Here is a 56,356-nt window from a genome sequence, read left to right as displayed (position 1 = left end):
TCAGTGAGGCCGAGTACGAGATGATCCGCGCCGGCGGCGCCGAGGACGAAGACGCAGTCACCGCCAGCTCGCTCCACGGAGTCGGTTACCTCCTGCGCCGCCGCAAGACCTGGGGCCTGGCCCTGGGATTCGCCTCCTACACCTATGCCTACTACGTACTGCTCACGTGGCTCCCGGGCTTCCTGGAGAAGCAGTTTGGGGTCAACCTCCTCAAGGGCGGGCTGTACACGATGATCATCTGGCTGGTGGCCGTGATCGCACAGTTCCTGATCGCCGGGCTGTTGATGGACCGCTGGATCGCCCGCACCGGTCACGTCACCCGTGTGCGACGGATCGTTCTGGTCAGCAGCCTCCTCGCCTCCCTCGCCGTCACCGGCGCCGGCTACGTCGACTCCATCGCGATGGCCGTCGTGTTCCTCTCGATCGGTGCCGCAGGCCTGGCCGTCTCCGTTCCCGCCGGATCGAGCATCGTCTCACTCATCGCCCCCGAGGGCTATACCGGCACCATGGGCGGAATCGTCAACTTCGTGGCCAACATGATCGGCATCTCCGCACCCATCATCACGGGCATCATCGTCGACACCACGGGATCGTTTGCAGGGGCATTCATCTTCACCGGAGTAGTCCTCGTCGCGGGAATTCTCAGTTACACAATTGTTCTCGGAAAGATGGACCGCATCGCCCCGCCCCCGACACGCCAATCCACCCCATCCGCCTGATACCCAGCCTTCAGGAGAATTCTCGTGCCCATCATCTCCGTCGCCCAGTTCGCTCCCACCGACGACAAGGCACGCAACGCCGACATCATCGCCGACTACGTCCAGCGTGCCAGCACCGCGGGCGCCCGACTCATCGCCTTCCCCGAGTACTCCATGTTCACGGTCTCGGCCATGGACGATCGATTCGTCCACTCCGCAGAACCCCTCTCCGGCCCGTTCGTTCAGCGGATCGGCCGCCTCGCAGCCGAACACCGGATCACCATTGTCGTAGGACTCAACGAAACCAGCCCCGACGGCCGAATCCACAACACCCTGGTCGCCGTGAACGAGGACGGACAGGTCACCGCGACCTACCGGAAACTTCACCTCTACGACGCCTTCGGATTCACCGAATCGTCCCGGGTCCGTCCCGGAGAGATCGACAAACCGGAAACCTTCGAGGTCGACGGACTCCGGTTCGGCCTCCAAACCTGTTACGATCTGCGGTTCCCCGAGGTCACCCGTCGCCTCGTCGACGCCGGAGCAGACGCGCTCATACTCCCGGCAGCCTGGGTTCCCGGTCCCCTCAAGGAAGATCACTGGCACACCCTGATCCGCGCCCGAGCCATCGAGAACACCATCTACGTTGCGGCCGCAGACCAAACAGCGCCCGGTGGGGTCGCCAACAGCCTCATCATCGACCCGATGGGCGTACCCCTCGCGTCCGCCGGCGAGGAGGAGGGCATCGCGATCGCCGACGTCTGCACCGATCGGATCGCACGCGTACGGTCGAAGAATCCAGCCCTCGAGCTCAGGCGATTCACCGTCATCCCGAAGTAGTGACCTGGTGATGGGTGGACCGTATTCGGGCGAGGTTCACCCATCACTGACACTACACAGGACATCCGAAAGGGAATGGGACCATCGGCTTTTCACCGCGGTCAAGACCCCCTGGCACGGGTGCGCGTTACATGTATCCCCGCTGCTCCCCCGTGAGCGATAGTAAGACTCGACGGCGCTAGCGCCGATCGTCATCTCCGGAGCCCGAGACGGGAGGTTTCGTCGCATAGTAGCGGCCGCAGCCTATTTCACTTCGGCGTCGGGAGTTCCCGCCGTTCTTCGAACGCCCTAGCTCACCCTGCCATGGAGATCCAAGGGGGCTGCGCGGCGAGCCACGCGCGGAGGTCGTCACCGAGTGCCGCTATCAGGTTAGTCGCGTAATGGTCTCTGTCCCAGGATAGATAGATCGGGACCTCGATCGGGTGTCCGTCGACGACGAGGGGAAAGGCACGAACGCCGAACCGCGGCGGGTCGGTCACCAGGGCCAGTCCCCGACCGTTGGCCGCGAGCGCCTGTGCCACTGTCGGGGAGTTGACCGATCGCGCAGATTCCAGCTTGATGCCGTGCCGCGCGCTCGCACTGCGTACCGCGAGTTCGACACCACTGCCGTGCCCCGGGACGAGAACATCAGACCCACTGACCGCGGCGAGTTCCACCAGGCCTGCGTCGTCGAAGTGCGCCGCCTCCTGCGGCGCGCACTGAACCAGCACGGGCGAGACCGACACCGTGCGGCATTCACGATGGTCGGGTGGCCGGTGCGTACCGACGGCCAGGTCGGCGTCCTCGTCGAGAGTGCGATCCACGTCGTACGGTCGCACCGTTCTGAGGTCAATGATTGGCGCGCCGGTCTCGGCGATGAACGGGGCCAGCAGGAAGTGGGCCGTCGTCTCCTGGGTCACCGCGGTCAATTGCGGCTCGTCTCGGTACATCGCCCGCATGACTGTCTCGGCGTGCCGGGCTCGGTGGAGGATGTCCGCACTCAGCTCGTACAGCTTCCGGCCGGCCGGTGTCAGCACCATTCCGGTCGACGCGCGGTGGAAGAGCTTGACGCCGAGCCTGGTCTCCAGCCCGGCGATCTGCTTCGAGATCGCGGGTTGGCTCACGATGCACTCGGCGGCGGCCGAGCTCACCGACTGCAGCCGAGCAACCGATTCGAAGTAGGTGAGCGAACGGAAGTCCATATAACTGATAGTTATGCAGAGTTGAGAAACTGTCAATAGACGAATGGGTGAACGGGTGCCAGGATCAAACGCACGCGATCTGCGTCACAGCGACTGACCCCCGAAGAACGGGCTCATGAACAAACCCCGGGCTCTGTTTCGCTCACCCCGGAACGATCGATCGCCGTTGAAACAACCCGTGCGTCACGCTCGATACAGGAAAGAAGATCACGATGCCACTGCGACTTCCCGCCGGTAAGAAGATTGCCGTCAACATCGGCGCAGATTTCGACGCCCACAGCTGCTGGATGGGCACGTTCGGTCTGACGAGTCCCGGTGTGTTGTCGCGCGGTGACTTCGACGCCGAAGTGGGCGTACCCCGCCTCCTCGACACCCTCCGTCGATACGAGGTTCTGGGCAACTTCTTCACACCGGGCCACACAATGGAAACCTTCCCAGAGGTCTTCCAAACGGTTCTCGATGCCGGTCACGAGATATCTGCGCACGGATGTTGGCACGAGCCGATCATGAAACTCGAACCTGCACAGGAACGAGATCTGTTCGAGAAGGCTTTGGCTCAGCACGAGAAGTACGTCGGAATTGTCCCTCGTGGATACCGGTCGCCGGCCTGGGACTTCACGGACACCACTCTGTCGCTGATCGAGGAGTACGGACTCGATTGGGATTCATCCCTGATGGGGCGCGACCTCGAGCCCTATCACCCGCGTCCGACGGAGGTCCGGTACGAGGAGGGAAACCGACGAGCGGAGCCGAGTCCAATCCTCGAGTTCCCGGTGTCCTGGTATCTCGACGACTTCCCCGCCGTCGAACACATCCCCGGGGTCAATGCCGGTATGCAGTCGCCGGAAGTGATCTACCAGCGGTGGAAGGACCACTTCGACTTCGCCTACCGGCGGGTCCCTAATGGTTTGGTCACCATCACCGTGCATCCACAGAGCATTGGACGGCCCCACAACCTGATGATGTTCGAGCGGTTGTTGGACTACATGACCTCATTTGACGACGTGTTGTTCACGAACCTGAGCACCCTCTATGACCTCTGGGCCGAGGACGAGACAGCGCCCACCTCAGCTTCTGCCTCAAGCCGGCAGTTGTAGCGGACATCACCACCCCTCGCTTACCGAAAAGAAGAGAAACATGAAGCAATCATGGCGCCGACGCGTGCCCATTTCCTTGGTAGCGCTCGCTGCCGTTGCCCTCACCGGCTGTTCGACGGGAGCTCCGAGTACGACCGGGATCAACGCCGGCCCCGGCGAGCCCCAACCTCTCGAGGACCTGAAGATCGGTGTCTTCATTCCGGCAACCAGCAACGCCTACCTGCAGGCGGAGAAGACCGGTGCTGAAGAAACCGCGAAGAAGGCCGGAATCGATCTGACGGTAGTCGCCAGCGACTGGGACCCTCAGCGGCAGAACGACGCCATGATGCTGGCGATGCAGCGAAAGACCTACGACGCCTGGATCGTCAACCCGATCTCTCCCCGCGAGCAATGCAGTCAAATCAAAGATGCTGCCGCCCAAGGAATCAAGGTTCTCGTCGTGGTCACGGCAATCTGCGGTGACGACGGATATACCGACGGCACTCTCGGATTCATCGGTGAGCAGAATGCAGCTGGCTATCGTGGCTGGTGGAAGCACATCTTCGAGAACACCGATCCCGGGAAGCTCGCGGCGATCACCGGTCCGGACCTGGACTTTGTCACCATGGCGACACAGTCGGCGCTGGAATCGGTGCAACCGGAGTACCCCGACCACACCATCGCCTCGTTCCAGAAGACCGACTACTTGACCGAAGAAGCATTCGCTGTCACCCAGACCACTTTGAAGTCGAATCCCGACCTCAAAGCCGTCGCCTCCAACTACAGCGGGATGACGCGTGGAGTGGTCCAGGCCGTTCAAGAGTCCGGGAAATCGTCGAGCGTCAAAGTGTTCGACAGCAACGGCGATGCATGGACGAAGTCGGCGATCGAGTCGGGAACGGTGAAAATGGCGCTGCCAGGCACCCCCTACACCGACATGAAATTGGCCGTCGAGATGATGATGGCCTCGTGGCAGGGACAAGAGGTCGCCAAGGTCACCAACCCCCTCGATCAGCTGCAGTTCGCCGGCGCTCCCTACATCACCAAGGACAACGTCGCCTCGTGGGTCCCGGAGTACTGATCGGCCTACGCATCAGATAATCCTAGCTGCGTGACGAACTGAGGTAACAGATGAACGCCATCGAATGTATAAGCGTCACCAAATCTTTCGGAGGAACCACGGTCGTCGACCAGGTCGACGTCGAGGTCCGCGCGGGCACCGTGCACTCACTCGTCGGCGCCAACGGGGCCGGCAAATCCACCCTGCTCGGCATGATGAGTGGCCGACTGTCCGCCACCGACGGCACCGTCAGCATCTTCGGAGAGCGACTGCACGGCGGAGACCCGAAGGAGTCACGGCGGGCCGGGCTCTCGGCGGTGTATCAGGAACTCACCGTGCTTCCTGCGCTGACAACCGTCGCGAACGTCTTCCTCGGCCAGGAGATGAGCCGACAAGGCCTGCTTCGCGAAAAGGACATGGTCGCCGCGTTCCTCGAACTCAGCCGCGACCTCGGCCTGGAGTTCGACCCCAAAATGAAGGCAGGCGATCTGAGTGTGGCTGCCGCACAGATGCTCGAGATCATGCGCGCCGTACACGCGTCCTCCCGTGTGATCTTGTTCGACGAACCCACGGCGGCATTGTCGGAGCGCGAACGCAGGGTGTTCCTGGACCTCGTGCGCAAGCTGAAGGCCCGGGGAACGACAATCGTGCTGGTCACCCACAACCTGTCCGAGGTCCTCGAGGTGAGCGACGATATCACCGTCATGCGGAGCGGCCGAAAGGTCGCATTCGGTCCCGCAAGCGAGTGGACGAAGGCATCACTGGTTCGGGAGATGACCGGAGAGACGATCGCACCGGAGCCTCGCTCCCGGCAACGCGTGGAGTTCGGCCGAGAACTCCTGGCCGTCGAGCAACTCACCCTGCCCGGTGCGATCGAGGACGTGACGCTCCGCGTTCGAGCCGGTGAAGTTGTCGGTCTCGCCGGTCTGGTTGGGTCCGGTCGCAGCAGCATTCTGCGATCCTTGGCCGGCGACGAACCGCACGCGAAGGGCCGTCTCCGTGTTCGAGGTCGGGAACAGAAGCTTCCTCGGTCGGTGCGCCAGGCAATCCAGTCCCTCGGGATCGGACTCGTTCCGGAAGAACGCAAAACTGAAGGTCTGGTTCTCGGCATGAGCGTCCCGGACAACGTGACACTGGCTGACCTGACCAGTGTCTCGAGGCGCGGGTTGGTCAACGCATCCCGGCAGCTCGAGGTGGCCAAAACCAAACTCGAGGAGCTTACCCTCAGCAGGCCGGTAGGCGACTATCCGGTGAGCTGGTTGTCAGGCGGAAACCAACAGAAGGTGGCGCTGGCGAAATGGCTCCACCGCGATCCGGACATCCTCCTCGTCGATGAACCTACCCGCGGAATCGACGTGGCAGCCAAGGTCGATGTGCTTTCCGCCCTGCGCGCATTGGCCAGTTCCGGAAAGGGCGTCATCGTCACCAGCGCAGAAATCGATGAGGTCCTCGACGTCAGCGACACGGTCCTCGTGGTCGCCGGCGGTCGCATCGTCGCAGAGTTCGACACACATCGACACGAACCCACCGTCAAAGACGTCCTTGATCTCGCTTTCGGAGTAAATCATGAGTTCTAGCACCACCACCCCGGTGACCCCTGCCAGCGCCCCCACCACCTCATGGTCGAGCCTCGTCTCATCCAGTCGTCTGCTGGAGTTTGCGATGTTCGGGGTTCTCGCCCTGCTCATCGTCATCGCCACGATCATCTATCCGGCGTTTTTGACGCCGGGGAATATCGGCATCATCCTGACCCAGATTGCGCCTCTGGGCATTGTCGCGGTCGGGATGACATTGGTGATCATCGCGGGCGGATTCGACCTGTCCGTCGGCGCTGTCTTCGCCTGCGCTGCCACGGTTTACACCGCTATGGCGGATAGCTGGACACCCGGTGGAGCGATGGTCGCTGCGCTCGGTTTGGCAACCGTCCTGGGTCTCGTCAACGGCCTCGTCGTCACCAAGTTGCGCGTGAACCCGTTCATCACCACCTTGGGCACGTCGTCGCTGTACTCCGGTGGTGTGCTCTTCCTGACCAACGCCGGTTCGTTCAGCAATACCGACGAATACTTCCAGGCGATCGGTCGTGGATCCATCGCCGGAATCCGGATCCCAGTGGTGCTGCTGATCCTCGCCTTCCTGGCGGGAACCATCATCCTCGACCGCACCAAGTTCGGGCGCGGAATCTTCGCGGTCGGTGGCAGCCGCGAAGCGGCCCGCCTCTCCGGAATCAGCGTCGACGTCGTCCAGGGATCGACCTATGTCATCAGCGGCTTCCTCGCGGGGTTGGCGGGCGTGATCACTGCAGGGCAGGTCGGCGCCGGACAAGGATCGATGGGTGCGACGATCGCACTCGACGCCATCGCCATCGTCGTGATCGGCGGAACATCCCTAAGGGGTGGCGAAGGCCGAATCTGGCGCACTGCAGTGGGTATGGCGATCATCGCGGTGCTGAACAACATCTTCATCAGCCTCGCCGTCGACAACAACATCCAGTTGGTCGCCAAAGGACTGATCGTCATTCTCGCCGTCGCCGCCGATCAACTCGTTCGCCGGTCGAAGCGATGACCTCAGACACCACGCTCGAATCCGAGAACCTTGTAGCGGACGGATTGTTCGCCCCCGTCACCGTCACCGTGGACGAATCCGGGATCTCGCACATCGACGCCCAGTCTCCCGACGACGTCTTCTTCGCACAGGGTTACATCGCCGCCCGCGACCGCCTGTTCCAATTGGACTGGTGGCGCAGAAAAGGACTCGGTCTTATCTCCGAGGTCCTGGGACCGCAGTTCGTCGAGCGTGATCGGGCCGCCCGCCTGTTTCTGTACCGCGGCGACCAGGTCCGCGACTGGGAGACCTATGCACCTGACGCTGAACTCGCGGTCCGCCGCTTCGTCGCCGGCATCAATGCCTTCATCGCGTCGACCGAAGCGAAGCCATCGTTACTTCCGCCGGAGTTCACCAAACTGGGATACACCCCGCCCCGGTGGGCTCCCGAGGACATCACCCGGATCCGAAGCCACGGACTGTTCGGGAACCTCGAGCAGGAGGTCGCGCGCGCCCAAACCCTGCACAAATTCGGACCACAGGTCGAGGACGTGCGGCGCCACCGCGAACCCGCTATCGATGTGACAATTCCGGAGGGCCTCGATCTGAGCCTGTTCGACGACGAGGTACTTCGCGTCTACCGCCTCGCGACCGGACCCCTGTCCACGACTCCCCTACCGGCGCAGGAACCCGACGGCAGCAACAACTGGGCCATCGCTGCCACCCGGACCGCAACCGGACGCCCGATCCTGGCCAGCGACCCGCACCGCGCCATCGGGCTGCCCTCGCTGCGCTATCTCGTGCACCTGCGCTGCCCCGAGTTCGACGTGATCGGCGCAGGAGAACCCGCCCTACCCGGGGTATCACTCGGACACAACGGCCACGTCGCGTTCGGACTGACCATCTTCCCGGTCGATCAAGAAGACCTCTACGTGTACGAACTCCACCCCGCCGATCCGTCGCTGTACCGATACCTCGACGGGTGGCGACGTATGGACACCATCACCGAGAGCATTCCGGTGGCCGGCGGACCCGATGCCGAGGTAACCCTCGCGCACACCGTTCACGGGCCGGTCATCCATGTCGACCACAACAGGCTTGCGGCGTTCGCTGTACGAGCGGCGTGGCTCGAGCCCGGGATGGCCCCGTATCTTGCCAGCTTGGCCTACCTGCGGGCACGCAACGGAGGCGACTTCGCCGACGCGTTGTCGCGCTGGCGCGCGCCTGGGGTCAATCACGTCTACGCCGATGTCGACGGCACCATCGGATGGAACGCACGCGCGCTGGTGCCCGTGCGGCCGAACTGGGATGGACTGCTCCCGGTACCAGGCGACGGACGATTCGAGTGGGACGGGTTTCAGCCTGCGGACGCGCTACCCTCCGTCGTCGATCCGCCCCGCGGGTGGGTTGCGAGCGCGAACGAGATGAACCTACCCGGAAGGGACGAATGGGATCCGATCCCCGTGTCCTACGAGTGGTACGCAAACTGCAGAGCCCAACGCATCGCCGAAGTCCTCGGTGATGACTCCGAGATGACCATCGCACGGTCGGCGGCACTGCAGAACGACTATCTGAGCATCCCGGCCCGCGAAGTCTGTGCACTCTTGACCAGAACACCGTCCGAGGATCCCGACATCGATCAAGCCATACGCTTACTCACCCAGTGGGACCACCGCATGTCTGCAACCTCGGGTGCAGCCGCTCTATTCGAGACCTGGTTCAGGGGTGAACTCCGCACCGAACTCTACGACCGATTCCTTCAGAACACGGTCGACGCAGACCAGACAGACGACGCGCTGGCCGCGACGCTGCCCGACGAAACCATGGCCGGCGACCCCGCCATCGACCTGCTGTTGCTCCAGCAAGAGCAGGCGCGCGATCCCGAACAACTCCAGACGGTGCTGCGCCGAACATTGGTGAACGCCTTCCGACGGTTGAAAGAAACGCTCGGTGAGGACCACTCGACCTGGACGTGGGGGCGGCTACACCGGACTGTATTCCGGCATCCTCTGCACTCGGTGCTGGACGACCCTTCCGACCACTGGATGACACTTGGGCCCTATCCCAAACACGGCAGCCCGGATACGGTCGGCGTCGCCTCCTACGACCCGCAAACAGGCTTTCAGACCGCGGGCGCAACATTTCGGATGGTCATCGACGTCGGCAACTGGGATGCATCCCTCGCGATCAACGCGCCAGGCCAGTCCGGGGACCCCCGCGACGCGGCATACCAGGACCTGATCGACGACTGGCTGACCGACGCCTACTTTCCGCTCAACTACTCCGCGCACGCTATCGACCAGAACGCGCGCAGTACATTCCACCTTCGACCAGGGAGCCCCACATGACGGCACGCCTACAAGATCTCGTCTGTCTCGTCTCCGGCAGCCACCAAGGTATCGGCGCTGCGATCGTCGAGGCATACCGCGCCGAAGGCGCCGTTGTCGTCTCCGCGGACTGGAAGAACGACGACGCCACGGTCGACGATCGCTATTGGACCCGGCGACTCGACGTCACTCGCAAATCCGAGTGGCAATCGCTCACCAGCGAGATCACTGCATCATTCGGACGCATCGACGTGCTGATCAACAACGCCGGAACCACCGGATGGGCGTCGATCCACGATGTCGACGACACCGAGTGGGATCGCATCATCGACGTCAACCAACGCGGCACGCACTACGGAATGGCATCCGTGGCCGAGGGCATGATCTCCCGCAGGCAAGGCTCCATCATCAACATCTCCTCGATCTTCGGCTCACGTGCTGTGGCAAACCTTGCCGCCTACCACGCCAGTAAGGCCGCCGTACTGGGAATGACCCGCAACGCGTCTATCACATACGCGCCGCACGCCGTACGCGCCAACGCGATCCTCCCTGGGTGGATTGCAACACCCATGACCGCAGGTCAGGACGACGAACTCAATCAAGAGTTCATCGGGAGAACGCCCATGAAGCGGGGCGGTACCCCGAACGAGATCGCTACCGCAGCCGTCTTCCTCGGGTCCAACGAATCCTCGTTTGTCACAGGTGCCGAGCTGCCGGTCGATGGAGGTTATCTCGCGCTATGACCAAGAACTCAGCGAAAGGTCTCCGATGAACTTGAATCAGCAGGTGGTCATCATCACCGGCGCCGCCACCGGGCAAGGCCTCGAAACCGCGCGGCTACTGTCGGAGCGGGAAGCACGTGTCGTGCTGGCCGACATCGACCCGACAGTCACCGAGGTGGCGGAAGCCATCGGGCCGGATGCGCTCGGAGTGGTACATGACGTCACGGACGAGAAATCCTGGGAGAGACTTGTCGAGGCCACTCTTGGCCAATTCGGCGGCGTACATGGTCTCGTGAACAACGCTGGGGTTTACCGTCGATCTCCATTGTCAGAATCTGCGTTGGAGGAAGAGCGCCTGCTGCACTCGGTCAATCAACTCGGCCCGCTCCTCGGTGTACTGGCCGTGAGCAAGGTGATGACAAACGGCGGATCGATCATCAACGTCTCGTCCACCGCGGGATGCACCGGAGCGGTCGGCATCTCGTCCTACACCATGACGAAGTGGGCGGTACGAGGACTCACTCGCTCTGCCGCAGCAGAATTGGCCCCGAAACGCATCCGAGTCAACTGCGTGATACCCGGACTCATCGACACGGCCATGGCCGTGCACAACGGAGAAACGGTCAATAACAAAATTGTCGCCTCCACCTTGCTGGGAAGAATGGGACAGCCAGGTGAGGTCGCCTCAGTCAACGCGTTCCTTCTCAGCGACGAGGCGTCCTACATCACCGGTACCGACATCGTGGTGGATGGCGGACTCTTGGCGACGCACTAGCGCGCAACTACCGCACCAACCACGTCGGCGTTCGTCGACAAGTCGCGGTTCGCATCGGGCTGTGGCGTCGACGATCCTCGCCGCGATCAGCGCGGCCGAAGTATCTATTAATAGCAGCCGATGAACACGGTTGACTTTGCTCAGCAACATCCCACTTTCGTGAATCACACTTTCTCCCTAAATTTTTCACCTCCAGTTTCATTCCTGACTATGCGTTGCTCGCCGAGTTCGCGACCAGCCTTAGTCTGCACTGGACTGGTCGAGCAGCGACAGCAGATCGGCGAGGAGTTGTCGGCTTCGTCTGAGATTCCGCCGAGGATGTCGGTGAGGTCTTCGAGCGTGTAATGGGCTGTTTGGCGCGAGTGGATGCCGTGATTCGCAGTAGTCCTGATCCAACGCAATTGACCGGCATCCAGGTGAGGTGTGGGGTCCGGTCGCGCCGAGGTTGGGCGTGCCCTGGCCGGTAGCCGAGTATGGGTGGATGCCTGTCCGGTGAGGTGGGCGCGGACAACCGTCGCGACAGATTGGCCGATCAACGGGGTCGAATAGAGAACCGGCTCGGCTGCCCGGGCGCTGACCGAAACTCCTCGGGCAGCAGCTGCTGCAGTGAGCCGTCGGTGGCGGCCGCCCGCGAGGAGCCGGAGTGTGAACTCGTCCGCTTCCAGATGCCACGCCTGCCGGTGCTCCCCACCAGATGGGCCTGGGCGGTGGATCTGCCGGCGCAGGGGCCGGCCATGAGAATCGCCACCCGGTCACGGCGGACCTGAGTGCGCGAGCCACGCCCCGTCCGCGAGGATCCGCTCATGCAGCCGCAACCGTGCCCGGGTGGGGGATCGGTTCGCCGTCGATACGGCGGAACTACCGGCAGTCATTGATCGAGGTGTGCGGGGCATCGATCGTCAGCGAGCCACCCGGGGTGGACAGCGAGGAGAGGAAGGCACGGCGATCCTCCAATTCACGGGTCGGCACAGGTCAGTCGGCCAGTGCCTCGAGGATCAGGTCGTAGTCCTCACCGGTGAGGAACCCATGAGTCAACGCGCGGCCCACCTGGTGGTTGAAGCCGCCCTCGGCGTGGGGGCGGACGTCGTCGACATCGGGGTAGCCGCTCGGCGCCATCGGCTTGTCGTACTTCCATCAGATCAGCTCGGCGCGCATCGTCTCCGGATCGATCTCGCCGGCCGCGCACCGTGCGGCGACCTCGTAGGCCGTGCCGCCGTGGGTGCCCGGACGGACATCCGGCGCCTCGACGCGGGCCCGCTGCAGCATCTGGCTGATCGGCGGCTGACTGACGCCGTTGACCTCCGCCAACCGCTTCTGGGTGACCCACCCTCGTACAGTTGCCGCAGGTTGTGGAGGAAACCGATATGCGCGACCACCTCACGCGGCGCGCGGACGGCGATCGTCAGTACCGCCGATTCGCCAGCACCGGCAAGGTCGTGCGAACCTGTGCGATGAGGTCCGTGTCGATGTCGACGGTGAGGATTCCCGGGCTGGAATCGAGTTGTCCCAGAACGGCTCCCGTGGGCGAAGCCACGATGCTGTGGCCGACGCCCAGTGGCGCCGTGCCGTGGGTGGTCTCCCCGGAGGCGGCCGGGTCGGCCTGGTCGCAGGCTGCGACGAAGGTGGTCGAGTCGAGTGCGCGCGCCCGAGCGAGGAGTGTCCATTGGTCGACCTTGCCGGGTCCGGCGCCCCAGGACGCGGCGATCACGGTCAGGGCCGCGCCGCGATCGGCAAGCGTCTGGAACAGTCCCGGAAAGCGGATGTCGTAACAGGTGGCGAGGCCGATACCGACTCCCTCGACGGTGACCACCAGCGGCTCGGTTCCCGGTGCCACGGTGTCCGACTCGGCGAAGCCGAAGGCGTCGAAGAGGTGGATCTTGTCGTAGTGGGTGTCGACACCACCACCGGTGACGAGGAGTGTGTTGCGTACCCTGCCGTTGTCGGCGGGTGTGAACATTCCGGCGACGACGGTAATGCCGGCTCGGGCGGCGCATCCGCGGACGGCGTCGGCCCACCGGCCGTCGAGTGGCTGTGCGACGTGGGCGAGCGGTCCACCGAAGCGTTGCATGGTCGCCTCGGGGAACACCACCAACCGGGACCCCGCCTCCGTGGCCGCCGTCACCTGCTTGTCCACCGTCGCCAGGTTGGCCGCGGGGTCCGTCGAGCTGGTGATCTGGGCGAGACTGATACGTAGCGTCACTATTGCTCCTCATTGCGCTGATTCTGGTGTATACATATTGTATGCAGGAAATGGGTGGGATCGAGGGTTCGGCGACCGAGTTGTCGGGTCGCGAAAAGGCCTATCTGTACGTCAGGGACCAGGTGCTGACGGCGCCGGCGGCATCGGGTTCGTTCCTCAGTGAGCAGGATCTCGCGACGCGGATCGGGGTGTCCCGCACTCCCGTCCGGGAGGCGTTGCTGATGCTTCAGGCGGAGGGCCTCGTCGAGATGGTGCCCAAGCGCGGGGTGCACGTCCCGGCGATGTCGGGCCGGCAGATCGCGGAGTTGATGGAGTTGCGCGGTGTTCTCGAACGTCACGCCGCCAGCCGGGCGCTGGGGGCGGGGCGGGTGCCGATCGAGGCGATGCGTTCCGCGCTGGCCGAGCAGGAACAGGTCGCGGACGATCCGAGTGCCGAGGCGGCCCGCGCCTTCATCGACTGGGACGGGCGTTTCCATCAGTTCCTCATCGATTCGGCCGGCAGCGAGCTGCTCTCGCGTACCTACGCCGGGTTGCGCGCGCGCCAGCTCCGCGTCGGTATGACGGCCCTCTTCAGCGCGTCCGACCGGCAGCACAAGGTGTGTGCCGAGCACCAGGCCATCATCGACGCGCTCGAAGTCGGCGACGAGGGCCTGGTGCACGAGAAGATCAACGACCATCTCGAGGTTACCCTTCAGATTCTCTTGCGTGCCTAGCGTTCTCGATCGCCAGCAACACATAGTGCTCGTCCTCGGTGGGATCGGGATTACGTCCCAATGCGAGGCCGACCAGGGTCACTGCGCCGACGATCAGCACGTAGACGGCGATCGGCACCCAGCTGTCGGTCTCGCTCAGCAGGTAGGTGAAGATCAGCGGCGCCATGGCGCCGCCGAAGACGCCGGCGATCGTGTAGGCCAGTGAGCTACCGGTCGAGCGCAGCGCGACGGTGAACTGTTCCGTCACGAACGCCGCCTGCGGCCCGTACATGAACGAGTGGAACGCCAACCCGACAACCACCCCCACGATGAGCAGCGGAAACGAGCCACCGCCGATGACGACGAAGAAGATGGCGCTCCAGGCGACACCACCGACGGCGGCGACGGCATAGACCAGGCGCCGGTTGATGCGATCCGAGATGGCCCCGGCAAGGGGAATCAGGCCGAGCTGGAATGCGGAACCGATCAGGATCGCGGTCAGTACCTCGCCGCGATCGAAGCCGAGTTTCCGGGTGCCGTAGGTGATCGCGAAGACCGTGAACAGCGCGTAGATCACGTCCGGCGCGATGCGCGACAAGATCGCAGCAACCAGCGGACGGGTCTGCGTCGTGAACACCTCCCGGATGGGGGCCTCGGCGCGGTCGCCGGATTCCTGCAGCGCCTTGAAGACGGGGGTGTCTTCGAGCTTGAGTCGAATCCACAGACCGAAGCCGACCAACAGGGCGGACAGGAGGAAGGCGATACGCCATCCCCAGGACTCGAACTGGGCCTCGGTCATGGAGACGGTGAGTACGGCAAGTGCGCCGTTGGCCATCAGATTTCCTGCGGGAGGGCCGATTTGAGCTGCCGATGACCAGAAGCCGCGTTGGCGGGGGTTTCCGTACTCACTCGACAGCAGGACGGCGCCACCCCACTCGCCGCCGACCGCCACGCCCTGGGCGAATCGCAAAATCACCAGAATGATCGGAGCCGCGACCCCGATCCGGTCATAGCCCGGAAGCAAACCGATCGCGAAGGTCGTCACCCCGATCAGCAGCAGGGTGATCACGAGCAGTTGCTTGCGCCCGATCACATCCCCGAGGCGTCCGAAGACGAAACCTCCGATCGGTCTCGCCACGTAGCCGACCGCGTAGGTGGAGAACGCGAGCAAGGTCCCCGTCAGCGGATCGCTGCCCGGGAAGAAGATCTGCGGAAAGATCAACGCGGCCGCGGCCGAGTAGACCGCGAAGTCGTACCACTCCAGCGCGGTACCCGTGAGACTGGCGGCGAACGCCTTCGCGAGACCCTTCTTGTCGACGGGGGCGGACCTGTCGGCATCGACGGAGGTGGACTCTCCGATCATGGCAACTCCTTGTGGGTTGAATTCTTATGTCTCGCACGGCCCGGCACGGGCTGTGGTTCAGCTCACCGAGGCCGTTGTACTAGTCACATACTTGCTGTATACAAGAGGCATGCGCAAGCCCTTGGCGCAGAAAAAACAAAAAAGTAACAATCCGCCCTGGTCCCGACCGGGAACCAGAGGCCCGGAGTCAGGAGCCTCAACCCCATGTCGCAACTCACGTTCACCCTGCCCGACGGCACCGTCGACACCGTCGAGGTCACGACCCTCCTCAACGCCGGTTACGCCGGCCGAAACCAGGAAGAAGTCGCGTCACACATCGCTGAACTCGCCGAACTGGGTGTACCGGCACCCACGACCATCCCCGCGATGTACCCCATCTCCCCCTACCTCGCGCAGCAGACGACCGAGGTCTTCGTGCAACACGACCGGACCTCGGGCGAAGCCGAGTGGGCCCTGGTGATCACCGACGACGATGTCCTGCTGACCGTTGCCTGCGACCACACCGACCGTGACCTCGAGGTGCACAGCGTGGCGTGGAGCAAGAACGCCGCACCCGATATTCTCGGCACCCGCGCATGGCGGCTGTCCGAGATCGCCGATCGCCTCGATGACATCACCCTGACGGCATGGGTCGGTCACGGTGACGGCGAACCGTCCACCCTGATCCAGACCGGGACACTCGCCGATCTCCTCGCACCGAAATACTGGCTCGACGTCCTCCGGGAGCAGGGGTTGCACAAAGCGGGAACCGTGCTGATATCGGGCACGATCTCCATGCGCCACGGGGTCAACCAGTTCGCCGACACCTGGAAGGTCGCACTGCGCGATCCCGCCACAGCCGACGAATTGACCTGCAGCTACCGAACCGTGCGGATGCCGCAGCCGATCGGCTGATTCCCGCTCGCCCGCAACGATCAATACTGCCGGCCCGGCCAGACAACCGCCCAGCACAACCCGCCTCGAAGGTACTTCTTTGACGCGGCCTGGCCGCCGACCTCTACCTCACGTGCCGCTCCGCCCCGAATCGGCACCGGGGCTGCCGCGACCTCGGTGCCGCCATCTGCCGGCACGGGCCGGATCAGGGGCCGAGCGCGGCGTTATGCGGGGTGAGAATCGCACCCAACAGGTAGTGCCCGTCGGCGGAGTCGAGCGCGATCACGCCTCCGACGGCGGTGACGGCCGGGTGGGTATGTGCGGCAGGAGCATCGGCCAGCATCCAGGCGAGAGTGTTCTCGTCGTGCCGCGGCCGGTATTGCACGCCATCGACATCGGGGTTCGCGGCGAGGATCGCGGCGACCCACCGGCGGGTGTGCAGATACCCGGAGGGGTCGCACTTGGACAACCAGGCGCCGGCGTTGATCCGGGACGCCCCGGTCCCGGTGAGATCCACGACCCGCACCGTGCGGGTGGTCCGCAGTTCACTCAGGACCCGGCCGGCGATCGTCGCCCGCGGGATCAGCCGCGGGGACTGGTCGACCGGCAGGTTGCGGCAAAGCGTCTCGGCGACCGCCGCGGCCGGACTGTCCCCGACGTACAGGTAGCCGTAGGAGCCGTCGAGACTGTCGAACCGGCCCCCGACCCGGGCCCTCGGCCGGGCGGTCGGGTTCAACTCCGCGGCGCCGCGGGTGGCGCTGTGGATGCGCCACAGCGAGGTATCGGCGGGGATGGTGGTGATCAGGGCAGCAGGCAACGGGGTGGGTGGATTCGGGTAGGTCACGCGGGGTCAGTCCTGCGTCAGGTCGTCGGCCATGTCCCGCAGATCCTGCTCGTGCCCGCCCGCGGCGGCCAGCGCGGCCGGGGATCGTGGGTCGTCGGCGAAGTCGGTCGGGCTGAGCCACCAGGACGCCACACCCCACGGGTCGTCCTTCGCGCCGAGGGCCCGGTTGATCTCGGCGACGATCGGGCGGACCTGCCGGCGTTCGGCGTCGAACTGGAACGCGGGGTACAGCTTGTGACCCGATACCGGCAGCGCGATCACCGTGCCGGCCGCGGACAGGCGGCTGGCGGTGTTGCGGCTGGTGGCCGCCTTCCCCAGGACACGGCTGACGGCGGTGGAGTCGAGCATCTCGTGCTGGTCGACGATCGAGTTCAGCACGGACGCGACGATTCGCGTGCGGGCCACCGCCGCGGCGGCCGGGTTGGCGACCGCACGCTCCTGCTGACGTGCCAGCGCGGGGCTCATCGACAGCAACGCCGTCACGTCGTCGCGGACCGGGCGCAGGGCCGGCCGTCGGGAGAACTCCTCGACCAGCAGCTCGACGAGGTCCGGGTCCGACAGGGCATGGATCGAGTCGCGGGCCCGATCTCGGTCGACGAGCATGTCCACCACCTCCGCTTGTGCCAATAGTGTACCGCGTACCATCCGTGTCACGATAGACGGGTGCGGACGGACTCAACACGGGTGACCTCTCGCCGATGCTTCGCCAGCCCATCAACCGGTCCGCAACATGGGCCCGACGGCCGCAATTGACATGGATCGGCATTCGCTCACCGACGTCGTGGGCCCGCCTCGCCCACAGGCAACACAGAGCCCTTCGCTCGACAATCGAGCCGGCACCGTCCACCCTTCGGGCCTGGGCGAATGTCCCCAGCCAATGAGTAGGCGGTCGACGCACCTACGCAGCGGGCGGCGACGTCATGAAATTACTTAGCAAAAAGAGTTAGCACTCACACGACGCGAGTGCTAAATCCGTGTGGGGTCTACGTCACAAGCGGGAGACCCTCGGCCGAGTCGCAACCATCGACCACCGAAACGGCTTCGACTACACCGTTCCCGTTGCGCCCGCACAGTTCTAGGACGCTTCCGGTCTCGTCAAGGCCTATTTGCCCAGTCGACCCGACTCGTCAACCGTGAGAAGGAGGACCATGACCGCCGCCGTCCCCGACAGCCCCGGTGCCGACCACCGCATGTGTTCCTCCCTCGACGACAACGGGATACGGAAACAGCATGGTTCGCGGTTGCCCGCCGTGTCGATCGCCCTCGGGGCGCTGTCCGTGGCGGCGTTCTGGCTGGTCGGGCTCGGCTTTATCCTGGGAGTGGCCGCGGTGGTCTGCGGCGCCGTCGCCACGTCGCGGTCCGCGGTAGCGGACGACGAGGCGGCATCGTTGCGGGCCCTATTGGGCGTCGTTGCCGGCGCCGCGGGTATCACCGTCTCCGCGATCGCCCTGTTCCCCATGCTGGCGCACCTGTGATCCGCGAACACGACGGCTTCATCCTTGGTCGCCATCCGGGCCGACCCGCACCACCCCGGCACCACCGCCCTCGGCTCACAGGGTGGCTCATCGTGACCACGCTCTCATGCACCGCGCGGGCAGAAATCACGTCGGATCCCATGGTGATCGTTCGAGACTGTTGAGCTCATCGAGAACCTCCGTCGACCGCGGTGGTCGGGTTACCGATATCTTTGCCCTCCGAAGCGCGGATCCGGTTGCGTACGCGGGAGAGCATGGCGAGTTCACGCTCGAGGTCTGCTGCGGTTCGGTTGCCCACGACCCCATCCTGCCCTGAGCGGCGGCGATCGCGGCGCTCGTCGGATTCGCGAAATGTTCTGACAGTGCAGAATTCACGGCCATTACCCAATGTCATCGCCTGCGAAAAGTTCGGTCGGACGGCGACCGGTTTCGGAGCCGAATCCGGCTCGCCGATTCAACCGACAAGGATACAGATCCCCTGCACGGTTGCGTCCGAGGCCTCGACGGCTTCTCGACGAAGACGTTGTCGCAGTGCGCCACTTCGCCGGAGCATCCCCATCCGCCGCGCGGGTGGTGTCCCGTACCACCGCGAATGCCTTCGACCTGAGCCGCCCGGCGGCCGCGGCTTCCAGTAGACCAGGCAAGCTTCGCCGTCGGCACCCGCCCCGGGCAAGCCATCATGACCGGCCGCGCCGACGAGCTGATCGAGAAGGTCGCCCTCGCCCACGAAGTGCTGGGCATCGACCGATTCTTCGGGCAGGCAGATTGGGGCGGAATGCCCCGCACTCTCGTCGAGGAATCGATCGCCCGCCTCGCGACCGAGATCGCACCCCGCCATCCGAAACGCAATGAAACTGAACAGAAAAGCGCAACACGATGAACGTCACCGTATTCGGCGCAACCGGACAACTGGTGGTGCAGGACCTGCAGAGCGCGCGACGATGGTCACTGCGCACTGAAGAGTATGCGGTGGATTTCCTCGCCGGTCTTACTGTCAGGATTGGCGGCGGCGGTGACGGAACCGGCCGGTACTCCGTCCAGCCTGGTTTTCGGCTGGCCGACCTCCGCTTGTGGGTCGAAGAATAGCCGGTCGTCTACCTCGTGCCTACTGTTCACAGTGCTCCTTAGCTTTGTCGTCATTGCCTGTGGCACGCGGCCACACCCACGATTCACGCCGGTTTCCCCGGGTCCTGCCGCTATAGAGTCCGCGCGAGGCAAGTCGATGGTCCATTCCGAGGACACCTTGTGCGCTGCTCAGATACTCCAACACCGATACGAGCGCCCGGTGTTCCGGGATCGCCGACCGCCGGGGTGAAGAAACCGACCGGCGTGTACTCCACTGTACGACTCCGGCGAAAAAGACTCGCGCCCAGCACCGGTGAGCGATGACCGAAAGCCCCGGTTCTTCACACATCCATCCAACAATTTGGACCGTACGTCGGCCGACCGACGCGACTGTCCACAGACATGCGACACGTGCTCGGCATGGCAGTCGGGTAGAGCATGCATCGCATGCGATGCATGCTCTACGACGTCGCACCACAAGGACATGATTCATCACGCGCCGTAAGGGCGAAATCGGAAATTCAATTATTCTGCTCAGCAACGTCTTTCACCTCTTGCGATGGAACTGTGCAACTAAGCCGTGATCCCCGCTGTCGGTCATCGCTGCATTTCACGATCGGCCGGATGGTACTCGAAGAGAATTTTGTGGTGCACATCCGCACCGGTCTCAGCTGATCTGCGGATTCGTGTCGAATCGGCGAGCGGCGGCGGCAAGCGTGAACTGCCATATGACCACCGATCGGCATGGCCCGGAGCACACTGCGTTCGGCCGACGGCACCGAGCGTGGGACCGCTGCGGGTATTCGCCGACGGTCGTGGAGACGGCACGTCCGGGTCAGGGATCGGTCGCACGGAGGAACCCATGCGAGCCGCATATGCTCCTGCCGTTGTGAGGGTCTCGGCCGTGGCAGATCGCACGCCCGGCAGGAGCGGCGACGGTTGCCGTGACCGGGCACGTAGTTGTCACAGCCAGGCGAGTGCGGCGACGACGAGGGCCTCGGTGCCGGTGTCGAGGGTGGGTTGGATCACCGGGGCGAAGGTCGCCGAATGGTTGACCGGAACGTCCTGCGACACGCGTCCGGCCTGCTCGGCGGTGCGGTAGGTGTCGGGGTCGATGCCGCCGACACCCCAATACGTGTACGGCACACCGAGGGCGGTGGGAATGTCACTGAAGTCCTCGCTCGCGGTCTGCTGCGGCATCGCGGTGCTGCGGTCGCCGAAGTGCGCGCCGAACGCGTCCGCGACGCGGGCGGTGGTGTCGGGGTCGTTGATGGTCACCGGGAACCGGTCGAACAACTCGAACTCCGGGTCTTTCGGTGACCGCGAGGCGTGGCATTCGGCGACCACGATCCGGCGGATGGCGCCCAAGATCGCGGTGCGGGTTGCGTCACCGTAGGTCCTGACGTTGAGCTGGATGACCGCATGGTCGGCGATGACGTTGCTCTTGGTTCCGGCGGCGATGCTGCCGACGGTGAGCACCGCCGCCTCCCCCGGCGCGGTCTCCCGCGAGATGACGGTCTGCAACCGGATCACGATCATCGCGGCCAGCACCACCGGGTCGACCGTGGCCTGCGGCATGGAGCCGTGCCCGCCGCGGCCGTGGACGGTGATCCGCATGCTGTCGGCCGCGGACAGCACCGGCCCCGGATGGGTGCCGACGACCCCGGCCGGGGCGGGCAGCACGTGCTGGGCCAGCGCGACATCGACCTTCGGGAGCAGCTCACCCAGACGGTCGTCGATCATCGTCCGGGCGCCGTCGCCCACCTCCTCGGCCGGTTGGAACAGGGTGATCAGGGTGCCGCTCCAGTGCTCGGCGGCGTCGGCGAGCAGCTGCGCGGCGCCGAGCAGGCAGGCGACGTGCACGTCGTGGCCGCAGGCGTGCATCACCGGCACCTCGTTCCCGGCCGCATCGGCCACCGTTACGGTGCTGGCGTAGGACAGACCGGTCGCCTCCCGGATGGGCAGAGCGTCCATGTCCGCCCGCAGCAGCACGGCCGGGCCGTCCCCGTTGGCCAGCACCCCGACCACGCCGGTGCCGCCGACACCCTCATGCACCGAAAACCCGGCGGCGCGGAGCCGCCCCGCGACGAGGCCGGCGGTGCGGCGCTCCTGGTGCGAGAGTTCCGGATGCTGGTGCAGGTCCCGGTAGAGCTCCTCCTGCCAACCCCGGATGCCGGCCAGTCCGGTCAGCACGGTCACGCCGCGTGAGGTCGTTGCCATCACTCCTCCTTCCGTCGGCGACGCCGGAAACGGTCGGGCCGCCGCCGCCACGCGATCTGTTCCGGCAGGATCCAGTCCCACCAGCGCGCGAACACACATAGCACCGCACGCCCCGGACGCCGTTGCGACGACCAGCCCTGCCTGCGGATACCCGGAATCCCATGCGGGCACCAGTGTGCCACTGGTATCAGCGCGCACGTCGCAAACCGGATGGTGAGTATCGCCGGCATCCGGCTCCCATCACATGCGACACCCCCACCGACCGCGGCCACCGCGCCCAACACAGCATTACCGGCAGTCAGCCCAACGCTTTTCGTGCCCGCTCCTCGCGTCGGAGCCCCTGCCCCGGGTGGGCATGCGAAATCGCTGGGAGGACTGTCCACCAGCTCAATCACGGGCCTCGAGGATCGCGGCCTGAAACCGGGCCGAGCGGGGTGGGCAACTATCGGTCTCCGGCCGGATCGTCCGATCCGTCAGGTCGGCGGTGTCCGGGCGGGCGCGGTGCATGCAGGTCGAAGCGCACACCGAGCATCCGAATGACGAAGCACACCGCCGCCGCACCCAGTGCCGTGACCAGGCCGTCGTGACCGACACTGTGCGCAGCGGCGATCCCGGCCGCCCCGGTCAAGGCCGGAATCGCATAGAGCTCGCTCCGCAGCACCGTCGGGATCCGTCCGATCATCATGTCGCGGATAGTCCCACCGCCGACGCCCGTGATCGCGCCGACGATGACCGCCTGCACCACCCCGAAACCGAGTTCCAGCGCCTTGTGCGCCCCGAGGACCGCGAACACACTCAAACCGACGGCATCCAGCACGGTAATCGGCATCGCCAACCGCTCCAACCGAAAACTGAGACCGAACGCGATCAACGCCCCGGCCGCGGCCACGGCCAGATACCGCAGATCGATAAACGTTGCCGGCGGAAGGGCATCGAGCAACAAATCGCGCACCGTGCCACCACCGAGGGCAGTGACCATGCCGAGCGTGATCACGCCAACGATATCGAGCCGGGCGGCGCGCACCGCGGTCAACGCACCATTCAATGCGAACGCGAACGTTCCCGCCAGATCCAGCACGAACAACAGCGGCGGTTCGGTTGCCATGGCTAAATGTCTACCGCATCCAGTGCACGCTCCACCCCCTCATCGACGATGGCACCCGATGGACGTTCGCCGCCGGGGTGGCGCTCGGCTTCCCGCCGGCCGAACCCGATTGTCGGACTGGTCATCACCGTGGTGATCCTGGCGGACCACCATGCGGGATGTGTTTCGCCGGTTGACGGACGAGGTCGATCCCCACTCGTCGACGCCGCCGAAGGATCGCTGTCCGCCGAAGCCGGGGTGCGGAGCGTGCGTGTGTGCGGATGCGATGGATCGGACACCGCCTGCACGCGGACGTCGAACTCGATACGGGCCTCGCCGAGGCGCACCGGGTTGGCGCACGAGGTCGCATACTCCCTCACCCCCGCGGTGCCGAAATTGTCCACCGCACTCGTCCAAGCCAGCACACCAGTCCGTCTCCGCCTGCACCGTCCCTCTGCAGAACGCTCCGTCGCCCGCAACATCCCCGCTGCGCACGTGTGACTGTGCCCGGATGGTGGACCTTGGGTTCGTGCGGTGATCGCAACACCACTGATCAAAGGGTGTTGCACATGGCGAAATATTCTCATCGGATGGTTCCGGAGATCTTTCAGACGTTCTGGTCGGGGATGGCGGCGGGTGAGTTCATCACGGGCGCGGCCGAGGCGGCCGGCTCGTATCGCAAACAGGGTGCTCGGTGGCTTGCGGCATGCGGTGGGGTGCGTCCCCGGCGTGGCCGCAACCTCAAGGGCCGATGTTTGACGTTCGCGGAACGGGAAGAGATCGCCATCGGCATCGCCGCAGGTCACACGCTTCGTGACATCGCAAAAACCCTGAACCGGAGTCCGTCGACAATCTCACGCGAGATCGCCCGCAATCGTGAACCGTCCGGGCGGTACCGAGCCAGATCGGCTCACGCAGCCGCCTACCATCGGGCCTCGCGGCCCAAACCGTCCAAGCTCGCCACCAATCCGTCGCTGCGCGAGACGGTCGAGAAATCCCTGACAGAGCGCCATTCACCCGAGCAGATCGCGGGCCGCCTCCGACTCGATTTCCCCGACGATCCACAGATGCGGGTGAGCACCGAGACCATCTACCAATCGCTCTACCAACCCTCCCGCGGCGGACTCGAACACACCCTCACCCGATCGTTGCGGACCGGACGTGGGCTGCGCCGACCCAGTCGGAAGGCCGGCCAGCGCAAGAATCGGATCCCCGACATGGCCAATATTGCGGACCGCCCCAAAGACGTGAAAGACCGTGCAGTACCGGGACATTGGGAGGGTGACCTCATTGTCGGCAAACGGAATCTGAGCGCGATCGGCACACTCGTCGAACGTTCGACCGGCACCGTCATGCTCGTTCATCTGCCCGATGGATACAAGCCCGAGCAGACCGCGCCCGCGTTGACCGAACAGCTCGAGACGCTGCCCACGAGCCTGCGCCAGACCCTGACGTGGGACCAGGGTTCGGAGATGCGGGACTGGAAGAGCGTCAGCGCGGCCACCGGGATCGACATCTACTTCTGTGATCCACACGCACCCTGGCAGCGCGGGACCAACGAGAATACGAACGGCATTCTCCGTCAGTACTTCCCCAAATGTTCGGACCTGAGTGTGCACTCGAAAGCAGACCTGGAGTGGGTCTCACGGCAACTCAATGAGCGCCCCCGGAAACGGCTAGAATTTCGCACACCCATCGAAGAGATGGAACGACTGCTGTTGCGATGACAGCCAGAATCCGCCGGACGTTTACCGTGACTCGGGATGGTCGCCGATCGCGTGAGAAATGCGCTCTGTCTCACAGACGGTTCGCCATCCACATCCGATCGGACAGCCTGGGCTAGCGCGGGTGCGTTGACAGTGCTTCGCCGGCAGGCCTACGTTCATATGACAGCCAGCTTCTTCGCCCAGTTCAGGGGGTAATTCTGATGCTGCGAAGCGTCGGTGCATGTGTCGCCGCTGCAGGCGTGCTCGTCCTGGGCGGCTGCTCGGACTCGTCGACGTCGAATAGTCCGGCGTCATCGTCGGCTCCGAGCGAATCGGCCTCGGGACATGCCCTGCCGGCGATCACGCTCGCGACCATGCCGACCGGGACCGCCACCTTGAGTTGGGACCCGAACACGCGGCTGATCACCGCGACGGTCGACATGTACGGCTTCACTCCGAGCAGCAGCCACGCCATGCATATCCACCCGGGGACCTGCACCGACCAGAGCCAACCGCCGTCGGTGCCCTTTCCCGACCTCGTCGCGGACGCCAGCGGGGTGGTCAAGCAAAGCGTGGTGAGCGCCGCGGTCCCGGACGGGATCCCGACCGGGGCGTACCTGAACATTCACCTCGCCCCGATGGCGGAGCTCGGAGCACCCACCGATGTGAGTTTCACACCCATTGCGTGCGCGGACATCCCCGCGGGCACCCCGACGGCGGGTCCGGTGACGCTGAACGCTCAGGCCCCGGCGCGGCAGGACCGTACCCCGCAGGGCACGGCCACCCTGACCTACGACAGCACCCAGCACACTCTCGGCGTCGAGGTGAAAGCCACCGGGCTACAACCTGATAGCGGACATGCCGTGCACGTGCACTCCGGCTCGTGCGCCGCACAGGGGGACGTCGTCTATCCGGTGCCGGACCTGCAGGCCGACGGTGCAGGTGAGGCAACCACCACGACCACCATCGACAACGTCGGCACCCCTCCGCCCGCCACAGGCTGGTACGTGAACGTGCACATGGGACCGATGAGTCAGATCCTCAACGGCAGCACCCCAACCCTACTGTTCGCCCCGATCCTCTGCGGGGACGTCACGGAATAGGTGCGCGAACGCGGCCAGCCGAGCACGAAGGATGCGAGCGGACGAATCGGGTCCGACTCCCAACACTTATCGAATTATCGCGCCCATACCCGTCCCGAACATTGCCGTTCCTTCCACACCACACGAGCCCATCACGGGTGCCGCGCATTAATCACCGGCCGACCGGATCCACGGGCAAACCAATCCACGGTCGGCTCTATCGCCGAACTGCCACCTGATGTTTCACTCCGCAACCACCGGCACCGGCGGAGGACCCCACGTCATCTCAGCCCTACACGTCGGGCATCGGGAACTTCCACACGGCCACGACCATCACACCCACGACCAATCCGGCACAAAGAATAGCGCCAACCACGTTGACACGCAACGCATTCAGCCGATTGGCGCCCAGGTTCTCGGTGATCCGTGCCATCACAACTCTTCCTTCACGTGCAGGGGTTTCGACTGCCACGTCGATGACGGTGCACCACATACAGTGGACCGATTTCGGCACCTGCACATCGGCCGAAAAACCGACACCCATACCCGTATCTGGTCTGGTCTGGAGGTTTGGGTCGACTCAGGGTTGCAACCAAACATCCCCGAGCGCCAGGCTTCTCCCGCAAAGATTCGCCGTGTTCTACGTCACACCGGCGGTGTCTGAACTACGCCACCCAAGCATTTCGCTGCCCCAGCACAGATCAGGCGGGGGCCACCGGCCGGCCACAAGCGGGGACCGACGGGCCGTTGACCGTCAGCGACAACGGTAGGCGAGCAACTGTCCCCACAACCCTCGGTTGCGCGGACAACTCCGAAGCCTTCCAGACCCTCTACTGCACAGTAGAATCGGCTAACACCGCAGGATCCTCACCCGATCAATCGATGCCGAAGTCCGCGGACGCTGCTGTGGCGAAGCAGAACACACCGGTCCGGCACCGCAGACACACCGTTTGCTGACACGCGTCGATCGCGACTGGGCAGTGGTACCGGATCGTGCATCCCCGCAGAAAGCATCGAAATCACACCTACTGGTCGGTAATTCGGGGGTGTAGGAAATTGTGCGATGGATCGATCACACTCCCCGGACTTCCACGCTCCGGCTCACGAAAATCAGTGATGCGCCGCTCGTCGTACGTGCAGGTTGACCGTGTAGCGCCCCTGCCAGCTGATACCCCTCGTTGGCGGGGGCTGCGCTTGGCTGCGCCACAACACATTAACCGGCGTCACCACCCCTCCCCCACACCCCTTCGCGCCGCGACTGTTGGCCAACGTTCCCGGCCACGGTGCGAGTCACTCTCGCCCCCGATCATGTCCTGATCATCGCTGCGCGCGTACCGCCGCGCGTCGACACCGCACCCTTCGCCGGTCGGGTCAGGATGCAGACCCATCGGTGCATCCGAGACCGGCAGCCCGATACGGGCACGAGCAAGGCGAACTCCTCCGTCCACCAACGCCGGTCGTCCGTGTTCGGTACGCCATCTGCTGCACCGATACCGGCATCCGGTCGGCACAGCAGATCTCTGCACGGCTGTCACACCTTGGGGACGGGTCCCCCGGAAGGGTGGAGGAGTATGGACTCGCATCGCTGGCTTACTGTGTTCACGGTGGGAATCGAACGAGTGTCACTGGAGCTGCCGGCCGACTCGCCTCCAGAAGACGTTGAGGCGCAGGCCGTCACTCAGTTGCGGTCCCAGGGCATCCGCGACTGGTCCGATCTGTCCCTCCAGACGATCCTGACCACCGATGAGCCCGGCATCAGCCGGTACACCTTCACCTACTGGATCGACGACGACCACCGCCACTGAGCCAGTTGAAGCGACACCACTTCTCGCGCACGATCGATCCGCGGCACACCTGGCACGGGGGGCCCACCTTCGACAGCGCCTAGGTAGCTAGACCCACCACGATCCATCGGCGAGCTCCGAGCACCTGCAATACCGGACGGGGATGTCAGTCTCCACTCTCATCTGCGTTCGAGGCCTCGATGGTGTCAGTGACGCGATGCGACAACGTCTTCGTCGAGAAATCCCTTCAATCCGCCACTGAAGACATCGTTGTCATCGCCGGCGACCATATGGCCGGCCCCGGTGACATCAATCAGCTTGGCAGTCGGGATCAGCTCGAGCAGCTCCTTGGCGCCTTCCTCGCTGACCACATGGGATTGCGAGCCACGAACGAGCATCGTGGGAACGGTGATCGCCGCGGCGGCGTCCCGAGCGCGTTCGTATCGCACGATCGAGTCAACTTGGCGAGTGGGTTCGTCGCCCTGGCGAAGGAACTCCGGATCCCAATGCCAGAACCAGCGGCCCTCACGCAGGCGGAGGTTCTTGCGCAACCCCTGCGGGTTGGGCTTGCGGACACGGTTCGGGGTATACGCCGCAATCGCCGCTGCAGCGTCGTCGAGGCTCTCGAAACCCTCGAGGCCACTGCGCATGAACGCCATGATCTCCGCGGTGCCGGCGGCTTCGACCTTCGGTGCGATATCGACCAAAACCAGACCGCGAGCGAGCTCCGGGTTCTCCCCCTGCCCGATCAACGACGTCATACCGCCCATCGAGGCACCGACGAGCACCGGCTTCTCCCCCAGTTCGCCGATGACCGATGCCAGGTCGGCGACCAACGCATCGATGCCGTAGTCCCCGTCCGGCGCCCACTGACTGTCCCCATGCCCACGCGCATCCAGAGCGATGGCGGACCAGCCATCCGACGCGAGGCTGCGACCGGTGTTACGCCAGAAATGCCGGGTCTGCCCGCCCCCGTGCAGCAACAGCACCAAACCTTTTCTGTCGACGCCCGATCCGCCGGCACCCTATGCCGGTGGATCCCACCGGTCGGCGGCAAGCGTGACACCGGCACCGCGGAATTCGGGCTGTGTGACTACGGGATGATCCATGGAGTCCTCACCAACATTATCGAATTTGAGCATTTACCATCGTGTCGCACCACGCGGTGAACACTGATTCACCCCGCACTCGTCGCATGACGTACCGACATAGGTCCGACACGTTTTCGGCCGCCCGTCCAGCGCGACGGTCTCTTCTTCAAGCGCGGCTGCACGGCGCGGGGTCGCCGACCTCGACGTCCTACGGGCCGTGGCAGAGGCGAAAGCTGCCAAGACCACACAACGGGTGATCCATGAGCACATCGAACCGCCTCTCGCCGGCACAGTGAATGGGCCACTGGCGGCGCCATCTTCGATGGCCGCACACTGGAAGTGAGGGGCCGAAACTATCGAGTCTGTAGTAGTTCCTTGATGTGCGCGACGTGCTCGGCGTTCATCGGCGGCGCATCGAGCGTCTCCGCGCCGGGCCGCAATCCCGCGATCATCACGGCCAAAATTCTCCGCCAGCCGGTATCGGTAACACCACGGGTCGTCGCGACGACCCCGCGCAGGGACCAAAGGATCAACTCCAGGTCGGCGACGGTGGCATCCTCACGGATGCGGCCGTGCCGCTTGGCTTGCGCCAGCAAGTCGACAAGGATCTGTCGAAATTGATGCTTCAGTACTTCGGTCTCGTCGTCGTTCCACATGCGAGACAAACATCCACGGTGCGACGCCAGGATGGCACCGCTGCCGTAGAGGACCTGCTCCAGACCTTCGCCATCCGGCGCGGAAAGGGCCTCTTCGGCCAGGGCCACGAAGTCCTCGAGTACCTGTCGAACGAGCTCACTGATCAGTGCATCCTTGGTAGGGAACCGGCGGTACAGGGTGCCGATGCCCACGCCGGCAACCCGGGCGATCTCGTCGACACCCACATCCAGGCCACGCGCACTGAACACGGTCGCTGCCGCATCGAGTAACCGTTGCCGATTCTCCGCGGCGTCGCGGCGCAGCGCCTTCTCGCTCCCCTGAACGCTCACGTCGGACCTCATTCGGATTTGTCGCCCACCAGTGTGCCCCCGGCGACCATCGCGAGCTCCGCGTGTCGCAGCTCGGGCGACTCTTCGAGATTCGTGGTGTCGTCCCGCTTCATTGCCGGGATGAACAGGGCCGCAACGGCACCGAGGCCCACTGCGACGCCCAGCATGAGAAATCCGTTGGTGTAGCCGGATTCCTGCGGAACCCCCTCGGAGGACGCCCCGGCGGTGACGACGCTGGCCATGAATGCAGCGCCCAGCGAGCCGCCGATCGTGCGGATGTTCGCGTTCATACCGCTCGCGACACCGGTCTGTTCCGGCGGCACCGCTGCGACGACAACATTCGACATCGCCGAGAAGGCCAGGCCGAAACCGATCCCGACCAAGGACATGGCGACGTAGATGTCCACCTCGGTCTCATGCAGAAGCGCCACCACGAAGTAACCGATCGCACCCACGATCGACCCTGCGATCAGTAGGTTCTTCGAACCCAGTCGAGCCGCGAGGCGGCCGGAGGCGAGTCCGAGCAGGAACATGCCCACGCTGACGGGCAGCAGCATCAGACCCGACTCGGTAAGCGAAACACCAAAGCCATAGCCGGCTGACGCGGGTGTCTGCAGAAACTGCGGCAGGAAGCCGAACGCGGCGTACATGCCGACCCCCATCAGCAGCGCCAACAGGTTGGCGGCCCAGACGCTGCGGATTCGCATCATCTTCATGTCGATCAGCGGGTTGGCCGATCGCGATTCCACCGCCACCCAGACCGCCACGATGACCGCGGCAGCCACCAGCAGCCCAACGATGATGGGAGAACCCCACCCCCACGCGGGTGCCTGGCTCACCCCGAGCAACAACGCGACCAGCCACCCGGACAGCAGCAGCGCGGTGAGCCAGTTGATCTTCCCGGCAGTGCGAACGGGTGACTCGGGTATCAGGATCTGCGCGGCCAACCCCGCCAGCACGACCATGATCAGCGGAATCCAGAAGAGCCAGTGGTAACTCAGCACGGTCACGATCGGACCGGCAAGGACGATACCGAGACCTGCGCCGACGGCGGTGAGCGCGGCGATGACGCCAACCGCTCCGACCACCTTCTCCTCCGGGAACTCGTCGCGGATGATGCCGAACGCCAAGGGCAGTACACCGCCACCGATTCCCTGGATCACCCGCGCGGCGATCATCACCGACAGCGACGTGGCCAGCGCCGCGAGCAGAGAACCCGCCGCCAGTGCGACGAGTGCAACCACGAACACACGCTTCTTCCCGTGCATGTCACCGAGGCGTCCCATGACCGGGGTGAAGATCGACGCCGACAGCAGGTAGGCAGTCAACACCCACGTGACATTCGTCTGAGTAGTGCCCAGCACCGACTCGAGGGTCGGCAACACCGGCATCACCAGCGACTGCAAAAGGGCAAAGGCACCGACACCGATGGTGAGAACGGCAAAAGTCCGCTGATAGTGCGTCCGCAACGAAGCGGTCTTCATGAATACTCCCAACCAAACGGAGCGCTCACTCCGCATGCAGGGAAACTTAGCAGTCCTAATCGAGATACGCCTGGTCCGAGATCAGCATCACATGACGATCGCCTCGCACATGAGAGCTTTCATCGACTGCGACCTGACCACTTCCACGGAATTGCATGAACACCGCGTTCCCCGAAAACTCGCCTGCTGCAGCCGGTGTCCCACGGATCGACCCGTACCCACCTGCCGGTGTCCTGGCGCCGCTCCCACCTGGGCTTTCCGCGTCGGGTCTCGTCGATACCGAGGACCCGCACCGGGCCGGCTCGGTCAGCAGCGCCTCGGCGTGTTCGACGAACGCGCGGTGCGCCGTCGGCCACGACACACCGTGGGCGGCGGCGACCTCGGCGACGGAGCGGGCGGCGTCGCCGACCGCCGTCCCGATCTGGGTGCGCAGCCGGCCGGTGGTGCGGGCCCGGGCCGGGATCTGCTCGATCGCCTCGGTGAATGATCCGCGAGTGCAGTAATCCTCCCGGCGTCTCCATCGTATTTTATTCCACCGCACCAGTATTCGATCTACCCCGTAAGGGATGTCCTTCGGTCTGGTGGACACACGCTCCTTGACGGAGGTCGAGAAGACGCCGCACGATGGGCACGCCGCCGCAGTGTCCTCGTCGGTCATCAACTCCACCAGCCGGGTGCCGCCGGGTTCCCGGGACACGCTGATCACCCGTACTCCTGGCAGCCCAAACAACACTGTCGTACTCTCGGTCACGCCCTTGGTCCTTCTGCAGTCGGAATGTGTCGCAACATCCAGACTTCAGGGAGACCAAGGGCCCTCAGCAGATCGACGCGCCGAATACCCTCAAATCCCTGGTTGCCCGCTCAAGATTGAAGAGCCACTAAAACCGCGGGCTCGCCTCCGGGGCGCGCCACGCGCACCCGATGTCGAATTCGCCGAAGTGGCGCAGCCGCGGCACCAGCTCGCCCAGGATCGGGGCCAGCCTCTTACCGGCATGCCCAGCACCACCCAGCAGAAGACCAGCGCGGCAATGACGTTCGGACCGTATGTCGGTGGTCGCGGGACGCGCGGCTTGACGATCCGCGGTGTGCACGCCTGGGCGAGTGCCTTGCGGGCATGTTTGCGATGCCACCCGGTGGTGGCGCACAGCTCGTCGAGGATCCGGCCCTTCCCGGACTTGTCGGCCCGCCGGTAACGCGTCGCGACCGTCTTCGTCACAGCCTTGCGTTGCCTCATCGTCAGTCCCATCGTCCGGGCCTATCCGACAACCCATCCTCGGGCCGGGTAGGCGCGCCGTACGCGCGCATTCTCAGTTGAGGCAACGAATAGGGTTACGCGCGCATTTTTCGTGAGTCACGCGGGTGCTGTCGCACCGCATGGAAGCAGGGCTACCATGTGTGTACTATGGAATTCTGATTCGGAATATTAGAATCTAGTTCGAAATTCGGGCAACTCAGTACGCTACTGGGAAGTGGGTTCAAAAATGAAGGCCATAGTCGTGTCGTCGCTGGGCCCCGCTGAGGTTCTCAAGCCCAGTGAGGTGCCAGACCCCGCACCGGGTGCCGGCGAGCTGCTCGTGCGGCTCGCTGCGGCCGGCGTCAACTTCATGGACGTGCGCCAGCGCAGGGGCGACATCATCCACCGACCGGTTCCGTTCGTTCCTGGCTGGGAAGGAAGCGGCACCGTTGTCGAGGTCGGGCCAGGCACCTCGGACTTCTCACCCGGTGACCGGGTCGCCTGGAACTTTGCCGGGTCCAGCTACGCGGAGCGGGTCGTGGTCCGGGCCGATGCGGCCGTTCCCATTCCCGACGGGGTCGACGACCTGGCCGCCGCGGCCATCATGACGCAGGGGCTCACGAGCCATCACCTGGCCACACTCGCCACCCGCCTGCTGCCTCAGCCTGGTCGGGTGTTGGTCCACGCGGCGGCCGGCGGGGTGGGGTCCCTGCTGACCCAGATGCTCTCGCGACAGGGCCACCACGTGATCGGGACGGTCTCCTCACCCGCCAAGGTCCCCGCTGCCTCGTTCGGCGCCACCGAGGTCGTCGTCACGAGCGCGCCGAATGTCGAGGAGGAGTTGGTCCAGCGTTTCGGTGAAGGCGAGTTCGACGCGATCTATGACGGCGTCGGCGCCGACACGATGGGGGCGAGCTTGCGCCTGGTCCGGCGTGAAGGCCTGGTCGTCTACTACGGCCAGGCGAGCGGCCCCGTCCCGCCGGTGGATCTGTGGGACCTGCCCAAGAGCATTCTGGTGACCAAGCCGGTCGTGCTCGACCACGTCGCGACCCGCGACCGGCTGCTGGATGTCAGCCGCGAGCTGTTCGCGTGGATTGCCGAAGGCACGCTGACCCCGCAGATCAGCACGACGTATCCCCTGGAGAAGGCCGCGGACGCGCATGCCGCTCTCGAGTCGCGATCGAGCACGGGGAAGCTCCTGCTGGTCCCCGGGCAGTGACGACGGGGTCCCCCGGCCGCGGCGAGCTCTGTCGCGGCCGGGGGACCAGCTCAGCGCTGGCTTGCCGCGCTGGCGTAGAGGTAAGGTGCCGCCGCGTCGAGCGCGGGAACGAACCGTGATTGCATTCGTACCCCTGCTCGGCCGCCCAAACGCGGATCTCCTTGACGTTCCCGCGCCGTCGCACCGGGGCGTCCGGAACCACTGGACGATCCGAACGACGTTTGCGGCCACCGACCCGGGTGGCATGTTCGATGAAGAACCCGATCTGCTTGTGAAACCTGCTGGCGTGCTTGTCTTTCAAATCAATTTCGTAGTCCACCCCGTTGACGGAGAAGGATGTTCGCCCCGTCAACGCCGAAGATCGTTCCGTCGATGTCGTCGACCAGCTCGACAACTGCCTTGCGCGCCACAGTTCCCCGATCTCTCACGTCTTCTCGATACAGCACGCAGAACCCTACTGGCGCAGACACTCGACCTGTGGGACCAGCCCCCGGGAAGTGCCATTTACGCAGGTCACTTGCCGCTTGGACGGTACGGGCGCAGACGGGAGGCAGGTCCTATCGGGTGTGCACGGTGCCGACGAGTCCAAGGTGAAGGGGTGGGCACAGCGCGATGGACGGCAGGGCCGTGGGCACCTCCGGTCCCCACACGGCAAAGTCCATATAGGGGAATCCGCCGAGCAGATGGCACACCACCTCCACCTGATGGGTGTTCACCGAACCCGGTGCACACGTGGACAGTCCGCCAATGATGAAACTCTGCATTTCGCACCCACCCGGAAGGGGCGGTGCTGCGTGTGCGGGTGCCACGGTCAGGGACAGGGGCGGCCGCCGCCGTGGACGCGACGATGGCGAGGTGCAGAATCCGAGACATGGGATCCTCCACCCCTTGTGGCTGGCACTGTCTGCGGCGACCGACGGTTGCCCTGGTGCAAACAACGGGCACACTCGGGCCCGGACCGCGTGCACCAGGTGCGGATCGTCTCGTAGGTGACCTCGATCCCGCGGGCTGTCATCACAAGTTCGATCTCGCGGAAGAACGAGGTGAATCGGTGGTACAACCACACATGGTGGGAGATGATCTCCCGCGGGAACCGGAAACCCTTGTACGTCGATACCACCACATTATCCCAGATGATCCGGTCTCAACAACTTGACAGCACCGTCCAGAAGCCCTGCAGCGACGGTGATTTCCTGTTTCGCTGATCGAACAGCGGCGGCAGTCGCGCTGTTCGGAAGCTGAAGTAATCCGAGCTTTTCGATTCGTTAACACTGTCGAAATGGTTGAGGATTTAAGTTCTCTCCATGCAATGTATACAGGACACAATCCCTTCGGATTCGTTGTTCACCGCTCTCGAGTTCGACGGACTGGGGTCCGACACGGCTGTGTCGGGACTGTCCTCGGTCGTCGGTCTCCGCCTGAACATCGCCGTCGGAGACGGCGGCGACCGCTGCTGCGGCAGTTCCGGGCTCGAAGTGGTTGCCGTCGATGCGGCAGACCTCTCGGTTTCCAACGAAACACGCACTGCGTTGCAGGAATTGGCTCCCGGCATTGCGATCGCCGACAGCGGGCTCGGCGACACGGTCGGCGGCTGGGTTGCGATGCCGGGGTGCGACGTGCGGGTAGCCGGAGCCGCAGCGCTCGGCACCGGGGTCATTGCAATCAGCTTCGCGGATGCCGGGGCGTTTCTTCGGGCCGAGGGCGGTGAGAAACTCATCGTTCGGACGACGGTGGTAGTCGCCGGAAAGCCGGAATCGATTCCGGCTGGCTGGCGCGTTGCGAACGAGGATGTGCTGTTCGTCCCGCTCCGAAACGCCGGACACAACCACGACACGGGGTGTGCCGCGTGAGCAACCAACGCCTGATCCTCACCCACGGCTGCTCGCTGTCGAACCTGCCGCTGTTCGTCGCGGTCGGCGAGGGCATCTTCGCCGATGAAGGCCTGGAAGTCGAGGCACCGTACTTCGACGACATCACCTCGACCTCGGAACTACTTGCCAGTGGTGCGGCCGATCTGGGTACGGCTGCGTTCATTCAGCCGTTGATCGACTCGGCGCTCGCCAATCCGCCGGTCCTCGTCGGTGGGAGTGGCTTGATGGGGGTGTCGGTGCTGTCGGCATCGTCGATCGCCGACATCTCATCCTTGAGGGGACGGACCGTCGGTACATTCCGCGGCGACCCGATGGAGGTACTGCTCCACGACGCTCTCGCTACCGCAGGCCTGGGAATGAGCGATGTACAGGTGCGCTACTACGACGTCATCGAGGACGCCGTCGACGCTTGGTCCTCCGGTGACCTCGACGCGGTGACCCTCGCCGAGCCACATGCCACCCGACTGCGACGGCGTGGCGCCAGGGTGCTGTCCGACGGAACGGAATTGTGGGGCGACCCCTTTCCGGACACCGTTCTGGTCGCGTCGGCCAACTTCCTGCGCGAGCGTCCCGACGACGTGCGGGCCGCGGTACGCGCCATGCTGCGCGCTGAGGCGTTGATCAACGCCGACCCGGTCCGCGCCCTTCGACATGCCCGCGTGCACTATCCCGGATTCGACATCGACGAGCTCGCCGCCGCCGCGATACATCAGCCACCCCGGATAGATATCCGAACACTCGCCACCACCGTTCTCGCGCGGTGGGATTCATTGGTCTCGCTGGGCCTTGTCCCCCCGACCGCGCCGCTCCCGTCCGGTGCCATGGCCTTTGACCTACTCCAAGTCGAACTGAATACACCGGACAGCGCTGTCCCTCCCGACCTTCAACGCGTAACCAGGAGACTCCCATGACCGAATCGTTCGGCAACATCGTCAACCAACCGATGAGTCGCAGGCAGCTGTTCCGCCGAGGCGCGGCGGTTGGTGCAGCCGTCGCGCTCCCCGCCTGGCTGCTGGCCGCCTGTGGCAATGCCGGCACGGCGGCAGGCGGGGCACAAGCGGCGGACGGCTCGACCGTCCTGAAGGCCACGCACGGCACCGGGCTGTGCAACCTCGGCATGTTCCTGGCCAAGGAGCGCAATCTGACGCAGGACCAGGGCGTCAGTATCGAGTTCGTGGTAACACCCACCAACGCCGACATCGTCACCCTCTTCGGGGCGGGACAGGTCGACGTCTCACTGATTCCGTACACCCAGTTCATGACCCTCCACGAACAGGGGGCGCCGGTGACGATCGTTGCCGGCGGAGGGGTCCAGGGGTGTGTGATCGCGGCACAGCCAGGCATCACCAGCGCCGCGGACCTTCGCGGCAAGACCCTCGGCACCTTCCAGGCCGATACGCTCGATGTCTTGCCGTACAACTACCTCAAGCAGGCCGGGATACCGTTCGGCGACGTGACAGTGCGCTATTTCGGCACTTCGCCCGAGCTTGCCCAGGCCTTCATCGGAGGGTCGATCGATGCGATCTGTCACGTCGAGCCTTACGCCACACAGGCCCTGGACGCCACAGACGGATCGGTGAAACTATCCGACGGTATCGATGTCTACGGGCCCAACTACACCGACTGTGTGCTGGCGGTGCGCAACCAACTCCTCACCAGCAATCCACAATCGATCAAGGCCCTCATCAGGGGTCTCCTGGTGGCCCAGCAGCAGACCGAGCAGGATCGCGCGAGTGCGGTAAAGCTCACCACCGGAGTGTATTTCAAGGCGTCGGAGGCCGATGTCCTCGGTGCATCTACCAAGCAGCCCAACATCGTCGACCAGCGCACCAAATCGCAGTTCATGTTGGACCGAGGCAAGGACATGGTGGAGATGGGATACCTGAAGAAGGCACCGGATGCGTCCATCTTCGACTGGACCCTGCTCGAGCAGGTGATCAGCGAGAACCCCGACCTCTACGGCTCACTTGCACAGAGGTCGGCATGACCACGCGTATCGCGGTCGCCCGGCCACCGACGCGCACTGCCGCGAAGTCCGCCTGGCGACCGCCGGCCTGGTTGCGCCGCACCGCCTCCGCGGCAGTATGGATGCTCGCCTCGCTCCTGCTGTTCGGTGGCCTGTGGGAACTGGCATGGGCAGCCGGGTGGGCGGATCCCCTGCTCTTGCCGCCTCCGCACGTCTTCCTCGCCGACTTCGCGGGACAAGCCAGGTTCTTCGACAGCTCCACCATCGGTCAGGCGCAGGCCTCCCCGTTCATCGCCGTGACATCGACCATCCTCGCCACTCTGGTTCGGGTGCTCAGCGGTCTGGGGCTCGGCTTCGTCGCCAGCCTGGTCACCGGAATTCTGATTACCCGGTTCGGGCTCATCCGCAAGCTTGTACTGCCGACTCTCACGCTGTTGGCCCCAATCTCACCGATGGCGTGGTTGCCGGTTGCCATCTTCCTGTTCGGTATCGGTGACCGCCCCGCGATCTTTATGGTGTTCATCGGCGTGTACTTCGTCATGACCCTTGCCACGATCACCGAAATCAACGGTGTCAGCACGACCTACCTCAACGTTGCGCGCACACTCGGTGCGACCCCACGTCAAATACTGTTCGGCGTGACCCTGCCCGCGATCCTGCCCGGCATGCTCCATACCCTGCGCATGAATCTGTTCGCAGCCTGGATGGTCGTCCTGATCGCCGAGGCTGTCGGTGTGGGCAGCGGTCTGGGGCAGGTAGTTGTGCTGGCGCGCAACACCTTCAACGCCAGCCTGGTGTTCTTCACGATGGCCATCATCGGCATCTCGGGGTATCTGCTGGACCTGCTGTTCCGGCAGCTCCAAAAGCGGGCGCTGTGGTGGCAGGCCGCAGGAAAGGGAGCATGAAGATGAACACCATGAACAACGTGATCACCAGCACCGGGTCCGTGCGATGCCGCGGAGTGAGCAAGGTGTGGGGCGACGGTACCGCGGACGAACTGGTGGCGGTGGACAACGTCGACCTCGACGTCGCACCCGGCGAGTTCCTCGTGATGCTCGGCCCGAGTGGATGCGGAAAGAGCACCCTCCTGTCGATGGTGGCAGGACTCGAGCAACCGACGGCAGGGACCATCGAGGCGGACGGACAACCGGTCACCGATCCGGGACCCGACCGGTGCATGATCTTCCAGCAGTCATCGTTGTACCCCTGGTTGTCGGTGGCCGACAACGTTGGCTTCGGGCTCCGCCTGCGCGGCACCGCGAAGACGAGGCGCCGCGAAGTCGCCCAGCAACTGCTGCGCACCATGGGGCTGGGCGACATGCTCGACAAACACCCCGATCAACTGTCCGGTGGAATGCGTCAGCGCGTGGCAATCGCCCGGGCGCTGGCCATGGAACCCCGGGTCTTGTTGATGGACGAACCGTTCGCGGCACTGGACGTCCAGACCAGGTCGAAACTGCAAGATTTTATTGGGCAGGTCAAGCGGGACAGTGGCGCGTCGGTCATGTTCGTCACTCACAGCATCGACGAGGCGATCGCCCTGGCGGATCGAATCGTGGTGTTCACCGCACGCCCGGGCCGGATCAAAGCCTCGGTGACGGTGGACCTGACACGGCCGCGCGACCCCCGCTCGCCCGAGTATCACCGCCTCAACGATCATCTCATCGACCTGATGCGAGACGAGGTCGACCGAGCATTCGCTCAGCAGGAAGGAAGCATCTCGTGACCGGAATAACCGCGGCGGCAGTGCAGCTTCCGGCCTGCACCGACGACCGAGCAGCGAACATCGCCGCGATCGAATCGGCGCTCACCGAAGCTGCCTCCGCCGGCGCCGACCTCGTCGTGCTCCCCGAGCTCGTCACCACACCCTATTTCGGAGGCGAAAGCGCGGGCGCATACCGGGAGTGGGCGGAGCCGGTGCCGGGACCGTTGACGACACGAGTGGCTGCGCTGGCCGCTGAACTGGATCTCGACGTGGTGCTCCCCCTGTTCGAGCACGACCGAGCGGCCGGCACCTTCCACAATTCCGCTGTCGTACTCAGCGGCGGCCGCCTCGTGCCGACGGTCGACCGTACCGGCCGCGAACACGAGACTGCCCGCAAACTGCACCTGCCGATCGGTGATGAACCGGCTCCCGGATTCGACGAATCAGCACATTTCGTTGCCGGGGAGTGGCTCGGCACGCAGCAACTCGATGAGGTGCGAATCGGGACACTGATCTGTTACGACCGCCGATTTCCCGAGTGCTGGCGCGAGTTACGGGCTTTGGGCGCCGGCGTGGTAGCGGTTCCAGTTGCCGGCAGTGGTGGGGACAGTATCGAGTTCTTCCTCGGTGAGCTGCGCACGCACGCCAAGGAGAATGGTCTGTTCGCGGTGGTCGCGAACAAAGTCGGCACCGAATGGGTAGGGGGCCATCCGGTCGACAACTACGGGTCCTCCTGCATCGTCGGTCCCGATGGTGAACTGCTCGCCCACCGGCCACGCTCGCAGGGCCCAGGCCTGGCGGTGGCCGTCCTCGACTTGGACGAACTTGCCGAGACGCGCCGCCGACTCCGCTATTTCGATCACCGCCGGACCGATCTCTTTCCCGGTCCCAGTCCGGTTTCACTGATGGGGACACTATGAGAACGCTTTTGAAGAATGCCCTCGTGGTGGCGATGGACGACGCGCACCGCAGCGAACCGTTCCGCGCCGACGTCCTCGTGGTCGACGATCGCATCTCTGCGGTCGGCGTCGACCTCGAGGTTCCGGACGGCACCCAGGTAATCGACGCGACCGACCGACTGCTGATGCCCGGGATGGTCAACGCGCACGTGCACTCCTGGGAAGCGCTGTTCAAGGGACGCTACGACAACCTGCCCCTCGAACTGTGGATGCTGTTGTCGTACCCGGTGCTCGGACTCGAACCGATGTCCGATCGATTGGTATATCTCCGTACTCTGCTGGTCGCCATGGAATCGCTGAAGAACGGCGTGACCTGCCTGCTCGACGACGTGATCGAAAGCCCCCGACAGAGCATGGACGCCCTCGACGCCGTGTTCCGAGGCTACGAAGACATCGGACTCCGGGCCAACTGCTCGGGAAATATCGTCAACCGGCACTACATCGACACCATCCCCTTCGCGAACGAGGTGCTCCCCGCAGATTTCCTCGCGCAGGCGCATTCAGTTCCCCCACGCACCACCGACGAGTACATCGACTTCAGCAAGGAAGCCTTGGCACGCTACGACGGGCGCTCCGGTCTGCTGCGGTATGTCATTGCGCCCAGCGGCCCGCAGCGCTGTACCGAGGACCTCTTCGTCGCAGCCAACGAACTCTCGCGAGAGCATGACACCACCTATCACGTGCATGTGCTGGAAACCAAGACCCAGGCGGTGACCGGACGAGAGTTCTACGGCAGCACCCTGGTCGAGTACATGGACAAGATGGGCGTGCTCACTGACCGCACCACCTTGGCGCACGGCATCTGGCTCACCGACAGCGATATCGTCCGGCTCGGCGAGGTCGGCGCCTCGGTCGCACACAATCCGATCTCCAACCTCAAGCTCGGCTCCGGTATCGCCAGATGGCGGGACCTGCTCACCGCGGGAGTGAACCTCGGGTTGGGCAGCGACGGCCTCGCCAGCAACGACAGCGCCCGGATGACGGACGTCGTCAAGACCACTGCCCTGCTTCACAAGGTGACCGACCCCGACCTCCGGACGTGGCCGACCGCCGACGAGGTGCTCTGGGCAGCCACGCGCGGCGGCGCACGCTCGGCCCGGCTGACCGACGAAGTCGGGGCAATCGAGGCTGGCCGCAAGGCGGACTTCGTGATGTTCGATCTCCGCTCGATCAACTTCACCCCGGTCAACGATGTGCCCACTCACCTCGTCTATGTAGAGAATGGTGACTCGATCCGCGAGGTGTGGGTCAACGGGCAGGTCGTGGTGCGAGACGGCACATGCCTTCTCGTCGACGAGGAAGCGGTACTCGAGGAGCTGCGCGAACTGGCGGCCGGCTACCTGGAGAAGTACGCCGGGGTCGAAGAGCGAAACCGCGCCCTCCAACCCTATTTCGACCAGATCTACCACCGCTGCATCTCCGAATCGATGGGAATCAACATGTTCAGCGGCGACGAACGGAACTGGATCACACGATCAGCAGGGTCTGGCCTGGAATGAGTCTGCTGATCACTGGGGCCAGGGTGGTCACCTCGGCCGACGACTACGTCGCCGACGTCTTCGTCGCCGGCGACAAGGTGTCCGCCATCGGGGCATCGCTCGCCCACATGCCCGCAGACGCGGTCATCGACGCGTCCGGCTGCTACCTGCTGCCGGGCGGCGTCGACCCGCATACGCACCTCGCTGCCGAGATCAACGGCGCTCGCACCGCCGACGACTTCGAGTCCGGCACGATCGCCGCAGCCTTCGGTGGCACGACGACTGTGGTGAACTTCGCTCAACAGCAGCGCGGCGAGCATCTGCGCCAGGCCATCGAAACCGGGCTCGCAGCCGCGCAGGGCAAGTCCGTGATCGATTACGGGCAGCACATCGTTGTCACCGAACTCGACGAAGGCTCTCTCGATCAGATCGACGAGCTCGTCGACGAGGGCATCACCAGCATCAAGCTCTTCCTGGCCTATCCAGGTGAGCTGATGGTCGACGACGCGACCCTGTTCCGGGTGCTCGAGCGCGCCGGCCGACTCGGCGCCCTGTGCTGCGTGCACGCCGAGAACGGCCCCGTCATCGACGTCCTGGTGCGGCGTGCACTGTCGGAAGGACGCACCAACCCCTCCTGGCATGGACGCACCCGCCCCGAACTCGCCGAGGCCGAAGCCACGCACCGGTCCATCGCGATAGCTGAGATGGCGAACGCACCAGTCTATTTCGTTCACCTTTCGTGCACCGAAGCCTTGGCCGAAGTCACCGCTGCCCGCGATCGCGGGCGTCCGGTGTTCGCCGAGACCTGCCCGCACTACCTGTTCTTGGACTCGAGCGTGTACGACGACCCGGGCTTCGAGACCGCCAAGTACGTGCTCACCCCGCCGCTGCGCGATGCCCGCCACCACGACGAACTCTGGCGAGGATTACGCGGCGACGACCTTCAGGTCGTGTCCACCGATCACTGCCCCTACTGCCTGAACGGTCAGAAGACCCTCGGTAAGGACGATTTCTCGAAGATCCCCAACGGCGGCCCCGGGATCGAGCACAGGCTTCCGCTGCTGTACTCCGGGGTGGTTTCCGAGAAGATGTCATTGCGGCGGATGATCGAGGTCTTCGCTTCCAATCCGGCCCGGATCTTCGGTCTCTACCCGCGCAAGGGCACGATCGCCGTCGGTTCCGACGCCGACATGGTCATTTTCGATCCCTCCGGTCAGACGACGATCAGTGCGACGTCCCATCACATGAAGGTGGATTACAGTCTGTACGAGGGATGGCAGCTTCCGGGGGCTGTACGCACGGTCGTCGCGGCCGGAAAGCTTGTCGTCGACAACGGTCTGTTCGTCGGGGTACCCGGCAGCGGACGGTTCCTGCCCCGCGGTGTGGCCGGCTGGACTTCATGAATCACGATCCGATCAGACCAAGGGGTGGACTCCGATGATACTTCGCAATCCAGACGACAGTTCCGGCCTCGAGTCGATCGGCGCGCTCTCCTCGCAGCTCCGCACACACACCTACGACCATGTCTACCGTCGGCTGCGACGGGCGGTCGCCACCGGGCAGATCCCTGACGGTACCCGCCTGCTGGAGACGGACCTTGCAGCTCGAATGGGCGTGAGCCGCACCCCAGTCCGAGATGCACTGCGACGCCTGCAAAGCGACGGGTTCGCCGAACGAGGCGCACGCGGAGGACTGTGGTCCCGGGCGGTCAACATGGAGGACATCGAGAACCTGTTTCTGGTCCGCACCAACCTCGACGCGTTGGCGGCACAACTCGCTTGCGAAACCGCGAAGCCCGAACTGTGGGACGGGCCCGAACTGCTGCTCGTCGAGATGGAGAGAGTGATCGCCACAGCGGGCCCCGCTTCCACCGAGTTCAGCGAGGTCCATCTTGCGTTCCACGCCTCGATCTACCGCATCGCATTCGGCGGCCGGTTCGCTGCGTTTCTCGACAACCATCTGCTTCAGTATCTCGAGGTCGCAGCCGATCTGAGCTACCGACAGCCCTCACGAGCCCACCCCCCGGTGGAACAGCACCGTCAGCTGCTGGCCGATCTTTCCAGCGGTGACGTCGACCGCGCGGTAGCGGCAGCAAAACGGCACGCACAGCACAGCGCTACCGACGCCAAGGCGTCATACCACGACGCAACACTCGGCGAGGAGCTCGGTGCTCCGGACTGGATTTGATGGGTCGCCCCCGTCGAGGGGCCGACAACTAGATCGGGGCGTCGCCCCGAATCGAGCAAAAGAGAGAGAAGGATTACCTGTGCGACGCATGTTTTTGAACGGCACGGCCATGTCCGGCCAGAAGGACCACTCGGCCATCGACGGTGCCACCTTCATCTGCACGATCCGAACGGCCCCGAACTTCCGATTCTTCGCAGTGCGGGACGAATTTCCGGGCCTGTTTCCCGTCGATGTCGATGGCGCCGCGATCCTCGGCGAGCTCTACGAAATGACCGACGAACTGCTGATCGACGGGCTTCTCCCGCAAGAACCCGCAGAACTGGAATTGGGTTGGATCGAGCTCGAGGACTCCTCCACGGTGAATGCCATGATCCTGCAGCCCGAGCGACTGGTGGCCGGAGACAAGGTCGTCGACATCGCCGATCTCGGCGGGTGGCGTGCCTATCAAGCCCATCTCGAAGCGAACGAGCGGGCCCGCCCTCTCCTCGACCTCGACGTCTGACGACATGCACCGATCTCACAGCCAGGAGCAGGAGGCAAAGCCGAGGAACGTGCGTATCGACGGGAATCGGCTCCTGACCCGGCTCGACCAGCTCGCTGCGATCGGCGCAGACCCCGCCGGCGGCGTCACCAGGCTCGCGTATTCCCCGGAGGACGTGCGAGCGCGCAGCCTCGTCGCCGGCTGGATGACACAAGCGGGTCTCTCGGTGCGGATCGACCCGGCCGGCAACCTCATCGGCCGACTGCCCGGTGCCGGACGCCACCAGACAGCGCTGGTGCTCGGCAGCCACCTCGACACCGTCCCCGAGGGTGGGCCACTCGACGGGGCATACGGGGTCCTCGCCGCCGTCGAAGCGGCCGACACCGTCCAACGGCACGGCCTCGAACTCGCCCATGATCTCGTGGTCGTGGCCTTCAGTAACGAGGAGGGGGCTCGCGGGACTCCGGGAATGGTGGGAGCCAAAGCCATCGCCGGTGCACTGACCGCCGCCGACCTGAACCGGGCAGACGGCGACGGGGTGACGCTGTCGGAGAGGATCGCCTGCGCCGGAGGAGATCCCGCGCGGATCGCTAAGGCCCAATGGGACACTGCGGATGTCGCGGGATTCCTCGAGATGCACATCGAGCAGGGTCCGCTGCTCGAACAGTCCGGCCATCCGATCGGAGTGGTGACTGCCATCACCGGCCAGTCGAAGGTCGACGTCGTCGTCACCGGCACGGCCAACCACGCGGGAACCACCCCGATGGTCGATCGGCAGGACGCGGCGGTCGCCGCGGCGCGCCTCATACTTGCCGTCGAAGCCCTGGCTGTGGACGGACACGTACGGGTTGCAACGACCGGGCGAGTAAGAGTGCAGCCCGGAATCGGCAATACCATCCCGCGAGAGGCGGTTCTCGGAATCGACCTCCGCGACACGGACGATGAAAAGATCACTGCCGCACTGCACATGCTGGCCGCTGACGCCGAAGTCGTTGCACGGCAAACCGGAACCACGATTGAATTCCACCCGGGCTCTGCGACGAGTTCGGTGCTCGCCGATCTCTCCCTCCGACGCTGTATCGCTGCCGCGGCGAACTCACTCGGCGCGCCGTCTCAGGAACTCCCCAGCGGCGCCGGACACGACGCTCAGATCATGAGCAGGCTTGGACCGATGGCGATGATCTTCGTACCCAGCACCGGCGGAATAAGCCACTCCCCCCACGAAACCAGCAATCCCGGCGACCTCGTTCTCGGTGCCGACGTCCTGCTACGAACGCTGCTGCTCGCAGACGGACGCGACATCACGCACGTATCCGCATTCCCGGTGTGGGGATCGTCCCAACGGGGCAACTGAAGAACTCAGATCGCAGCTGCACGAGCCACCGGATTCATACTGGGCCACCGCCGGAGCGCCACGCGAATTACCGACTATTCCTGACCACGGCATACTCCTCGACTTTCGCGGTTACGCGGCGGCTGCGGCGCAGGCCAGCTCGAAGTCGCGGTAATTGTGAAGATCGGGTTGTGCTGGGCGAACACCGGTAAATCGTGCCGCAACAAGGGTTCTGCGGAGTTTGGCGAGCATGTCTTCGAAGGCGGGTTCGGTCTTCTGGCCGTACCAGGGTTCGGCCGCGTGACGGCCGGCGAGGTCGTCCCGGTGGTAGCCGTAGGTGGCGTACCAGACGACGACGAGACTCTGGACGAGGAACCCGAACGGCACCGTGCGCTCCACGGCGCGGGGCACCCGGTTACGGGCTTGACCGACGCCGAGCAATTGTTTGGCGGTGGCGTTGGCGGGTTCGATGCTCCACCGCTCGGCATAGCGTTCGACGAGGTGTTCACCGGTACCGTCACGGTCGGTAGTGAACAGGGCGAGGTCGTAGCCGGTCGTGGCATCGGGTTCGCGGACGAGCACCAACCGGCCGGCCGCGTCACCGAACGCGCCGTACCACAGGCAATCCGTCACCGCGATGGCGACAGTGTCGGTGCGGCCGTACCGATGCACGGTGACGGTGAACCAGACCGCGGCCTCGGCCAGCGCCGCCAACCCGGGCAGACGCGCGCCCTTCTTCGCGGGTCGGCCGCGACGGCCGGTCCGCGGCGGTGCCGGGGCGTAGAGGGCGGCGTTCGTCGGGAGCCGGGTGGTGATCGTGGTACCCGCCACCAGCAGCGGCGTGCCGTGATAGGCGGCATCGCCCACGGCGTGAATCCCTCTGTCTGGGAAAGCATCCACGAGCACGGTGAGTATCACACCGGCGAGCTCGACCGGGGACGCGGTGCCCTTACCCGCCCACAACCGGAACAAGATCGGCAGGCACACCGGATGGCTGTGGAACGGCAGCCGCACCACGATCCCGGCGACCACCCACCGATTGCCCCGACCGAGCTTGGACGGTCCCTGCGCGGCACCGTCATGAGTCCAGAACGCATGATGCACCTTCTTCCCCCAGCGGCGAAACAAGGTGTCGTCCACCGCGACCGTGATCGGCGCGTGTGCGGGCAGCAACCTGGTCACGATCAGTCGCGCGACCGCGAGCCCGAGCCGATCCGGATCCCAGACATGATGGGAGAAGAACCGGCACGCCGAGTGGAACGAGATGACCGCGGCCATCCCGGTGCCGGCGAGCATGCCGACCACGGTGCGCCGTGTGGTACGTGCGACCAGGCCGGTGGCCAGCAGCACGAACAACCCGAACGTCGACGAGCGAGCGAACACCGGACGGAGATTCTCCAGCAACATCCGCCACGAGGCAGGTAGGGTCAGGGCCTGAAGCATCGGTGAGGATTGCGAGTCCATCGCCGATGCTTCTCACATGGTCGGACCAAGATCACGCAGACACGCCGACGACCTCATGAGAAACACAGGTATCAGCAGTCACGGACGACCTCCGCGAACGGTCACCGAGCCCCAGAAAGTGCGAAAGTCGAGATACTCGCAAGTCCGGTTAAGGAACTCGTCGAAGCTCTCGATGGCCAAGGGCGTCCATCACCAGATACTCGCCTCACGGCTCCGCACCGCACCGCACCGCAGGCAAGATCGTCGCCCTCACGGTCGGCAACAGCTACCGGTATCCGGCATTCCAATTCGACGACGCCACCGCCTCGGTCCGCGAGGCCGTCACCGCATCAACGTGCTCCTCGACGCCGCCGCCGACCCTTGGGGTCTGGCCTCGTGGTGGCTGACCCCCCTCCACGCGCCTGCCCGACGGGCGGACCCCGGCCGACCTCGCCGCCGATCCCGACCCCGCGGCCCGCCAAAGCTCGAGCGGCTCGCCTCCGCGGTGCTGCCCGACTGATGCCGCATATCGAACCACCGGCCGGGGTCTACTCCGACCGCACCGCGCTCAACGCCGGAACGACCGTGTGGCGTGTGCACAGCAGCCACCGCGCCGCACACGCCCCCAACCCGACCGCGCAGCCCTTCGAACTCGCCGGCCACCGATTCGAGTCGCATAGCGGAGCGCTCGCATCGGTGCAGCAGCCCTTGCCTCCGCCGCTTCCGGGACGTTATGCGTTCACCCCTCTTCGCCTCGCGTACGATCCCCCGGCCACGTTTGCCCGGTACGCCGCCGGGGGATGCTGCCGGGAAGGACGACCCCGTCGTCGGATCACGCGAGAGAGGCATGTCGATGAACGCTGTCACGACCGGCATCGTCGCAGGTGCCGCGGGCACCACGATGCTCGACGCCGTCACCTACCTGGACATGGCGATCCGGGGCCGCCCCGCAAGCACCGTCCCGGAGAAGACGGTCGAGTCCGTTGCATCCGCCCTGGGCGTCGCGATACCGGGACGCGGTGAGGCGCTCGCGGCGCGGCGGTCGGCATTCGGGGCGCTCGGTGGGATCGCCGTCGGCACCGGACTCGGTGTCGCCGCGGCCCTTACCCGCCGGGCCGGCGCCCACCTGACCCCGACCGCCGGAACTATCGGGATCGGCCTCGCCGCGATGGCGGCCACCGACATCCCGATCGCCCTGCGCGGCATCAGCGACCCGCGACGGTGGACCGCCCAGGACTGGCTCAGCGACCTCGTGCCGCATCTGGTCTACGGCGCCACCGTCACCACCGTCCTGCGGCAACGGGACGAGACCACGGGGCACCGGACCGACCGGGCGGCGGAACGGTCGAGCACCGTCCGGTCGGCCGTGATCGGCGTGGCCAGCGGTCTCCGCAGTTCCACCGGCATCGCGGCGGTACTGCTGTCGGGTGCCCCGGGCTCGGCACACCGGGCCCGCCTCGTTGGCGCGACCGCCTCGTCGGCGCCGAACTGGTCGCCGACAAGAACCCGAACGTACCGTCGCGCCTCTCGCCGCCCGCGCTCACCGGACGACTCATCGCAGGCGGCGGAGGCGCCGCGGCGCTGGCCCGCCGCGACCGGGTCGACACGGCGTCGGCCCTGATCATCGGAACTGTCGGTGCCCTCGCCGGCTCGTTCGGCGGCGCGTGGTGGCGGCAGTGGGCCGGCCGGCGGATGCCAGACTGGCGGGCCGCGCTCGCGGAGGATGCTGCGGCGCTCACGATGGCGGCGTCCGCACTTCGACGTCCCGCGCGGTCCTCGTCGGTCAGCGCATCGAGATAACGCCGCGCCATCACACGCTGCACGACGCGTCGGGCCGGGCCGCCGAGACCGGTGAACCACCGTCCCGACTTGGGGAACGCCGAGATCGTCGCGGCGACCTGCCCGGCGGGCCGCAGTTCGACGTCCGTCGCACAATCGAAGAAGGAGGAGAAGCGGAACCCTGCTGGAGGTGAGCAATGCGTCCGGAAGAGCCGGCACCGGTGCACACGCCGATCCGGTGGTGGCGGCTCGGCCCGTGGAGCCGCAACCGCCTGATGCGGTCTTTTACGCTCGTACGCAACTCGCCGAAGACGCACCACCCCCACGAGCTGCGAGGGCAGAGCTTGAGTCGGGGGTGAAGAACAACTCCAAGCCATATCGAGAGAAGGGAACCCCCTATGTCACTCAACTCCGCGAGCCGTGTCGTTGTCCTCGGCGGCACCAGCGGCATCGGACTCGCAGTCGCCCAAGCGGCTTCGGAAGCCGGGGCGGCCGTCGTCGTCGCTTCACGCAACCCCGACTCGGTCACCGCCGCACTGAAGAAGCTGCCCGACAACGCGGTCGGGCACTCTGTGGATGCATCGTCCACCGAGTCCATGCGCGCCTTCTTCGACGAGATCGGCCAGTTCGACCACCTCGCCTACACCGCAGCAGACACCCTCACCAGTACACCGCTCGAGGACTACACACCGCAGAAAGCCCAAACCTTCTTCAACCTGAGGGTCGTCTACGCGTTCGAGGCCGTCCGGCTGGCCGTGCCACATCTGCGCCCCGGCGGATCGATCACCCTGACGAGCGGCACCGCCGCCTTCAAAGGCGGACCAGGCTGGTTGCTCGGATGCGCTGCCGCCGGCGCTATCGCCTCCGGTGCGCGGTCCCTGGCCGTCGAGCTGGCGCCGCTGCGAGTCAACGCCGTAGCCCCCGGCGTGATCCGAAGCCCACTGTGGTCCGGCATGACCGAAGCTGAACAACAGCAAATGTACGCCGACACCGGAGCCTCGCTCCCCCTCGGACGAGTCGGGGAGGTACAGGACGCCGCCAAAGCGTATATCCAACTCATGGATCAGGACTACGCCACCGGCATCGTCAGCGTCATCGACGGCGGCACATTGCTCGCCTGACACTCCGACACGAAGCCTCCATCCCCAAAACGGAATCCGCAGCTCGCCGCTTTGTTCGGGCCGGCGAAGAGAGGACAGCGGCATTCGTTCAGTGCCAGTTGGCGCCGAGCAGCTCGGCGATGCGGTCGAGCCGCTGCGGCACGGTGTCTTGTGCAGCCGCAGCCATCCAGTCGCGACCGGGCTCATCCGGTTGTCCCGATCGGTACCGTCCCAGTTCGCGCATCAGGTACACCCAGATCGATTCCTCGATAGGGGGTGCCGCGTTCGAGCGCGCGCTCGTCCTGCGACTTGTAGACCTCAGGGTGGGGATGTTCGTCGTCGTCCGTGGATTTCCTCGCTCAGTGGGTTCACCATCGGCGCGACACCGCACCGGCAGGGCATCCTTTCGGGCGAGCGCCGAGGGGAACTGGAGGGCATGCGTGCCGGCCGCGATCTCCTCGCACGCCGCGCCGATCGTATCCTTCCTGGCTTCGTCGAGGACACCGACCTCGTAGTTGGCGCGGGCGGCGGCCAGTTTCACCAGCGCACAGTTCCGCACGAACACGGTCGTGAACGACGCTTGCCGGCGCCGGTTGCGCTTCCCCGTCGTCCAGGGCTCCGACGGCGACGAAGCCACCTCGATTACCCGGATGTTCCTGTGGCACATCACGAATACGAACCCAGCACCGACGAGGAACAGGGGTGGCCTGCTGCGGGATACCAGAGAGTCGCTTCGCCTCGACCAACTTGGTGGACGCATACGGCGGGGGTGACGTGCCCATCCAAGTGACCGACGACAACGAGCGGATCCTCCCGCCCGCAGTCGGGGACTCCGACGCCATCCCCCACAACCGCCGCGCTGACGCGTACCTCCTCCACCAGAATCGACCTCGACCCATCGTTGTGCGGACACGAAATACAGCACGCCGAGCTTAGACATACCAAGTGCGCCGGAGCAATCCGTTGGGCTCCACGGCGTTGACCCGGGGACGTGCCTCACCCGACGGCACTGTGGTTGCCAACCTTGCACTCACACATCGCGCGAAAAACGAACAACTCGGTCAAGGCGGGTGAGCACGATCAGCGCACCGAAATGCCGCGAGCCACCGATTGCGCCTGACCACCTCACCAGCCGTGGCCTTGGCCGGCTCGATGCTGTTGTCGGGCTCGCCGTCTGGGACGATGTCGACGCAGCACGTGGGCGGCTGAAGGTGGTTCACTGCGACAGTGATGAACCATTCCGGACGGCATTGCGGATCCCTCAGGCTCAATTAGCCGGTCAATGCTACGACATTGCGATGATCGAATCATTCTGGGCAGAATACAAACTGAGCTACTCGACAGGAATAAGTGGCGAACTCGGATCGAGCTGGCGAACGCGATCTTCGACTACCTCGAGATATTTTCACATCGCCAACGGCGTCACTCCACGCTCGGCATGCGCACTCCGATAGAGTTCGAGGTGCTTCGCCGATCCATCCAACCCGTGGCCTGATATCCAGTGACGCCACTCCACAGAACCCGGGACACATCAAACCATTAGCGGCAGAATCGATTGACACTGGGAATCCTTGCCGTGACAGGCTCGACGGCCTGTCGAGCACCACCTCGCGAGCAAGGACCGCGGTAGATGGTGGCGTCCCACACCGACCGGTTCGACAACGGGCGCGTCGGTCAGTCGTAGAAGGTTCTCGGGACGATCGTGCACCCACGCTGGGTGAACGCACCGCAGATCGGTACGACCCCGAACTGATTGCAGTGGTCGGCGATGAAACCACAGACCACTTCCGTGGCGGGTCGCACTCCCGCGCGAAGGGTATCTACGTCGTCCCACACGCGTGACGATCCGCACGATCGCCGAGTGGACGTCGCTGAAGACGGAGACGGTGCGCGTCCGCAAGGCCGAAGTGACAGGCGATGGCACGCCTCCGCTTCGTATTCGATGCCAAGGCCGAACTGCGGCATTCCGCCGAAAGAATGCCGCTTCCGTCCGAGGCGACTGGACCAGGAAGAATCGCCGAGCGTCGCAACTGCGTCAATGTTCGGAAATTCTGGACCAGAGAATCCAGCTCTATTCTTCTCCGAAGAACCGGATACGTTCGCTATCTCCGAGAGCCATTGAGGCCCTTGCAGTGAGGAGAGCCAACTTATGGCCGAGATTCACCAAGCCGATCTCGTCGACACGATCCAGCGGGGCAATGAACGTCGCTAGGCCTTCAAATCCGGAAACACTTGTAACAGGGGCACAGACGCCACCAACACCTTCATAAAACTCGCCCTCATCGGTCGCATAACCGTTGCGTCTGGTGACCTCAAGCTCTTCCTTGAATGCACCGAGGTCTGTAATGCTGCGCTTTGTGTAGGAACCCAACTCAGCGGGAAGGTCATCGCCGGACCACGCGTAGTAGACCTGCCCCCAAGACGACGCGTCTAGCGGGATACGCCCGCCGAACGGAATTGCGACATTGGAGGCCCCCCCGCGATAGGAGTTGAGGACAAGATGGTGTCGATTCCAGGGTACGGCGACCGAGGCCGTGACACCCAGCTCCTGCGCGGCATTGACCAGTTCCATCCAAGTCGATCGGTAGATCGGGGTGTTCCGCGCGAAAGCCGATCCAAGATAGAAAAGCTGAGGTCCGAGCTGATACCGCTTGTCGTGGACCTGTACGACGGCGCCCTCCCCTAGGAGGTGCCCGAGGATCGAGTGGGCAGAACTTGGCGCTACACCGATCTCCTCGGCTATGGCGGTTAGGGTCATCGACCCTGCGGAATGACGCAACACCTGGAGGACGGCGAACGCCTTACCGATGGCACTACTTGCGGTACCTTCAGTAACTGCACCCTGATCGCTATTCTTTGAGGCCACACGACTATATTGCCACGCACCAGGCCAATTGTCGAATCCTGATACGGTTCTGTCGAACGACTTCCCGATTTCGACCCGCGCCTGTCAGATCCGATGCAGTCCGCACCCCGTCTCTGTCGACGCAATCCTGCCCCGCCGGCGAGGCGCATTCCGCCCCAGTAGCCGCCACCCTTGCGTGCAGATCGCGTCGCCCGACGCATTCTTCCGCCGGACCCAGTCCAGTCCCATTGGCGGCGCGAAAGCCTTCACCGACGGAGGCCATTTCAGGCGTCGAAATCCCAACCCCGCTCGGCCGGCCTCCCCGACCGAGCGGACCATCATGCGACTAGCTGGGCTGGCAGACCGTAGTAAGCGAATTCCGTCTCTTCTCGCTCATCTCGCCGAATCACCTTCCAGCTGGAAACGATCCTTCGAAGTGTATCTGATTCGAACTAGTTCATTCGTCCATGATTGTTTACAGAATTTGATTCCTCATGTGGCCGTACGGTTTCCGATCTTCGTCGCCGAGCCCTTGACGATTCACCCTGGTCGAACTACTGTTGCGCTCGTCACAATTCGATTCGATATGTTCGAAGGCTATTCGAATCACACCTTCCCTGCGGCACACATGCGAAAGGTCCTTACATGCCAGCGTCCAGCGAAGATCAACTTTCCCCAGTCGAGATAGACGCCCCCCCGGCCGTTGCCCGCAGCGGGCGAACCCGAATGATCACAGCCGCCACCATCGGGCACGTTATCGAGTACTACGATTTCACGCTGTACGCGATCATGGCGACGACGCTGGCTCCGCTCTTCTTTACCAATCAGAGCGCAAGCACAGCCTTGCTGTCCACATTCGCCGTGTTCGCGGTACCGTTCCTCGCCCGCCCGCTAGGCGGTCTGATCTTCGGTCACTTCGGAGATCGCATAGGACGTAAGAAGGTCTTGATACTTACCATCCTCATGATTGGTGCAGGGTGCGGGTTGATTGGGCTTCTACCAACGTACGACACCATTGGCGTGTTAGCTCCCGTCGGACTGTTTCTTCTCCGGGTCGTACAAGGCATCTCGGCCGGCGGAGAACTCACGGGAGCGACGACCTTCGTCGTGGAATCAGCCCCACAGAATCGTCGGGGGCTGTTCGGGGGAATTCTCGGTGCCGGTCCATTGGTCGGAACTGCCTCGGCGGCAGGAGCAGTCCTTATCCTCAACACCGTATTCACTCCGGAGCAGATCACAGGCGGGGCCTGGCGCATCCCCTTCCTTGTCGCGTTTGCACTGACGGCAATCGCTCTCTACATCCGGTGGCAGTTGGAGGACTCACCAGAGTTCCTTGCCGCCAAAGATTCTGACAACCTCAGTGCCAAACCGCTTCAAGAGGCAATCGCCTCGAATCCTCGGACCGTGTTCAAGATCTTCTGTGTAGCGCTATTCACCGCCGTGAACGGATATGCCGGCGTGGTCTACATGGTCACTTACCTGACCAAGACACTCGGGCACACGCCGAAGTTTTCATCTGCCCTCACTAGCTTCGGATTCCTGGCGATTGCGATCTTGATTCCGCTCTTTGGATTGTGGTCGGATCGTGTGGGCCGGAAGCCAGTGCTCCTGGCGTCGATGATTACAGCTGCTGTTCTGGTTCCGTCAATGATGTGGCTGATGGGGGCCGTCCCGACCACGATCGGTGTCATCATCGCCTTCGAAGTGATGGGGATCTCGCAGGTGCTGTTGAATTCGGTCGCCTACACCTTCTTTGCTGAGTCTTTCCCCACAAACGTTCGGTTCTCGGGCATGGCGATCGCTTTCAACAGTGCGCAGATAGTGGGGGGGTTGACGCCCTTCGTCGCGACGTACCTGATCCAGTCAACCGGAAACAATCTCATGCCTGGGTACATGGTGGCGGTTTCTGCGGTGATCGGCATTCTCGGCCTACGCGGCCTGCCGGAAACTGGCAAGAGTGCATTGCTCAAGGCGGAAGCGCCACGCCGTTCCGCGATCACGTCGTAGAAGACCTGTCCTTCAGGGCTTGCGTTGCCAGCAGCTGCGCCAGCCCTGAAGTCCGTCTACCTCTGCAGGCAAACTACGCCAGTTTACGGTCGGCCGAGGCGCCACCTGTCAGGTCCCAGACTCCGCAAGACCGGATGTCGGTGGCGGACCGAGAACGGCGGACTACCGCCGGTACGGTCGGCGGGCGAGACGCGGTCCCCGATACCCCAGTCTGCTCGAACGTCAACGAATCGCCACGCTTCGGGCGGCGGGGCACTCGATTCGGGGGGGGGTGGCCAGGCAATTGGGTCGATCGGCGTCGACGGTCAATCGTGAGTTGCAGCGCAACACCGTACCGCATAATCGTGGCTGCTATGACGCCACTCTGGCGCACTCACGCGCCACGGGGCGCTCGATCCGACCCCGGCAGGATCCGTCCACTCGACGACCTGGATCTTCGCGCGAAGGTGCAGGAATACTTGAGCTCGAGTGGAGTCCGAAGTAGATCGCCGTTGGCTGCGGGTTTGCAGTTTCCCAATCTCCAGCTGCCACGACTGCCACGACTGCCACGACTGCCACGACTCCATTTACCAGTCCCTTTACAACAGCGGGTGGTCAGGGTTGTGCCGCACGCTGACCACCCGCAAGCTTGGGACCAGCGTCCGCTGGGCCGACGAACGCCGGATTCGTTTCACCCGCCCGATCCCAGTCGATCGATGCACGCCCCGATGTGGTCGAAAACCGCAGCTGGACTGGGGATTGGGGCGGGCCGATTCGGGCCAAGTACGCCTACCTGGGAGCGTTTCTGTGGACTCCCTGCGCGCCAACGCAATCTGCGACAGGAGATCTGATCGTCGGACGGTCGAGCAGGTCCTCAATCAGCACCTCGTCGAGCGGTGCTGCCGCTACGTCCGGCTCTTGCATCTGCCTGGCGGGCCCCGCGTCGAAACCCTTCGCCGAGGCCCCGAGTGCGCTGGTCGAACAGATCCCAGAGCATGCCCGTTGGACCATCATTTGGAACCAGGGGCCTTCAGATGGCGCCATGATCTGTTCGGCATCCGTTCACCGAGGGAATCTACTTCGCTCATCCCGCCTCACCTTGGCTGCGTGGCGCGAACGACAAACGAACGGAACGCTGCGGCAGTACTTCCCCAAGAGCACCGATCTGTCCGTCCACGGCCCCGAGGCGCTGCGCGAAGTCGAGGAGCGTCTGAACAACCGGCCACACAAGAACCTCAACTAGCGAACACCGGCACAAGTTTCGCCGAGGATCTGGCACCACCGACAGTGTTGCGACGACTACTCGAATGCGCGTGCCATACCCTGGTCAACGCCCGATGGCGGTAACGACTCAAATTCTTCGGTCTGCGTGTACTCGTTCAGACGTGGCTAGAGTGTGTCTGCTAATTGCGGACGCGGTGATGAATAACGAGCGCAGCGAGGAGTACGCCACCAAGGTAGGTGGTGGCGTACTTGTCGTAGCGAGTGGCGATGCCACGCCACTGTTTGAGACGCCCGAAACCACGCTCGACGGTGTTGCGTTCGCGGTAGCGGTCCTTGTCGAATGCCGGCGGCCGACCCCCGTCCGATCCCTTCGCCTT

55 protein-coding genes and 5 pseudogenes (1 of these 60 cut by a window edge) are annotated in these 56,356 nt (G+C 64.5%); 36 read left to right on the top strand and 24 right to left on the bottom strand.

Annotated elements, in window-relative coordinates:
- Positions 1-719, top strand: partial view of an MFS transporter gene (locus ACFWAY_RS16135; protein WP_378511223.1) — the 3' portion only. The gene continues 628 nt to the left of window position 1, outside the view; the window shows 719 of its 1,347 coding nt (coding positions 629-1,347); its start codon lies off the left edge, out of view; it ends in the stop codon at positions 717-719.
- A gap of 24 nt (positions 720-743) precedes the next feature.
- Entirely contained in the window at positions 744-1,538 is a 795-nt protein-coding gene (locus ACFWAY_RS16130) for a carbon-nitrogen hydrolase family protein (RefSeq protein ID WP_378511222.1), read from the top strand.
- A gap of 293 nt (positions 1,539-1,831) precedes the next feature.
- Here the strand turns inward: ACFWAY_RS16130 and ACFWAY_RS16125 are convergent, their stop codons facing one another.
- Entirely contained in the window at positions 1,832-2,719 is an 888-nt protein-coding gene (locus tag ACFWAY_RS16125) for a LysR family transcriptional regulator (RefSeq protein ID WP_378511221.1), read from the bottom strand.
- A gap of 212 nt (positions 2,720-2,931) precedes the next feature.
- Here ACFWAY_RS16125 and ACFWAY_RS16120 point away from each other — a divergent pair, with 212 nt between their 5' ends.
- The 7 genes from ACFWAY_RS16120 (at position 2,932) to ACFWAY_RS16090 (ending at position 11,220) form a co-directional block, all read left to right on the top strand.
- Positions 2,932-3,816: a polysaccharide deacetylase gene (locus ACFWAY_RS16120; protein ID WP_378511220.1), complete on the top strand. Its 885-nt coding sequence runs from the start codon at positions 2,932-2,934 to the stop codon at positions 3,814-3,816.
- 64 nt (positions 3,817-3,880) lie between these two features.
- Complete coding sequence (locus ACFWAY_RS16115) at positions 3,881-4,876, top strand: sugar ABC transporter substrate-binding protein (RefSeq protein WP_378511219.1); 996 nt, start codon at positions 3,881-3,883, stop codon at positions 4,874-4,876.
- Between the two features lie 50 nt (positions 4,877-4,926).
- Positions 4,927-6,432 (top strand): sugar ABC transporter ATP-binding protein, encoded by a 1,506-nt coding sequence (locus ACFWAY_RS16110; protein ID WP_378511218.1) that lies wholly within the window; start codon positions 4,927-4,929, stop codon positions 6,430-6,432.
- On the top strand, positions 6,422-7,417 hold the full coding sequence (locus tag ACFWAY_RS16105; protein WP_378511217.1) for an ABC transporter permease: 996 nt from the start codon (positions 6,422-6,424) through the stop codon (positions 7,415-7,417). The genes ACFWAY_RS16110 and ACFWAY_RS16105 overlap by 11 nt, the downstream gene beginning before the upstream one ends.
- The gene (locus ACFWAY_RS16100; protein WP_378511216.1) at positions 7,414-9,744 is read left to right on the top strand and encodes a penicillin acylase family protein; all 2,331 of its coding nucleotides are present in this window, start codon (positions 7,414-7,416) and stop codon (positions 9,742-9,744) included. The genes ACFWAY_RS16105 and ACFWAY_RS16100 overlap by 4 nt, the downstream gene beginning before the upstream one ends.
- A complete protein-coding gene (locus ACFWAY_RS16095) occupies positions 9,741-10,466 on the top strand; it encodes an SDR family NAD(P)-dependent oxidoreductase (RefSeq protein ID WP_378511215.1) in 726 nt (241 codons plus the stop codon). The genes ACFWAY_RS16100 and ACFWAY_RS16095 overlap by 4 nt, the downstream gene beginning before the upstream one ends.
- Before the next feature lie 25 nt (positions 10,467-10,491).
- Positions 10,492-11,220 (top strand): SDR family NAD(P)-dependent oxidoreductase, encoded by a 729-nt coding sequence (locus ACFWAY_RS16090; RefSeq protein ID WP_378511214.1) that lies wholly within the window; start codon positions 10,492-10,494, stop codon positions 11,218-11,220.
- A 972-nt stretch (positions 11,221-12,192) separates the two neighbouring features.
- Here ACFWAY_RS16090 and ACFWAY_RS16085 read toward each other — a convergent pair.
- The 3 genes from ACFWAY_RS16085 to ACFWAY_RS16075 form a co-directional block, all read right to left on the bottom strand.
- A complete protein-coding gene (locus tag ACFWAY_RS16085; protein ID WP_378511213.1) occupies positions 12,193-12,336 on the bottom strand; it encodes a hypothetical protein in 144 nt (47 codons plus the stop codon).
- 18 nt (positions 12,337-12,354) lie between these two features.
- Positions 12,355-12,528, bottom strand: a complete 174-nt coding sequence (locus ACFWAY_RS16080; protein WP_378511212.1) for a hypothetical protein — start codon at positions 12,526-12,528, stop codon at positions 12,355-12,357.
- Positions 12,529-12,622: 94 nt separating this feature from the next.
- Positions 12,623-13,420 (bottom strand): carbon-nitrogen hydrolase family protein, encoded by a 798-nt coding sequence (locus ACFWAY_RS16075; protein WP_378511211.1) that lies wholly within the window; start codon positions 13,418-13,420, stop codon positions 12,623-12,625.
- A gap of 41 nt (positions 13,421-13,461) precedes the next feature.
- Between ACFWAY_RS16075 and ACFWAY_RS16070 the strand changes: the two genes are divergently transcribed.
- Entirely contained in the window at positions 13,462-14,133 is a 672-nt protein-coding gene (locus ACFWAY_RS16070; RefSeq protein WP_378511210.1) for a GntR family transcriptional regulator, read from the top strand.
- Here ACFWAY_RS16070 and ACFWAY_RS16065 read toward each other — a convergent pair.
- Complete coding sequence (locus ACFWAY_RS16065; protein ID WP_378511209.1) at positions 14,105-15,475, bottom strand: MFS transporter; 1,371 nt, start codon at positions 15,473-15,475, stop codon at positions 14,105-14,107. The genes ACFWAY_RS16070 and ACFWAY_RS16065 overlap by 29 nt on opposite strands.
- A gap of 204 nt (positions 15,476-15,679) precedes the next feature.
- On the opposite strand from ACFWAY_RS16065, the gene ACFWAY_RS16060 reads away from it, so the two are divergent.
- Entirely contained in the window at positions 15,680-16,369 is a 690-nt protein-coding gene (locus ACFWAY_RS16060) for a DUF2848 domain-containing protein (protein WP_378511208.1), read from the top strand.
- A 184-nt stretch (positions 16,370-16,553) separates the two neighbouring features.
- Here the strand turns inward: ACFWAY_RS16060 and ACFWAY_RS16055 are convergent, their stop codons facing one another.
- Both ACFWAY_RS16055 and ACFWAY_RS16050 read right to left on the bottom strand, forming a co-directional pair.
- Positions 16,554-17,192: an RES family NAD+ phosphorylase gene (locus ACFWAY_RS16055; RefSeq protein ID WP_378511207.1), complete on the bottom strand. Its 639-nt coding sequence runs from the start codon at positions 17,190-17,192 to the stop codon at positions 16,554-16,556.
- 6 nt (positions 17,193-17,198) lie between these two features.
- Positions 17,199-17,795 (bottom strand): hypothetical protein, encoded by a 597-nt coding sequence (locus ACFWAY_RS16050; protein ID WP_378511206.1) that lies wholly within the window; start codon positions 17,793-17,795, stop codon positions 17,199-17,201.
- 545 nt (positions 17,796-18,340) lie between these two features.
- Here ACFWAY_RS16050 and ACFWAY_RS16045 point away from each other — a divergent pair.
- A complete protein-coding gene (locus ACFWAY_RS16045; RefSeq protein WP_378511205.1) occupies positions 18,341-18,667 on the top strand; it encodes a hypothetical protein in 327 nt (108 codons plus the stop codon).
- 166 nt (positions 18,668-18,833) lie between these two features.
- Here the strand turns inward: ACFWAY_RS16045 and ACFWAY_RS16040 are convergent, their stop codons facing one another.
- A complete protein-coding gene (locus tag ACFWAY_RS16040) occupies positions 18,834-18,965 on the bottom strand; it encodes a hypothetical protein (RefSeq protein WP_378511280.1) in 132 nt (43 codons plus the stop codon).
- A 381-nt stretch (positions 18,966-19,346) separates the two neighbouring features.
- Between ACFWAY_RS16040 and ACFWAY_RS16035 the strand changes: the two genes are divergently transcribed.
- Both ACFWAY_RS16035 and ACFWAY_RS16030 read left to right on the top strand, forming a co-directional pair.
- Positions 19,347-19,547: a hypothetical protein gene (locus ACFWAY_RS16035; RefSeq protein WP_378511204.1), complete on the top strand. Its 201-nt coding sequence runs from the start codon at positions 19,347-19,349 to the stop codon at positions 19,545-19,547.
- Positions 19,544-19,753: a hypothetical protein gene (locus ACFWAY_RS16030; RefSeq protein WP_378511203.1), complete on the top strand. Its 210-nt coding sequence runs from the start codon at positions 19,544-19,546 to the stop codon at positions 19,751-19,753. The genes ACFWAY_RS16035 and ACFWAY_RS16030 overlap by 4 nt, the downstream gene beginning before the upstream one ends.
- A 942-nt stretch (positions 19,754-20,695) precedes the next feature.
- Here ACFWAY_RS16030 and ACFWAY_RS16025 read toward each other — a convergent pair.
- Both ACFWAY_RS16025 and ACFWAY_RS16020 read right to left on the bottom strand, forming a co-directional pair.
- Complete coding sequence (locus ACFWAY_RS16025; protein ID WP_378511202.1) at positions 20,696-21,952, bottom strand: amidohydrolase; 1,257 nt, start codon at positions 21,950-21,952, stop codon at positions 20,696-20,698.
- A 442-nt stretch (positions 21,953-22,394) separates the two neighbouring features.
- Complete coding sequence (locus ACFWAY_RS16020; protein ID WP_378511201.1) at positions 22,395-23,057, bottom strand: trimeric intracellular cation channel family protein; 663 nt, start codon at positions 23,055-23,057, stop codon at positions 22,395-22,397.
- A 68-nt stretch (positions 23,058-23,125) separates the two neighbouring features.
- On the opposite strand from ACFWAY_RS16020, the pseudogene ACFWAY_RS16015 reads away from it, so the two are divergent.
- Positions 23,126-23,537: pseudogene (locus ACFWAY_RS16015) on the top strand (hypothetical protein); the annotation flags it as partial.
- Between the two features lie 68 nt (positions 23,538-23,605).
- The gene (locus ACFWAY_RS16010; protein ID WP_378511200.1) at positions 23,606-24,763 is read left to right on the top strand and encodes an IS30 family transposase; all 1,158 of its coding nucleotides are present in this window, start codon (positions 23,606-23,608) and stop codon (positions 24,761-24,763) included.
- A 184-nt stretch (positions 24,764-24,947) separates the two neighbouring features.
- On the opposite strand, the gene ACFWAY_RS16005 is transcribed toward ACFWAY_RS16010, so the two are convergent.
- Positions 24,948-25,217: a hypothetical protein gene (locus tag ACFWAY_RS16005; protein ID WP_378511199.1), complete on the bottom strand. Its 270-nt coding sequence runs from the start codon at positions 25,215-25,217 to the stop codon at positions 24,948-24,950.
- Here ACFWAY_RS16005 and ACFWAY_RS16000 point away from each other — a divergent pair.
- Positions 25,216-25,845, top strand: coding sequence for a CHRD domain-containing protein (locus ACFWAY_RS16000; RefSeq protein ID WP_378511198.1), 630 nt, complete (start codon positions 25,216-25,218; stop codon positions 25,843-25,845). The two genes, ACFWAY_RS16005 and ACFWAY_RS16000, sit on opposite strands and share 2 nt — an antisense overlap.
- A 271-nt stretch (positions 25,846-26,116) precedes the next feature.
- Here ACFWAY_RS16000 and ACFWAY_RS15995 read toward each other — a convergent pair whose 3' ends face one another.
- Entirely contained in the window at positions 26,117-26,368 is a 252-nt protein-coding gene (locus ACFWAY_RS15995) for a hypothetical protein (RefSeq protein WP_378511197.1), read from the bottom strand.
- Positions 26,369-27,428: 1,060 nt separating this feature from the next.
- On the opposite strand from ACFWAY_RS15995, the gene ACFWAY_RS15990 reads away from it, so the two are divergent.
- Positions 27,429-27,629, top strand: coding sequence for a hypothetical protein (locus ACFWAY_RS15990; protein ID WP_378511196.1), 201 nt, complete (start codon positions 27,429-27,431; stop codon positions 27,627-27,629).
- A 185-nt stretch (positions 27,630-27,814) separates the two neighbouring features.
- Here ACFWAY_RS15990 and ACFWAY_RS15985 read toward each other — a convergent pair.
- From ACFWAY_RS15985 to ACFWAY_RS15965, 5 genes and pseudogenes are all read right to left on the bottom strand, one after another.
- Positions 27,815-28,717, bottom strand: a pseudogene (locus tag ACFWAY_RS15985) (alpha/beta fold hydrolase).
- A 335-nt stretch (positions 28,718-29,052) separates the two neighbouring features.
- The gene (locus tag ACFWAY_RS15980) at positions 29,053-29,697 is read right to left on the bottom strand and encodes a TetR/AcrR family transcriptional regulator (RefSeq protein WP_378511195.1); all 645 of its coding nucleotides are present in this window, start codon (positions 29,695-29,697) and stop codon (positions 29,053-29,055) included.
- Positions 29,694-31,169, bottom strand: coding sequence for an MFS transporter (locus ACFWAY_RS15975; protein ID WP_378511194.1), 1,476 nt, complete (start codon positions 31,167-31,169; stop codon positions 29,694-29,696). Before ACFWAY_RS15975 ends, ACFWAY_RS15980 begins: the two co-directional genes overlap by 4 nt.
- Positions 31,170-31,224: 55 nt before the next feature.
- Positions 31,225-31,920 carry a helix-turn-helix domain-containing protein gene (locus tag ACFWAY_RS15970; RefSeq protein ID WP_378511193.1) on the bottom strand — a complete coding sequence of 232 codons (696 nt, stop codon included), beginning with the start codon at positions 31,918-31,920 and terminating at the stop codon, positions 31,225-31,227.
- Between the two features lie 169 nt (positions 31,921-32,089).
- Positions 32,090-32,415: pseudogene (locus ACFWAY_RS15965) on the bottom strand (hypothetical protein); the annotation flags it as partial.
- Positions 32,416-32,650: 235 nt separating this feature from the next.
- Between ACFWAY_RS15965 and ACFWAY_RS15960 the strand changes: the two are divergent.
- Positions 32,651-33,622, top strand: a complete 972-nt coding sequence (locus tag ACFWAY_RS15960; protein WP_378511192.1) for a quinone oxidoreductase family protein — start codon at positions 32,651-32,653, stop codon at positions 33,620-33,622.
- 124 nt (positions 33,623-33,746) lie between these two features.
- Here the strand turns inward: ACFWAY_RS15960 and ACFWAY_RS15955 are convergent.
- Together ACFWAY_RS15955 and ACFWAY_RS15950 are read right to left on the bottom strand one after the other, a co-directional pair.
- A pseudogene (locus ACFWAY_RS15955) lies at positions 33,747-34,032 on the bottom strand (Lsr2 family protein); the annotation flags it as partial.
- A 147-nt stretch (positions 34,033-34,179) separates the two neighbouring features.
- Positions 34,180-34,386 carry a hypothetical protein gene (locus ACFWAY_RS15950; RefSeq protein ID WP_378511191.1) on the bottom strand — a complete coding sequence of 69 codons (207 nt, stop codon included), beginning with the start codon at positions 34,384-34,386 and terminating at the stop codon, positions 34,180-34,182.
- Positions 34,387-34,926: 540 nt separating this feature from the next.
- Here ACFWAY_RS15950 and ACFWAY_RS15945 point away from each other — a divergent pair.
- The 11 genes from ACFWAY_RS15945 (at position 34,927) to ACFWAY_RS15895 (ending at position 45,623) form a co-directional block, all read left to right on the top strand.
- On the top strand, positions 34,927-35,472 hold the full coding sequence (locus ACFWAY_RS15945) for a hypothetical protein (protein ID WP_378511190.1): 546 nt from the start codon (positions 34,927-34,929) through the stop codon (positions 35,470-35,472).
- Positions 35,469-36,404, top strand: a complete 936-nt coding sequence (locus tag ACFWAY_RS15940) for an ABC transporter substrate-binding protein (RefSeq protein WP_378511189.1) — start codon at positions 35,469-35,471, stop codon at positions 36,402-36,404. Before ACFWAY_RS15945 ends, ACFWAY_RS15940 begins: the two co-directional genes overlap by 4 nt.
- The gene (locus ACFWAY_RS15935; protein WP_378511188.1) at positions 36,401-37,480 is read left to right on the top strand and encodes an ABC transporter substrate-binding protein; all 1,080 of its coding nucleotides are present in this window, start codon (positions 36,401-36,403) and stop codon (positions 37,478-37,480) included. The genes ACFWAY_RS15940 and ACFWAY_RS15935 overlap by 4 nt, the downstream gene beginning before the upstream one ends.
- On the top strand, positions 37,477-38,364 hold the full coding sequence (locus ACFWAY_RS15930) for an ABC transporter permease (RefSeq protein WP_378511187.1): 888 nt from the start codon (positions 37,477-37,479) through the stop codon (positions 38,362-38,364). The genes ACFWAY_RS15935 and ACFWAY_RS15930 overlap by 4 nt, the downstream gene beginning before the upstream one ends.
- Positions 38,361-39,185 carry an ABC transporter ATP-binding protein gene (locus ACFWAY_RS15925; protein WP_378511186.1) on the top strand — a complete coding sequence of 275 codons (825 nt, stop codon included), beginning with the start codon at positions 38,361-38,363 and terminating at the stop codon, positions 39,183-39,185. Before ACFWAY_RS15930 ends, ACFWAY_RS15925 begins: the two co-directional genes overlap by 4 nt.
- Positions 39,182-40,084 (top strand): carbon-nitrogen hydrolase family protein, encoded by a 903-nt coding sequence (locus ACFWAY_RS15920; protein WP_378511185.1) that lies wholly within the window; start codon positions 39,182-39,184, stop codon positions 40,082-40,084. Before ACFWAY_RS15925 ends, ACFWAY_RS15920 begins: the two co-directional genes overlap by 4 nt.
- On the top strand, positions 40,081-41,622 hold the full coding sequence (locus ACFWAY_RS15915; protein WP_378511184.1) for an amidohydrolase family protein: 1,542 nt from the start codon (positions 40,081-40,083) through the stop codon (positions 41,620-41,622). The genes ACFWAY_RS15920 and ACFWAY_RS15915 overlap by 4 nt, the downstream gene beginning before the upstream one ends.
- Entirely contained in the window at positions 41,619-43,004 is a 1,386-nt protein-coding gene (hydA, locus tag ACFWAY_RS15910) for a dihydropyrimidinase (RefSeq protein WP_378511183.1), read from the top strand. The genes ACFWAY_RS15915 and hydA overlap by 4 nt, the downstream gene beginning before the upstream one ends.
- A gap of 34 nt (positions 43,005-43,038) precedes the next feature.
- Positions 43,039-43,788: a GntR family transcriptional regulator gene (locus ACFWAY_RS15905; protein ID WP_378511182.1), complete on the top strand. Its 750-nt coding sequence runs from the start codon at positions 43,039-43,041 to the stop codon at positions 43,786-43,788.
- 88 nt (positions 43,789-43,876) lie between these two features.
- Positions 43,877-44,290 (top strand): gamma-glutamylcyclotransferase, encoded by a 414-nt coding sequence (locus ACFWAY_RS15900; RefSeq protein ID WP_378511181.1) that lies wholly within the window; start codon positions 43,877-43,879, stop codon positions 44,288-44,290.
- A gap of 49 nt (positions 44,291-44,339) precedes the next feature.
- Positions 44,340-45,623 (top strand): Zn-dependent hydrolase, encoded by a 1,284-nt coding sequence (locus ACFWAY_RS15895; RefSeq protein WP_378511180.1) that lies wholly within the window; start codon positions 44,340-44,342, stop codon positions 45,621-45,623.
- 111 nt (positions 45,624-45,734) lie between these two features.
- Here the strand turns inward: ACFWAY_RS15895 and ACFWAY_RS15890 are convergent, their stop codons facing one another.
- Complete coding sequence (locus tag ACFWAY_RS15890) at positions 45,735-47,066, bottom strand: transposase (protein ID WP_378511179.1); 1,332 nt, start codon at positions 47,064-47,066, stop codon at positions 45,735-45,737.
- An 832-nt stretch (positions 47,067-47,898) separates the two neighbouring features.
- Here ACFWAY_RS15890 and ACFWAY_RS15885 point away from each other — a divergent pair.
- Positions 47,899-48,666, top strand: coding sequence for a hypothetical protein (locus ACFWAY_RS15885; RefSeq protein ID WP_378511279.1), 768 nt, complete (start codon positions 47,899-47,901; stop codon positions 48,664-48,666).
- A gap of 229 nt (positions 48,667-48,895) precedes the next feature.
- On the opposite strand, the pseudogene ACFWAY_RS15880 reads toward ACFWAY_RS15885, so the two are convergent.
- A pseudogene (locus tag ACFWAY_RS15880) lies at positions 48,896-49,201 on the bottom strand (hypothetical protein); the annotation flags it as partial.
- A 21-nt stretch (positions 49,202-49,222) separates the two neighbouring features.
- Here ACFWAY_RS15880 and ACFWAY_RS15875 point away from each other — a divergent pair.
- Positions 49,223-49,945, top strand: coding sequence for an SDR family oxidoreductase (locus tag ACFWAY_RS15875; protein WP_378511178.1), 723 nt, complete (start codon positions 49,223-49,225; stop codon positions 49,943-49,945).
- An 88-nt stretch (positions 49,946-50,033) separates the two neighbouring features.
- Here ACFWAY_RS15875 and ACFWAY_RS15870 read toward each other — a convergent pair whose 3' ends face one another.
- Positions 50,034-50,561, bottom strand: coding sequence for a hypothetical protein (locus tag ACFWAY_RS15870; protein ID WP_378511177.1), 528 nt, complete (start codon positions 50,559-50,561; stop codon positions 50,034-50,036).
- 645 nt (positions 50,562-51,206) lie between these two features.
- Here ACFWAY_RS15870 and ACFWAY_RS15865 point away from each other — a divergent pair.
- A complete protein-coding gene (locus ACFWAY_RS15865) occupies positions 51,207-51,419 on the top strand; it encodes an IS3 family transposase (protein ID WP_378511176.1) in 213 nt (70 codons plus the stop codon).
- 576 nt (positions 51,420-51,995) lie between these two features.
- Here ACFWAY_RS15865 and ACFWAY_RS15860 read toward each other — a convergent pair.
- Positions 51,996-52,790: an IclR family transcriptional regulator gene (locus tag ACFWAY_RS15860; protein ID WP_378511175.1), complete on the bottom strand. Its 795-nt coding sequence runs from the start codon at positions 52,788-52,790 to the stop codon at positions 51,996-51,998.
- A gap of 705 nt (positions 52,791-53,495) precedes the next feature.
- Here ACFWAY_RS15860 and ACFWAY_RS15855 point away from each other — a divergent pair.
- The 3 genes from ACFWAY_RS15855 (at position 53,496) to ACFWAY_RS15845 (ending at position 55,998) form a co-directional block, all read left to right on the top strand.
- On the top strand, positions 53,496-54,776 hold the full coding sequence (locus tag ACFWAY_RS15855) for an MFS transporter (protein ID WP_378511174.1): 1,281 nt from the start codon (positions 53,496-53,498) through the stop codon (positions 54,774-54,776).
- Between the two features lie 211 nt (positions 54,777-54,987).
- Positions 54,988-55,260 carry a helix-turn-helix domain-containing protein gene (locus ACFWAY_RS15850; RefSeq protein WP_378511276.1) on the top strand — a complete coding sequence of 91 codons (273 nt, stop codon included), beginning with the start codon at positions 54,988-54,990 and terminating at the stop codon, positions 55,258-55,260.
- 594 nt (positions 55,261-55,854) lie between these two features.
- Positions 55,855-55,998 carry a hypothetical protein gene (locus ACFWAY_RS15845; RefSeq protein WP_378511173.1) on the top strand — a complete coding sequence of 48 codons (144 nt, stop codon included), beginning with the start codon at positions 55,855-55,857 and terminating at the stop codon, positions 55,996-55,998.
- A 160-nt stretch (positions 55,999-56,158) separates the two neighbouring features.
- Here ACFWAY_RS15845 and ACFWAY_RS15840 read toward each other — a convergent pair.
- Positions 56,159-56,356, bottom strand: a 198-nt coding sequence (locus ACFWAY_RS15840; protein ID WP_378511172.1) for a transposase, incomplete at its 5' end; no start/stop codon positions are given.

Origin of the sequence: Rhodococcus sp. NPDC059968, assembly GCF_042738615.1 — a bacterium.
Taxonomy (GTDB): domain Bacteria; phylum Actinomycetota; class Actinomycetes; order Mycobacteriales; family Mycobacteriaceae; genus Rhodococcus_F.
The sequence above is the reverse complement of the archived record's forward strand: the minus strand, read 5'-3'. Positions and strand labels throughout refer to the sequence as shown.

Coding starts and splice junctions, on each gene's coding strand:
- ACFWAY_RS15925 (WP_378511186.1), top strand. CDS start 38,361: ATGAAGATGAACACCATGAACAACGTGATCACCAGCACCGGGTCCGTG.
- ACFWAY_RS16050 (WP_378511206.1), bottom strand. CDS start 17,795: ATGCTCGTCGACCGAGATCGGGCCCGCGACTCGATCCATGCCCTGTCG.
- ACFWAY_RS15975 (WP_378511194.1), bottom strand. CDS start 31,169: ATGAAGACCGCTTCGTTGCGGACGCACTATCAGCGGACTTTTGCCGTT.
- ACFWAY_RS16020 (WP_378511201.1), bottom strand. CDS start 23,057: ATGGCAACCGAACCGCCGCTGTTGTTCGTGCTGGATCTGGCGGGAACG.
- ACFWAY_RS15875 (WP_378511178.1), top strand. CDS start 49,223: ATGTCACTCAACTCCGCGAGCCGTGTCGTTGTCCTCGGCGGCACCAGC.
- ACFWAY_RS15915 (WP_378511184.1), top strand. CDS start 40,081: ATGAGAACGCTTTTGAAGAATGCCCTCGTGGTGGCGATGGACGACGCG.
- ACFWAY_RS15980 (WP_378511195.1), bottom strand. CDS start 29,697: ATGAGGTCCGACGTGAGCGTTCAGGGGAGCGAGAAGGCGCTGCGCCGC.
- ACFWAY_RS16070 (WP_378511210.1), top strand. CDS start 13,462: ATGCAGGAAATGGGTGGGATCGAGGGTTCGGCGACCGAGTTGTCGGGT.
- ACFWAY_RS16125 (WP_378511221.1), bottom strand. CDS start 2,719: ATGGACTTCCGTTCGCTCACCTACTTCGAATCGGTTGCTCGGCTGCAG.
- ACFWAY_RS16090 (WP_378511214.1), top strand. CDS start 10,492: ATGAACTTGAATCAGCAGGTGGTCATCATCACCGGCGCCGCCACCGGG.
- ACFWAY_RS16100 (WP_378511216.1), top strand. CDS start 7,414: ATGACCTCAGACACCACGCTCGAATCCGAGAACCTTGTAGCGGACGGA.
- ACFWAY_RS15930 (WP_378511187.1), top strand. CDS start 37,477: ATGACCACGCGTATCGCGGTCGCCCGGCCACCGACGCGCACTGCCGCG.
- ACFWAY_RS15905 (WP_378511182.1), top strand. CDS start 43,039: ATGATACTTCGCAATCCAGACGACAGTTCCGGCCTCGAGTCGATCGGC.
- ACFWAY_RS16060 (WP_378511208.1), top strand. CDS start 15,680: ATGTCGCAACTCACGTTCACCCTGCCCGACGGCACCGTCGACACCGTC.
- ACFWAY_RS16110 (WP_378511218.1), top strand. CDS start 4,927: ATGAACGCCATCGAATGTATAAGCGTCACCAAATCTTTCGGAGGAACC.
- ACFWAY_RS16035 (WP_378511204.1), top strand. CDS start 19,347: ATGACCGGCCGCGCCGACGAGCTGATCGAGAAGGTCGCCCTCGCCCAC.
- ACFWAY_RS16045 (WP_378511205.1), top strand. CDS start 18,341: ATGACCGCCGCCGTCCCCGACAGCCCCGGTGCCGACCACCGCATGTGT.
- ACFWAY_RS16000 (WP_378511198.1), top strand. CDS start 25,216: ATGCATATCCACCCGGGGACCTGCACCGACCAGAGCCAACCGCCGTCG.
- ACFWAY_RS15945 (WP_378511190.1), top strand. CDS start 34,927: ATGCAATGTATACAGGACACAATCCCTTCGGATTCGTTGTTCACCGCT.
- ACFWAY_RS16105 (WP_378511217.1), top strand. CDS start 6,422: ATGAGTTCTAGCACCACCACCCCGGTGACCCCTGCCAGCGCCCCCACC.
- ACFWAY_RS16030 (WP_378511203.1), top strand. CDS start 19,544: ATGAACGTCACCGTATTCGGCGCAACCGGACAACTGGTGGTGCAGGAC.
- ACFWAY_RS15865 (WP_378511176.1), top strand. CDS start 51,207: ATGCTACGACATTGCGATGATCGAATCATTCTGGGCAGAATACAAACT.
- ACFWAY_RS15995 (WP_378511197.1), bottom strand. CDS start 26,368: ATGGGTGTCGGTTTTTCGGCCGATGTGCAGGTGCCGAAATCGGTCCAC.
- ACFWAY_RS15855 (WP_378511174.1), top strand. CDS start 53,496: ATGATCACAGCCGCCACCATCGGGCACGTTATCGAGTACTACGATTTC.
- ACFWAY_RS15900 (WP_378511181.1), top strand. CDS start 43,877: ATGTTTTTGAACGGCACGGCCATGTCCGGCCAGAAGGACCACTCGGCC.
- ACFWAY_RS16010 (WP_378511200.1), top strand. CDS start 23,606: ATGGCGAAATATTCTCATCGGATGGTTCCGGAGATCTTTCAGACGTTC.
- ACFWAY_RS16025 (WP_378511202.1), bottom strand. CDS start 21,952: ATGGCAACGACCTCACGCGGCGTGACCGTGCTGACCGGACTGGCCGGC.
- ACFWAY_RS16095 (WP_378511215.1), top strand. CDS start 9,741: ATGACGGCACGCCTACAAGATCTCGTCTGTCTCGTCTCCGGCAGCCAC.
- ACFWAY_RS15960 (WP_378511192.1), top strand. CDS start 32,651: ATGAAGGCCATAGTCGTGTCGTCGCTGGGCCCCGCTGAGGTTCTCAAG.
- ACFWAY_RS16005 (WP_378511199.1), bottom strand. CDS start 25,217: ATGGCGTGGCTGCTGCTCGGAGTGAAGCCGTACATGTCGACCGTCGCG.
- ACFWAY_RS15890 (WP_378511179.1), bottom strand. CDS start 47,066: ATGGACTCGCAATCCTCACCGATGCTTCAGGCCCTGACCCTACCTGCC.
- ACFWAY_RS15885 (WP_378511279.1), top strand. CDS start 47,899: ATGAACGCTGTCACGACCGGCATCGTCGCAGGTGCCGCGGGCACCACG.
- ACFWAY_RS16085 (WP_378511213.1), bottom strand. CDS start 12,336: ATGGCGCCGAGCGGCTACCCCGATGTCGACGACGTCCGCCCCCACGCC.
- ACFWAY_RS15935 (WP_378511188.1), top strand. CDS start 36,401: ATGACCGAATCGTTCGGCAACATCGTCAACCAACCGATGAGTCGCAGG.
- hydA (WP_378511183.1), top strand. CDS start 41,619: ATGAGTCTGCTGATCACTGGGGCCAGGGTGGTCACCTCGGCCGACGAC.
- ACFWAY_RS15950 (WP_378511191.1), bottom strand. CDS start 34,386: ATGCAGAGTTTCATCATTGGCGGACTGTCCACGTGTGCACCGGGTTCG.
- ACFWAY_RS16120 (WP_378511220.1), top strand. CDS start 2,932: ATGCCACTGCGACTTCCCGCCGGTAAGAAGATTGCCGTCAACATCGGC.
- ACFWAY_RS16065 (WP_378511209.1), bottom strand. CDS start 15,475: ATGATCGGAGAGTCCACCTCCGTCGATGCCGACAGGTCCGCCCCCGTC.